The 56613-nt window shown below is 72.3% G+C and carries 54 protein-coding genes, 1 pseudogene and 1 riboswitch (2 of these 56 only partly in view); of the genes and pseudogenes, 34 read left to right on the top strand and 21 right to left on the bottom strand.

Features of this window, described 5'->3' with window-relative positions; genetic code table 11:
• The 4 genes from CLT74_RS29080 to fabF form a co-directional block, all read left to right on the top strand.
• A protein-coding gene (locus tag CLT74_RS29080) for an ACP S-malonyltransferase (RefSeq protein ID WP_099850693.1) crosses the window boundary here: on the top strand, positions 1–538 show its 3' portion. It extends 458 nt beyond the left edge of the window; the window shows 538 of its 996 coding nt (coding positions 459–996); the start codon falls outside the window, past its left edge; its stop codon occupies positions 536–538.
• A complete protein-coding gene (locus CLT74_RS29075; protein WP_099850691.1) occupies positions 535–1479 on the top strand; it encodes a beta-ketoacyl-ACP synthase III in 945 nt (314 codons plus the stop codon). Before CLT74_RS29080 ends, CLT74_RS29075 begins: the two co-directional genes overlap by 4 nt.
• A gap of 83 nt (positions 1480–1562) precedes the next feature.
• Entirely contained in the window at positions 1563–1802 is a 240-nt protein-coding gene (locus tag CLT74_RS29070; RefSeq protein WP_007072348.1) for an acyl carrier protein, read from the top strand.
• 1 nt (position 1803) lies between these two features.
• Positions 1804–3030, top strand: a complete 1227-nt coding sequence (fabF, locus tag CLT74_RS29065) for a beta-ketoacyl-ACP synthase II (RefSeq protein WP_099850688.1) — start codon at positions 1804–1806, stop codon at positions 3028–3030.
• An 83-nt stretch (positions 3031–3113) separates the two neighbouring features.
• On the opposite strand, the gene CLT74_RS29060 is transcribed toward fabF, so the two are convergent.
• Both CLT74_RS29060 and CLT74_RS29055 read right to left on the bottom strand, forming a co-directional pair.
• Positions 3114–4847 (bottom strand): glycoside hydrolase family 3 N-terminal domain-containing protein, encoded by a 1734-nt coding sequence (locus CLT74_RS29060; protein WP_099850686.1) that lies wholly within the window; start codon positions 4845–4847, stop codon positions 3114–3116.
• A gap of 62 nt (positions 4848–4909) precedes the next feature.
• Complete coding sequence (locus tag CLT74_RS29055) at positions 4910–5401, bottom strand: DUF3145 domain-containing protein (protein ID WP_099850684.1); 492 nt, start codon at positions 5399–5401, stop codon at positions 4910–4912.
• Positions 5402–5707: 306 nt separating this feature from the next.
• On the opposite strand from CLT74_RS29055, the gene CLT74_RS29050 reads away from it, so the two are divergent.
• On the top strand, positions 5708–6037 hold the full coding sequence (locus CLT74_RS29050; protein ID WP_099850681.1) for a hypothetical protein: 330 nt from the start codon (positions 5708–5710) through the stop codon (positions 6035–6037).
• Positions 6038–6127: 90 nt separating this feature from the next.
• On the opposite strand, the gene CLT74_RS29045 is transcribed toward CLT74_RS29050, so the two are convergent.
• Complete coding sequence (locus tag CLT74_RS29045) at positions 6128–6781, bottom strand: carbonic anhydrase (RefSeq protein ID WP_099850679.1); 654 nt, start codon at positions 6779–6781, stop codon at positions 6128–6130.
• Positions 6782–6929: 148 nt separating this feature from the next.
• Here CLT74_RS29045 and CLT74_RS29040 point away from each other — a divergent pair, with 148 nt between their 5' ends.
• The 6 genes from CLT74_RS29040 (at position 6930) to surE (ending at position 14493) form a co-directional block, all read left to right on the top strand.
• Complete coding sequence (locus CLT74_RS29040) at positions 6930–7853, top strand: alpha/beta fold hydrolase (RefSeq protein ID WP_099853333.1); 924 nt, start codon at positions 6930–6932, stop codon at positions 7851–7853.
• Positions 7854–7975: 122 nt separating this feature from the next.
• A complete protein-coding gene (locus tag CLT74_RS29035; RefSeq protein ID WP_099850677.1) occupies positions 7976–10084 on the top strand; it encodes an AAA family ATPase in 2109 nt (702 codons plus the stop codon).
• Between the two features lie 81 nt (positions 10085–10165).
• Positions 10166–11083 (top strand): cation diffusion facilitator family transporter, encoded by a 918-nt coding sequence (locus tag CLT74_RS29030; RefSeq protein ID WP_099850675.1) that lies wholly within the window; start codon positions 10166–10168, stop codon positions 11081–11083.
• Between the two features lie 151 nt (positions 11084–11234).
• Positions 11235–11366, top strand: a riboswitch (cyclic di-AMP (ydaO/yuaA leader).
• A gap of 4 nt (positions 11367–11370) precedes the next feature.
• Positions 11371–12474: a VldE C-terminal domain-containing protein gene (locus tag CLT74_RS29025; protein ID WP_099850673.1), complete on the top strand. Its 1104-nt coding sequence runs from the start codon at positions 11371–11373 to the stop codon at positions 12472–12474.
• 217 nt (positions 12475–12691) lie between these two features.
• Positions 12692–13672, top strand: coding sequence for a PfkB family carbohydrate kinase (locus tag CLT74_RS29020; protein ID WP_199172282.1), 981 nt, complete (start codon positions 12692–12694; stop codon positions 13670–13672).
• A complete protein-coding gene (gene surE, locus CLT74_RS29015) occupies positions 13669–14493 on the top strand; it encodes a 5'/3'-nucleotidase SurE (RefSeq protein ID WP_099850671.1) in 825 nt (274 codons plus the stop codon). Before CLT74_RS29020 ends, surE begins: the two co-directional genes overlap by 4 nt.
• A gap of 15 nt (positions 14494–14508) precedes the next feature.
• On the opposite strand, the gene CLT74_RS29010 is transcribed toward surE, so the two are convergent.
• A complete protein-coding gene (locus CLT74_RS29010) occupies positions 14509–14874 on the bottom strand; it encodes an STAS domain-containing protein (RefSeq protein WP_099850669.1) in 366 nt (121 codons plus the stop codon).
• Positions 14875–15211: 337 nt separating this feature from the next.
• Here CLT74_RS29010 and CLT74_RS30560 point away from each other — a divergent pair, with 337 nt between their 5' ends.
• The 4 genes from CLT74_RS30560 (at position 15212) to CLT74_RS28995 (ending at position 17540) form a co-directional block, all read left to right on the top strand.
• A complete protein-coding gene (locus CLT74_RS30560) occupies positions 15212–15361 on the top strand; it encodes a hypothetical protein (RefSeq protein ID WP_158240298.1) in 150 nt (49 codons plus the stop codon).
• A gap of 200 nt (positions 15362–15561) precedes the next feature.
• Positions 15562–15975: a hypothetical protein gene (locus tag CLT74_RS29005; RefSeq protein ID WP_099850667.1), complete on the top strand. Its 414-nt coding sequence runs from the start codon at positions 15562–15564 to the stop codon at positions 15973–15975.
• 252 nt (positions 15976–16227) lie between these two features.
• Positions 16228–16917, top strand: coding sequence for a BON domain-containing protein (locus CLT74_RS29000; RefSeq protein ID WP_099853326.1), 690 nt, complete (start codon positions 16228–16230; stop codon positions 16915–16917).
• A gap of 77 nt (positions 16918–16994) precedes the next feature.
• The gene (locus CLT74_RS28995) at positions 16995–17540 is read left to right on the top strand and encodes a DsbA family protein (protein WP_099853323.1); all 546 of its coding nucleotides are present in this window, start codon (positions 16995–16997) and stop codon (positions 17538–17540) included.
• 91 nt (positions 17541–17631) lie between these two features.
• On the opposite strand, the gene CLT74_RS28990 is transcribed toward CLT74_RS28995, so the two are convergent.
• Positions 17632–20445: a LuxR C-terminal-related transcriptional regulator gene (locus CLT74_RS28990; protein ID WP_486582780.1), complete on the bottom strand. Its 2814-nt coding sequence runs from the start codon at positions 20443–20445 to the stop codon at positions 17632–17634.
• Positions 20446–20591: 146 nt separating this feature from the next.
• On the opposite strand from CLT74_RS28990, the gene CLT74_RS28985 reads away from it, so the two are divergent.
• The 5 genes and pseudogenes from CLT74_RS28985 to serS all read left to right on the top strand — a co-directional run.
• Complete coding sequence (locus CLT74_RS28985) at positions 20592–21047, top strand: hypothetical protein (RefSeq protein ID WP_486582671.1); 456 nt, start codon at positions 20592–20594, stop codon at positions 21045–21047.
• A complete protein-coding gene (locus tag CLT74_RS28980; protein WP_099853314.1) occupies positions 21044–22198 on the top strand; it encodes an alcohol dehydrogenase catalytic domain-containing protein in 1155 nt (384 codons plus the stop codon). The genes CLT74_RS28985 and CLT74_RS28980 overlap by 4 nt, the downstream gene beginning before the upstream one ends.
• 43 nt (positions 22199–22241) lie before the next feature.
• On the top strand, positions 22242–23429 hold the full coding sequence (locus tag CLT74_RS28975) for a saccharopine dehydrogenase NADP-binding domain-containing protein (RefSeq protein WP_099850665.1): 1188 nt from the start codon (positions 22242–22244) through the stop codon (positions 23427–23429).
• A gap of 45 nt (positions 23430–23474) precedes the next feature.
• A complete protein-coding gene (locus tag CLT74_RS28970) occupies positions 23475–24554 on the top strand; it encodes a DNA polymerase III subunit beta family protein (RefSeq protein WP_099853311.1) in 1080 nt (359 codons plus the stop codon).
• A gap of 103 nt (positions 24555–24657) precedes the next feature.
• A pseudogene (gene serS / locus CLT74_RS28965) lies at positions 24658–25932 on the top strand (serine--tRNA ligase); the annotation flags it as partial.
• A 1-nt stretch (position 25933) separates the two neighbouring features.
• Here the strand turns inward: serS and CLT74_RS28960 are convergent.
• The 4 genes from CLT74_RS28960 to CLT74_RS28945 form a co-directional block, all read right to left on the bottom strand.
• Positions 25934–26890, bottom strand: coding sequence for a cytochrome c biogenesis protein CcdA (locus CLT74_RS28960; RefSeq protein WP_099850663.1), 957 nt, complete (start codon positions 26888–26890; stop codon positions 25934–25936).
• Positions 26890–27474, bottom strand: coding sequence for a redoxin family protein (locus tag CLT74_RS28955; RefSeq protein WP_099850661.1), 585 nt, complete (start codon positions 27472–27474; stop codon positions 26890–26892). Before CLT74_RS28955 ends, CLT74_RS28960 begins: the two co-directional genes overlap by 1 nt.
• 62 nt (positions 27475–27536) lie before the next feature.
• On the bottom strand, positions 27537–28997 hold the full coding sequence (locus CLT74_RS28950) for an NADH-quinone oxidoreductase subunit NuoF family protein (protein ID WP_099850659.1): 1461 nt from the start codon (positions 28995–28997) through the stop codon (positions 27537–27539).
• 2 nt (positions 28998–28999) lie between these two features.
• A complete protein-coding gene (locus tag CLT74_RS28945) occupies positions 29000–30811 on the bottom strand; it encodes a ferric reductase-like transmembrane domain-containing protein (RefSeq protein WP_486582670.1) in 1812 nt (603 codons plus the stop codon).
• A gap of 232 nt (positions 30812–31043) precedes the next feature.
• On the opposite strand from CLT74_RS28945, the gene CLT74_RS28940 reads away from it, so the two are divergent.
• The 3 genes from CLT74_RS28940 to CLT74_RS28930 all read left to right on the top strand — a co-directional run bounded on the left by CLT74_RS28940 (position 31044) and on the right by CLT74_RS28930 (position 34155).
• A complete protein-coding gene (locus tag CLT74_RS28940; RefSeq protein WP_099850657.1) occupies positions 31044–32492 on the top strand; it encodes an alpha-amylase in 1449 nt (482 codons plus the stop codon).
• Between the two features lie 198 nt (positions 32493–32690).
• Positions 32691–33545 (top strand): L,D-transpeptidase, encoded by an 855-nt coding sequence (locus CLT74_RS28935; protein WP_486582669.1) that lies wholly within the window; start codon positions 32691–32693, stop codon positions 33543–33545.
• 163 nt (positions 33546–33708) lie between these two features.
• Positions 33709–34155, top strand: a complete 447-nt coding sequence (locus tag CLT74_RS28930) for a hypothetical protein (RefSeq protein ID WP_099850655.1) — start codon at positions 33709–33711, stop codon at positions 34153–34155.
• A 32-nt stretch (positions 34156–34187) separates the two neighbouring features.
• On the opposite strand, the gene CLT74_RS28925 is transcribed toward CLT74_RS28930, so the two are convergent.
• Together CLT74_RS28925 and CLT74_RS28920 are read right to left on the bottom strand one after the other, a co-directional pair.
• Positions 34188–36284 carry a prolyl oligopeptidase family serine peptidase gene (locus tag CLT74_RS28925; RefSeq protein WP_486582668.1) on the bottom strand — a complete coding sequence of 699 codons (2097 nt, stop codon included), beginning with the start codon at positions 36282–36284 and terminating at the stop codon, positions 34188–34190.
• Between the two features lie 66 nt (positions 36285–36350).
• Positions 36351–37154 (bottom strand): hypothetical protein, encoded by an 804-nt coding sequence (locus CLT74_RS28920; RefSeq protein ID WP_099850651.1) that lies wholly within the window; start codon positions 37152–37154, stop codon positions 36351–36353.
• 135 nt (positions 37155–37289) lie between these two features.
• Between CLT74_RS28920 and CLT74_RS28915 the strand changes: the two genes are divergently transcribed.
• Positions 37290–38429, top strand: a complete 1140-nt coding sequence (locus tag CLT74_RS28915) for a site-2 protease family protein (protein ID WP_099850649.1) — start codon at positions 37290–37292, stop codon at positions 38427–38429.
• Between the two features lie 17 nt (positions 38430–38446).
• Here the strand turns inward: CLT74_RS28915 and CLT74_RS28910 are convergent, their stop codons facing one another.
• Both CLT74_RS28910 and CLT74_RS28905 read right to left on the bottom strand, forming a co-directional pair.
• A complete protein-coding gene (locus CLT74_RS28910; RefSeq protein WP_099850647.1) occupies positions 38447–39001 on the bottom strand; it encodes a Uma2 family endonuclease in 555 nt (184 codons plus the stop codon).
• A 68-nt stretch (positions 39002–39069) separates the two neighbouring features.
• Positions 39070–40305 carry a D-arabinono-1,4-lactone oxidase gene (locus tag CLT74_RS28905; protein ID WP_099850645.1) on the bottom strand — a complete coding sequence of 412 codons (1236 nt, stop codon included), beginning with the start codon at positions 40303–40305 and terminating at the stop codon, positions 39070–39072.
• 59 nt (positions 40306–40364) lie between these two features.
• Between CLT74_RS28905 and CLT74_RS28900 the strand changes: the two genes are divergently transcribed.
• Positions 40365–40793, top strand: coding sequence for a hypothetical protein (locus CLT74_RS28900; protein WP_099850644.1), 429 nt, complete (start codon positions 40365–40367; stop codon positions 40791–40793).
• Between the two features lie 125 nt (positions 40794–40918).
• Here CLT74_RS28900 and CLT74_RS28895 read toward each other — a convergent pair whose 3' ends face one another.
• Positions 40919–41848 (bottom strand): LLM class F420-dependent oxidoreductase, encoded by a 930-nt coding sequence (locus tag CLT74_RS28895; RefSeq protein ID WP_099850642.1) that lies wholly within the window; start codon positions 41846–41848, stop codon positions 40919–40921.
• 256 nt (positions 41849–42104) lie between these two features.
• Here CLT74_RS28895 and CLT74_RS28890 point away from each other — a divergent pair, with 256 nt between their 5' ends.
• Both CLT74_RS28890 and CLT74_RS30955 read left to right on the top strand, forming a co-directional pair.
• A complete protein-coding gene (locus CLT74_RS28890) occupies positions 42105–43787 on the top strand; it encodes an alpha-amylase (RefSeq protein ID WP_199172281.1) in 1683 nt (560 codons plus the stop codon).
• Positions 43736–44266, top strand: a complete 531-nt coding sequence (locus CLT74_RS30955; protein ID WP_199172280.1) for a CBM20 domain-containing protein — start codon at positions 43736–43738, stop codon at positions 44264–44266. The genes CLT74_RS28890 and CLT74_RS30955 overlap by 52 nt, the downstream gene beginning before the upstream one ends.
• Positions 44267–44397: 131 nt before the next feature.
• On the opposite strand, the gene CLT74_RS28885 is transcribed toward CLT74_RS30955, so the two are convergent.
• From CLT74_RS28885 to CLT74_RS28865, 5 genes are all read right to left on the bottom strand, one after another.
• Complete coding sequence (locus CLT74_RS28885) at positions 44398–45093, bottom strand: hypothetical protein (protein WP_099850641.1); 696 nt, start codon at positions 45091–45093, stop codon at positions 44398–44400.
• On the bottom strand, positions 45090–46010 hold the full coding sequence (locus CLT74_RS28880) for an ABC transporter ATP-binding protein (protein ID WP_099850639.1): 921 nt from the start codon (positions 46008–46010) through the stop codon (positions 45090–45092). Before CLT74_RS28880 ends, CLT74_RS28885 begins: the two co-directional genes overlap by 4 nt.
• Positions 46007–46366: a GntR family transcriptional regulator gene (locus tag CLT74_RS28875; RefSeq protein ID WP_099853297.1), complete on the bottom strand. Its 360-nt coding sequence runs from the start codon at positions 46364–46366 to the stop codon at positions 46007–46009. Before CLT74_RS28875 ends, CLT74_RS28880 begins: the two co-directional genes overlap by 4 nt.
• Positions 46367–46607: 241 nt before the next feature.
• Complete coding sequence (locus tag CLT74_RS28870) at positions 46608–47645, bottom strand: hypothetical protein (protein ID WP_099853293.1); 1038 nt, start codon at positions 47643–47645, stop codon at positions 46608–46610.
• Entirely contained in the window at positions 47645–47914 is a 270-nt protein-coding gene (locus tag CLT74_RS28865; protein ID WP_099850638.1) for a hypothetical protein, read from the bottom strand. The genes CLT74_RS28870 and CLT74_RS28865 overlap by 1 nt, the downstream gene beginning before the upstream one ends.
• Between CLT74_RS28865 and CLT74_RS31635 the strand changes: the two genes are divergently transcribed.
• The 5 genes from CLT74_RS31635 (at position 47913) to CLT74_RS28845 (ending at position 52833) form a co-directional block, all read left to right on the top strand.
• The gene (locus tag CLT74_RS31635; protein WP_486582667.1) at positions 47913–48035 is read left to right on the top strand and encodes a hypothetical protein; all 123 of its coding nucleotides are present in this window, start codon (positions 47913–47915) and stop codon (positions 48033–48035) included. The genes CLT74_RS28865 and CLT74_RS31635 overlap by 2 nt on opposite strands.
• Positions 48036–48184: 149 nt before the next feature.
• Entirely contained in the window at positions 48185–48553 is a 369-nt protein-coding gene (locus CLT74_RS28860; protein WP_099853290.1) for a YciI family protein, read from the top strand.
• Entirely contained in the window at positions 48550–49803 is a 1254-nt protein-coding gene (locus CLT74_RS28855) for a sigma-70 family RNA polymerase sigma factor (protein ID WP_099853287.1), read from the top strand. The genes CLT74_RS28860 and CLT74_RS28855 overlap by 4 nt, the downstream gene beginning before the upstream one ends.
• 101 nt (positions 49804–49904) lie before the next feature.
• Positions 49905–50594, top strand: coding sequence for a dihydrofolate reductase family protein (locus tag CLT74_RS28850; RefSeq protein WP_099850636.1), 690 nt, complete (start codon positions 49905–49907; stop codon positions 50592–50594).
• A gap of 73 nt (positions 50595–50667) precedes the next feature.
• The gene (locus tag CLT74_RS28845; protein ID WP_486582666.1) at positions 50668–52833 is read left to right on the top strand and encodes a DUF4153 domain-containing protein; all 2166 of its coding nucleotides are present in this window, start codon (positions 50668–50670) and stop codon (positions 52831–52833) included.
• Positions 52834–52873: 40 nt separating this feature from the next.
• On the opposite strand, the gene CLT74_RS28840 is transcribed toward CLT74_RS28845, so the two are convergent.
• On the bottom strand, positions 52874–54112 hold the full coding sequence (locus tag CLT74_RS28840) for an acyl-CoA thioesterase/bile acid-CoA:amino acid N-acyltransferase family protein (RefSeq protein WP_143697219.1): 1239 nt from the start codon (positions 54110–54112) through the stop codon (positions 52874–52876).
• Between the two features lie 34 nt (positions 54113–54146).
• Positions 54147–55055: an aminoglycoside phosphotransferase family protein gene (locus tag CLT74_RS28835; protein WP_099850633.1), complete on the bottom strand. Its 909-nt coding sequence runs from the start codon at positions 55053–55055 to the stop codon at positions 54147–54149.
• A gap of 167 nt (positions 55056–55222) precedes the next feature.
• On the opposite strand from CLT74_RS28835, the gene CLT74_RS28830 reads away from it, so the two are divergent.
• Together CLT74_RS28830 and CLT74_RS28825 are read left to right on the top strand one after the other, a co-directional pair.
• Positions 55223–55606: a DoxX family protein gene (locus CLT74_RS28830; RefSeq protein WP_099850631.1), complete on the top strand. Its 384-nt coding sequence runs from the start codon at positions 55223–55225 to the stop codon at positions 55604–55606.
• Between the two features lie 148 nt (positions 55607–55754).
• On the top strand, positions 55755–56613 hold the 5' portion of the coding sequence (locus CLT74_RS28825; RefSeq protein WP_099850629.1) for a hypothetical protein. 230 nt of this gene lie beyond the right edge of the window; the window shows 859 of its 1089 coding nt (coding positions 1–859); the start codon lies at positions 55755–55757; its stop codon lies off the right edge, out of view.

Here is a 56613-nt window from a genome sequence, read left to right as displayed (position 1 = left end):
CAAGGGTCAGGTCGTCGCCGCCGGTGCGCTCGACGGGCTGGACAAGCTGGCCGCCGAGCCCCCGGAGCGGGTCCGGGTCGTCAGGATGCAGGTGGCCGGCGCCTTCCACACCCCGTACATGGCTCCGGCGGAGGCGGCACTGGCCACGGTCGCCGCCGGGATCACCCCGAACGACCCGGACCGCATCCTGCTGTCCAACCTCGACGGGACCGCTGTCGACAACGGCGGGGAACTGCTCGAACGGTTGGTCCGCCAGGTCACCGCCCCGGTCCGCTGGGACCTCTGCATGGCCACGCTCGCCGCACTCGGCGTGACCGGCGTGATCGAGCTGCCGCCCGCCGGCACGCTCGCCGGGCTGGTCAAGCGTGAACTCGCAGGTGCCGGCGCGCCGGAGATCGTCACCCTGAAGACCCCGGACGACCTGCCCGCCGCCCGGGATCTCATCGCCCGGCACGGCACCACGGCGGGTGGCCCGGTCAACGGAACCAGTCCGCACACGTCTCGCGCCAACATCGACGCTGGGGAGGCCTCGTCATGACGGGCAGCCGGATCCTGTCCCTCGGGCACTACCAGCCGTCCCGGGTGGTGACCAACGACGAGATCGCGCAACTGGTGGAGACCAGCGACGAGTGGATCCGCGACCGGGTCGGCATCGCGACCCGCCGGATCGCCGGTGACGAGACGGTCGCCGACATGGCCGCGGCCGCCGCCGACAAGGCGCTTGCCAGTTCCGGCCTGACCGCCGCCGACATCGACCTGGTCGTGGTCGCCACCTGCACCTCGATCGACCGCAGCCCGAACGTGGCCTGCCGGGTCGCCGCCAAGCTGGGGATCAACGCCCCAGGTGCGTTCGACGTCAACACCGCCTGCTCCGGCTTCGCGTACGCGCTCGGCACCGTCGACCACGCGATCCGCGCCGGTGCGTCGCGCAACGCTTTGGTGATCGGCGCGGAGAAGCTGTCCGACTTCACCGACTGGACCGACCGCTCCACCTGCATCATCTTCGGCGACGGCGCGGGCGCGGCCGTGGTCACCGCCGCCGCCGAGGACGAGCCGGCCGGCATCGGCCCGGTGGTCTGGGGCTCGGTGCCGGAGCGCGGCGACGCGGTACGCATCGAGGGTTGGCGACCGTACGTCGCCCAGGAGGGCCAGACGGTGTTCCGTTGGGCCACCACGGCGTTGGCACCGCTGGCCCTGCAGGCGTGCGAACGGGCCGGTGTCGACCCGTCGGAGCTGGCCGCGTTCGTTCCGCACCAGGCCAACGGACGGATCATCGACGGCATCGCGAAGCGGCTGAACATCCCACAGGCGATCATCGCCAAGGACATCGTCGAGTCCGGCAACACCTCCGCGGCCAGCATCCCGCTGGCCCTGTCCAAGCTGGTGGAGCGCCGTGAGGTGCCCTCCGGCGCACCGGTGCTGCTGTTCGGCTTCGGCGGCGGCCTGACCTACGCCGGTCAGGTCGTCCGCTGCCCCTGATACCCCCACGGCGCGCGGCGCCGAGGAGCGACGGGTGGCGTCGCCGCCCCGTCGAGAGAACCCGATGAGAGGAACCCACCGCAATGACCCGTGACGAGATCACCGCCGGCCTCGCCGAGATCCTCGAAGAGGTTGCCGGGGTGAACCCGGACGACGTGGCCGAGGGGAAGTCCTTCACCGACGACCTGGACGTCGACTCGCTCTCCATGGTGGAGGTCGTGGTCGCCGCCGAGGAGAAGTTCGGCGTCAAGATCCCTGACAACGAGGTACAGAACCTCAAGACCGTCGGGGACGCCGTGAGCTACATCGAGGCGCAGTCCTGATATGAGTCGCATCGACGTCGTCGTCACCGGGCTCGGCGCGACCACCCCGCTGGGCGGGGACGTCGCGTCGACCTGGGACGCCATGCTCGCCGGCCGCTCCGGGGTGAGTCCGCTCGCCCAGGAGTGGGCCGCGCAACTGCCGGTCCGGATCGCCGCCCAGCTCGCGGTCGATCCGACCGGTCTGCTGGACCGGGTGAAGCTACGCCGGTTGGACCGCTCCGAGGCGATCGCCCTGATCGCCGCCCACCAGGCCTGGTCGGACGCGGGCCTGGCCGACTCCGGGCTCGACCCGGAGCGGCTCGGCGTGAGCGTCGGTTCGGGCATCGGCGGGGCGCTGACCCTGCTCGCCCAGGACGACATCCTGGAGACGTCCGGCCCACGGCGGGTCTCCCCGCACACCATTCCGATGCTGATGCCGAACGGTCCGGCCGCGTGGGTCGGCCTGGAACTGGGCGCCCGCGCGGGTGTCCACTCGGTGGCCAGCGCCTGCGCCACCGGTGCGGAGGCGATCGCGCTCGGCCTGGACATGATCCGTGCCGGCCGCGCCGACGTGGTGGTGGCCGGCGGCACCGAGGCGGTCATCCACCCGCTGCCGATCGCCGGCTTCTCCTCGATGCGGGCGATGTCGACCCGCAACGACGAGCCGGAGCGAGCCTCCCGCCCGTGGGACAAGGGTCGCGACGGCTTCGTGCTCGGCGAGGGCGCGGGCGTCATCGTGCTGGAACGCGCCGACCACGCCGCAGCCCGGGGTGCTCGGGTGTACGCACGGCTCGCCGGCGCGGGCCTCACCTCCGACGGCTTCGACATCGTCCAGCCACACCCGGAGGGTGCCGGCGCGATCCGGGCCATCGCGAAGGCGATCTCCGACGCGGACGTGGCGAAGTCGGACATCGTCCACGTCAACGCGCACGCCACCTCGACCCCGGTGGGCGACCTGGCGGAGATCACCGCGCTGCGGGCCGCGCTCGGCGACCACCCGGTGCTCACCGCCACCAAGTCGATGTCCGGGCACCTGCTCGGCGCGGCCGGTGCGTTGGAGTCGATCGCCACCATCCTGGCGATCCGCGACGGCGTGGTGCCGCCGACGATCAACCTGGACGACCCGGACGACGGTCTCACCCTCGACGTGGCGGCCAACAAGGCACGGCACATGGAGGTGCCCGCCGCACTGAACAACTCGTTCGGCTTCGGCGGCCACAACGTGGCCCTCGTCTTCACCCGCCCCTGAGCCCACCCCTGTTGATCATGAGGTTAGCGGCAGCGCAAAGACCATTGCCGCTAACCTCATGATCGACTGCGCGGGGGCGGGGGTCAGTCAGTGCAGGTGGTGGGGGGTAGGGCGGGGACTTTGACCGGGGAGCGGCCGGGTGGGCGGGTCTTGCCGGCGAGTACGTCGGCGAGCGCGGCCATCGAGGCGCGGCTGGACGAGTAGGTGGCCAACAGGGTGGGCGACTTCGCCGAACCCAACACGTACGGGGTGTCCATGGCGACGGTGACGGCGGCGTCGGATCGCAGGTCCTTCGCGCCGTCGCCGTAACCGACCAGATGGACGACGGTGCCACCGCTGGACACCACCTTCACGCCGGCCGAGGTCAGCGCCTCGGTCAACGCCGCCCGGGTGTGCGCCCGCCCGCCCGACGAGGTCACGGTGACCGGACCGCGGACGCCCGTCGTGTCGCACCGGCCGCGCAGCACGGTCACCGCCCCGGCCGCCAGCGCCCTGGCCGCCGCACGGTGCGCTGGTGCGCCGAGCGTGGACAGCTCCGGCGCGGGCGCGTCGCCCAGGGTGAACTTCATGGTCAGTACGCGGGTGGCCGCCTCGACCAGCCGGCCACGGGGCAGTGTGCCGTCGCGCAACGCGGTGAGCAGCCCCTCGTACGCCTTCCCGACGTGCGGAGGCATCAGGATCAGGTCGTTGCCGGCCTTCAACGCCCGTACCGCGGCCTCACCGGGCTCGAAGCGGCGGGCCGGCGGCATGTTCATCCCGTCGGTGATCACCACGCCCTGGAAGCCCAGCTCCCCGCGCAGCACCTCGGTGAGCAGCTTGTACGAGAAGGTGGCGGCCACGCCCGGGTCGACCGAGCGGACGTCAAGGTGGGCCGACATCACCGCCAGCGCGCCAGCCTCGATGCCTGCGGTGAACGGCGGCCACGCCTCGGCCGCCAGCTTGCCGCGGGACTGGCCGAGCCGGGGCAGGTCCTTGTGCGAGTCGACGGCGCTGTGACCGTGCCCCGGGAAGTGCTTGAGAGTGGCCGCCACCCCGGCGGTCTGCAACCCGCGTACCGCGCCACCGACCTGGTCGGCCGCCCGCCCGGGATCCGAGCCGAACGAGCGGGACCCGATCACCGTGCTGCGTTTCACCAGCACGTCGGCCACCGGCGCGAAGTCGACGTTGATGCCCATGGCGGCCAGTTCGGTCCCGGCCGCCCGCCAGGCGGCCTCGGTCAGCTCCGGGTCACCGGCGGCCCCGGCGCCGAGTGCGCTGGGCAGCATGGTGACCCCTTCGGTGATCCGGGTGACCACCCCGTACTCCTGGTCGGTGCCGATCAGGAAGGGCGCCGCGCCCGCCGGGAGCCGCCCCGCGGCCTCGCGCAGCCCGGTGGTCAGCTCGCGGACCTGCTTCGGGTTGTCGACGTTCGTGGTCTCCTGGTTGCTCTGGGTGGGGTCGTCCGCACTGAAGCCCACCAGGATCAGCCCGCCGAGCCGGTACTTCTCGATCATCTCGGCCGGCGTGTCCACCCCGCCCAGGGCCCGGTTGCCGGCCGCCGAGCCGGCCGACACCTTCGTCGCCTGGTCGCCGTAGGCGTACGGCATCAGCACCTGGCCGACCAGGTCCTCGTCGGAGAGTTCGGCGACGAGGGCAGCCGCCTGGGTGGCCGGGTCCTCGGGCGGGGCGCTCGACGGCGGCGCGGACTCCGTCGCCGGGGTCGAGGCGGGGTCCGCTGCGGGGCGTTGACCAGCCCCGGAGCAGCCGGCGACGAGCAGCGCGGTCACCAGGACGAACACGGCGGTGACGCGCCGAGGGGTAGTCGACACGCGAACCATCCCACCAGTTCACCGCGTACCGGGCAACTCGACCTCGCCTCGGCGGGGCCGGTCCGACCGGCCTACCCGACCTGGGTGAGCAGGGTCACCGGCGCACCGTCACCGGCGTGGCGGTACGGCTCCAGCTCGGCGTCCCACGCGGTGCCGAGCGCCTTGTCGAGGGCGTGCGCGAGGGCCTCCGGCGCCCGCGCACCGGCCATGACGCTGCGCAGCCGGTCCTCGCCGAGCTGGATGTCTCCGGCGGCGCCCACGGTCGCCCGGAACAGGCCCCGGCCCGGCACGTGCATGAAGCGCTCGCCGTCGAGGCCCGGGCTGGGGTCCTCGGTCACCTCGAAACGGATCATGGGCCACTGCCGGAGGGCAGCGGCCAGCTCGGCGCCCGTTCCCGGGCTACCGGACCACCCGCACTCGGCCCGGCGGGCGCCGGGATCGACGGGCTGGGCCGTCCACTGCAGGTTGACCGGCGCGGCGAGGACGCGCGCGATCGCCCACTCGACGTGTGAGCACACGGCGAGCGGGGTCGAGTGGACGTATACGACGCCACGCGTTGGCACGGTGACCTCCCGGAGTGCGAGGTGCGTCTTCCCCTACGACCTCGCCCGACCCGGGCTTGTGGAACACATGATGACTCCTGTGACGGATGGTACGCCAGGGAATCGGCAAATCCGCCGCCCGGAATACCCGGACAGGTGACCGCGGTTCCACCTCGTGACGCCGCGATGACCAGCCGGCATCGTGGGTCGTGTACAGTTCCATCGGCGGCCTGTGCCGCGTAAAGCCTCCGCGGGTCTCGCCTTTCACGGTGCCCGCAACAGCCCCCGGACGTTCCGTCCTCCGTACGTCTTGCAAGGAGTACCTCCGTGGCGAGCAACACCTCTAAGACCGCGCGCGCGTCAGTCCGGGCCGGCCAGGCTGGCCAGGGTGGCGCCCTCAGCGTGCTGGGCGAGTTCAAGTACGTCATCCCGCTCAACGGCGGCAAGCACGCCTACGTGCGGAACCTGACCAACGGCAAGACGGCGCACCTGCGCACCGACTCCGAGGCTTTCATCGAGGAGATCCGGGTGCTGGCCGCCGCCGGCCACGCCACCAAGATCCGGGCCGAGCTCAACGGTCTCAACGCCGCCCACCCGGGTGACGGCTGGGACGCCACCGAGAAGCGCCTGGTCGAGGCCGGCGTCTTCGAGGCCTGATCGGCCGAGGGCAGCGCGCCCTCTCCGCAGCACCTGTGAACGCCCGTCGGGTCGCCCCGGCGGGCGTTCGCCGTCTCGGCCCGGCCCGATTCACCTGTCCGGCGGGTCGAGCAGCGCGACCTCGCCGGTGGCCAGGTCGTAGAGCGCTCCGGCGACGGCGACCCGACCGGCGGCGATCCGCGGCGCCAGCCGCGGGTCGGCGCGCAGCGTGGCCACGGTGCGCGCCACGTGCCGGCGGATCGCCACCGGCAACACGTGCGGGTCGTCCACCCCCACCTCGGCGACGGCCGGCGCGATCCGGTCGACCAGATGAGCCAGCTCGCCCTGCGGACGCCGGCCGGTACGCAGGGCGTCGACAGTCGCCTGCACCGCGCCGCACCGCTCGTGCCCCAGCACCATCACCAGCGGTACGCCCAGTACCTCCACCACGTACTCGATCGAGCCCAGCACCGCCCGGTCCAGCACGTGTGCCCCGGTGCGGATCACGCAGATCGCGCCGAAGGTCTGGTCGAAGATCGCCTCCAACGGCACCCGCGAGTCGATGCAGCCCAGCGCCACGGCGTACGGCTGCTGGTCGCCGGAGGCGGTCGCGGCCGCCGCGGTCACGTCGTGGCCGTGCACCGGCTGCCCGCTGACGAAGCGCCGGTTGCCGGCGAGCAGTTCGGCCAGGGCCGCGCGCGGCGTACCCCCGCGGGCCTGGCCGGCGAGCGCGGAGCCGGCGGGTACGCCATCCGTGTCTGCCATCTCCTCAGCCTCGCCGGGACGGTGCCCGGGCGGAGCCGATCGACGAGATCTTCTCAACACCCCGGTTGGCGTGTTGTCATGACGGGTAGCCGGTGTTACCACCGGGTATCCCCGGTGTTACACATCCGTGCGCCCTGGGGAGGTGGCGATGCCGGAGCCGACCGAGATACGGCTGGGCGACGACGTACGCCTGCACGTGGAGACGGCAGGCCCGTCCGACGCCGAGGTGACAGCCGTGCTGCTGCACGGCTGGACCCTGGACGGGCGCAGTTGGCACCGGCAGCTGACAGCCATCCAGGAGATGTTCGGCTCGGTCCGGGTGGTCACCTACGACGCCCGTGGGCACGGCCGGTCCAGCTGCATGGCCCTGCCCACGGCCACCCTTGCCCAACTGGGCGACGACCTCGTGGAGGTGCTGGACGCGGTGGCGCCGACCGGGCCGGTGGTGCTCGTCGGCCATTCGATGGGCGGCATGACGATCATGGAGTACGCGCACCGCCACCCGGACCACTTCACCCGGCGCACCGCCGGCCTGGTCTTCGTCTCCACCACCGCCGAGGGGCACACCCACACCGTCTACGGGCTTTCGCCCCGGATCGCCCGGATCATCCGGTTGGCCGAGACCACCGGGGCCGGGGTCCTCGCCCGCTGCGGTGCCTGGCGACCGCCCCGCGCCCTGCTGCGCGCGCTACGCCCGAGCATCCGTTGGATGCTCTTCGGGGACCGCTGCGACCCCACCGACATCAGGCTGGTCACCTCGGCGGTGGCCCGCGCCTCGCTGCGCTCGATCGGCGGGTTCCGGGCCTCCATCGGCACCCAGCACCGGCTGACCACGCTTGCCACGCTGGCCCACCTGCCGGCGGCGGCGCTTGTCGGCGACCGGGACCGGCTCACCCCGCCACCGTGCGCGGAGTCGATCGCCGCCGCGCTACCGGCGACCGAGCTGACCGTCTGCCCCGGCGCCGGTCACATGCTGATGATGGAACGCCCCGAGGAGGTCAACGGCGCCCTGGCCAACGTGTTGCGCCGGGTCCTGGACGCCCTCCCGGTCCGGCGGTCCGTCACCGGCTGACCGCCGCCCGCCACCCTTTCCCGGGGTCCGTCGCAGGTCGGCGAAGATCCGGGGGACGCGCACCGGGACGCGGGGCGTAATCTCGTGCGGTTGGCCGGGCGGCGTCACGAGGAGAGCGAGCGGTGGATCAGAGCACCCTGGACCAGGAGATCGCCGCCGAGCAACGGCATCTCGACCGGGTGTACGCGCGACTGGCCGAGCTGCGCCGATCGGCAGTCCGCGCGGAGCGGGAGGGCTACCGGCTCGCCCGGGTCGGCAACTTCGGTGCGCTTGTCGAACGCGACGCGATGGTCTTCCACGCCGCGCAGCGACGCCATGTGCTCGACGCCGAGTACGAGGGGCTGGTCTTCGGCCGGCTCGATCTGCGCGACGGGCAGACCCTGTACGTCGGGCGACTCGGTATCCGCGACGAGGACGCCACCACGCTTGTGGTGGACTGGCGAGCCCCGGCCGCCGCCGCGTTCTACCAGGCGACCCCGGCCGAGCCGCTCGGCGTGGTCCGGCGTCGCACCATCCAGTCCAGCGGTGAGCGGGTCACCCGGATCGAGGACGACCTGCTGGACCCGGACGCCGCCCCACCGGACATGCCGGTGGTCGGCGACGGCGCGCTGCTGGCCACGCTGTCCCGGACCACCGGTCGCGGCATGCGGGACATCGTGGCCACCATCCAGCGCGAGCAGGACGAGGCGATCCGCTCCCCCGGCTCGGGGGTGACCCTCGTCTCCGGCGGCCCGGGCACCGGCAAGACGGCTGTGGCGCTGCATCGCGCGGCGTACCTGCTCTACGCCGACCGCAGCCGGTACGCAGGCGGCGGCATCCTGGTGATCGGCCCGTCCTCGGTGTTCGTCGAGTACATCGCCTCGGTGCTGCCGTCGTTGGGTGAGGACACCGCCACCCTGCGCTCGCTGGGCAGCCTCTTCCCCGGGGTGATGGCCACCCGCACCGACCCGCCCGAGGTGGCGGCGATCAAGGGTTCACTGCGGATGCGCCGGGTGCTGGAGCGGGCGGCCCGGGACGCGGTGCCCGACTCCCCCACCGAGCTGCGCCTGCTGTACCGGGGCACGCTGCTGCGGCTGGAGCGGGCCGAGCTGGACGCCATCCGGGACCGCGCGTTGCCGCGTGGCGCCCGTCGCAACGAGGTGCGTCGGGCCGGCTTCGACGGCGTGCTCGCCGCCCTCTGGTCGCAGGCCCGCCGGCTCGGCATCACCGGGCTGCCCGAGCAGCGCGCCTTCGAGGACGAGCTGATCGACCGGACGGACTTCCGCGACTTCCTCAAGGCGTGGTGGCCACGGCTGCATCCGCGGCACGTGCTCGCCTGGCTGGCCGATCCGCGGCGGCTGCGCCGGTACGGCGGGGGCCTGCTCTCCGGCACCGAGATCCGGCTGCTCGGCGCGGCGTACCAGGGGTCGGAGAGCCTGTCCGTCGCCGACGTCGCGCTGCTCGACGAGTTGGACGCGCTGCTCGGCAAGCCGGTGCGCCCCGCCCGACGGAAGCGGGATCCGTTCCAACTGGCCGGCGGGGTACGTGAGCTGAGCACCTTCACCGACCGGCAGCGGGCCGCCCGGCAGGCGGCCCGGGAACGCCCGGAGGACTACCGGGACTACGCCCACCTGGTGGTCGACGAGTCCCAGGACGTCTCACCGATGCAGTGGCGGATGGTCGGCCGGCACGGGCGGCTGGCCTCCTGGACGGTGGTGGGTGACCCGGCGCAGACCGCGTGGACGGGGGATCCGCAGGAGTTGGCGCGGGCCCGCGATCAGGCGCTCGGCCGCCGTCGTCGGCACCGGTTCACCCTCACCACGAACTACCGCAACTCGGCGGAGATCTTCGCGGTGGCGGCGGCCGAGATCCGGCGGGCGTACCCCGATCTCGCGTTGCCAACCGCGGTCCGTTCCACAGGCGTCGATCCGGTCCAGCTCGTGGTGCCGGCTCCGGAGCTGGAGACCACAGTCGTCACGGCCGCCAGCGCCCTGCTCGGTGAGGTGGAGGGCACCGTCGGCGTGATCACCCCGGTGCCCCGCCGGGACCAGGTCGCGGCCTGGCTCGGGGCGATCGGCGGGGAGCGGTTGCAGGTGGTGACCAGCCTGGAGGCCAAGGGCATGGAGTACGACGGGGTGGTGCTTGTCGCCCCGGGTGAGATCCGGGCGGAGCCGGGCTCCGGCGTGCGAACCCTCTATGTCGCGCTGTCCCGGGCCACCCAGCGGCTGACCACCATCGACCCGACCGGTTGAGACCGCGAGCCCGACGATTGCACTCATAGCGATGTTGGCATAGATCCGTCCCCGGCGCGACGGACGACGGAAGGTGTCTGGGTGGGCGCCGGCCATGACCACCACCACGCTGCGGTGTCGACCGCCGCGCGCCGCCACTCCGGCCGACTGTGGGCAGCGTTCGCCCTGCTCAGCATGCTGATGGTGATCGAGGCAGTGACCGCGTTGCGGACCGGTTCGCTGGCCCTGCTCTCCGACGCCGGACACATGTTCACCGATGTGCTGGGCATCGGGATGGCCCTCGCGGCGGTCGCCGCCACCCGCCGGGCCGACACCGACCCGCAACGCACCTTCGGGCTCTACCGGCTGGAGGTGCTCGCCGCCCTGGCCAATGCGGTGCTGCTCTCCGGGGTGGCGGTGTACGTGCTGGTCGAGGCGGTACGCCGGTTCGGCGATCCACCCGAGGTGCTCGCCGGCCCGGTGCTGGTGGTGGCGACGCTCGGCCTGGTCGCCAACATCGCCGCGTTCGCCCTGCTGCGACCGGGGGCGCGGGAGAGCATCAACCTGCGCGGGGCGTACCTGGAGGTGCTTGCCGACCTGCTCGGCTCACTGGGCGTGATAGCGGCCGCCCTGCTGATCGCGGCGACCGACTGGTGGTGGGCCGACCCGCTGGTGGCGGTCGTGATCGCCACCTTCATCCTGCCCCGGACCTGGCGCCTGGGGCGGGCGGCGGTACGCATCCTGGTCCAGGCCGCGCCGGAACACCTTCAGGTCACCGCGGTGCACGACCGGCTGGCCGCGGTGCCCGGTGTGGCCGGCGTGCACGACCTGCACGTCTGGACCTTGACCTCCGGGATGGAGGTCGCCTCGGCGCACCTGACCGTGGCCTCCGGCGCCGACGTCGGTGCCGTGCTGGCGGCAGCCCGCTCGGCGCTGCACGAGGACTTCCAGATCGAGCACGCGACCCTCCAGATCGAGCCGCGATCGGATCCGGGGGGCTGCGGGGCGACGCAGTGGTGACCGGACAATCAGCCGAAAAGGGCTTTTGTCTGCTTTTGGTCTGGTCTACTAGTCAACAACTGAACACCAGGAGTAACAGCAGCTGCACCGGTCACATGGGCACCGGTAGGCTCGGACCCGGCCTCCGCCAGGCGGCACCCACCGGTGCCGGCGGCGGCCGCCGCCTAATCGCCCGCCAGGGCGAACCGGGGAACCATGTTCCTGGGGTGTATCCGCGTCAGCGGTAGGGATCTTCCGTCCCGAACCCGTCAGCTAACCCGGTCGGCGGCTGACGGAAGGACATGTGCATGCCAGCAGTGGCAACGGTAAGACCGGCCGCCCGTACGGCGGCCCTGATCGCCGCCGCGCTCGCCCTCACCCTCGGCGTCGCGCTGGCCCCCTTCACCCCAGCCGCAGCGGCACCGCAGTCGCTGCGGGCGGCGGCTCCGGGCGATGTGGACGACGAGGGTGGCACCCCGGCACTCCGGGCCCAACTGGAGGCCGCCAGCAAGGGCTACCTCGACGCCAAGACCGCGCTCGACCGCTCGGTGAAGCGGCAGAAGCAGCTCGCCAAGCAGCTCAAGACGACCGAGAGCCAGGTCGCCGAGCGCGGCACCAAGGTCGCCGAGATCGCCGCGCAGGCGTACCGCACCGGGCGGCTGGGCGCCGCGTCGGCGCTGCTCCACAGCGGGTCGCCGGCCGGCTTCATGGACCGGGCGGCGGCACTGGACGCGGTGGCCGCCAACGAGGACCGCGCGCTGCGCGAGCTTCAGACCGCCCGGGACGAGGTGAGCACCACCAAGCAGGCCCTGGACGCGGAGATCCAGGAGCAGCGCAAGCAGGTGGCCGTGATGGCCAAGCGCAAGGACCAGGCCGAGCGGGCGCTGACCGTCGCCATCGAACGGGACGAGGCGGCCGAGCGGGCCGAGGCCGCCGAGCGGGCCACCCGGTCACCGTCGCGCAGCGGCGGGTCGAGCCCCACCGCCAAGCCCGCACCCCGAAACTCCGACGGGTCATGGCCCTCGGAGTCGTGCAGCGTGAACGACCCCACGCCGGCCAACGGCTGCATCACCCCGCGCACCCTGCACGCGCTCAAGCAGGCCAAGTCGGCCGGCTTCACCCGGTACGTCTCCTGCTACCGCTCCGGTGGCTCCGGTGAGCACCCGAAGGGTCGGGCCTGCGACTTCGCGGCACAGAAGAACGGCTTCGGCGGGGACGCCACGGGTGGCGACCGGACCTACGGCAACAACCTGGCGGCGTACTTCGTGAACAATGCCGACCGGCTCGCCGTGCTCTACGTGATCTGGTACAGGCAGATCTGGCTGCCCAGCAGCGGCTGGAAGTCGTACAGCGGCGCTCGGGGTGACCCGTCCAGCGACCACACCAACCACGTGCACCTGTCGGTGTACTGAGTTCATCGTCGCGCCGGGTGAACCGCTCTTCACGAGCGGTTCACCCGGCGTCGCGTTTCACCGTCCGTCGGCGGGGCACCGTCCGGTCGACGCGCGCCGAGGCGTCCCCTTGGCTACGGTCTTACCAGGAGGCGGATATTTGTCCGCTAACGGGAGGAACGCGAATGAACGAGCGTATCGCCAGGATCAGCGACGCCACCGACAGCGGGGTGCGGCCATGACCGCCCACGTGATGATCTTCGCACCGACCCCGCTGTTGACGGTCACCATCGATCAACCGAGTGATTCGCCCGAGCTGCATCTGCACCCGGGCGGGCAGGGGGTGTGGCAGGCCCGGATGGTGCTCTCACTCGGCGTCGACGTGGTGCTCTGCGCGGCGCTCGGCGGTGAGGTCGGGCAGGTTCTGGAACCGTTGCTGGTCAGCGAGGGGGTCGACCTCAAGGTGGTGGCTCGTGACTCCGGTGGCACCGGCGGGTACGTGCACGACCGCCGCGAGGGCACCCGTCAGGAGATCGTCGACGTGACCGGCCAGCCGTTGAGCCGGCACGAACTCGACGAGTTGTACAACCTCGCGCTCGGCGAGGGACTGCGCGCGGCGGTGAGCGTGTTGAGCGGGCCGAACTATCCGTCACTGGTTCCCGCCGACCTCTACCGGCGCTTTGCCGCCGACCTCGGCGCCAACGGCGGCCGGGTGGTGGTGGACCTCTGCGGCGAGCACCTCACCGCCGTCCTGGAGAGCGGGGTCTTCTTCCTCAAGGTCAGCCACGAGGAACTGCTCGCCGACGGCCGGGCGGAAGGCGACGACGAGGAGCAGCTCACCCGCGCGATGTACGACCTGCACGCCTCGGGCGCCGAGAACGTCGTGGTCAGCCGGGCCGACAAACCGGCGTTGGCGCTCGTCGACGGCGAGGTGTTCGAGGTGCTGATGCCGCGACTGGAAGCGGCCGACCCGCGTGGGGCCGGTGACTCGATGACCGCGGGTGTGGCCGCCGTGGTGGCCCAGGGTGGCGATATCCGCACCGCGATCCGTACCGGCGCGGCGGCCGGCGCGCTGAACGTCACCCGACACGGTCTCGGCACCGGTCGCCTCGACTCGATAAACGGTCTGGTCGACCGGGTCCGGCTGGAACCGGCGGGCAGCCGTCCGCAGGAACGCACCACCCCCGACGAGTTGGCGCAACGGGCGGGCGGCCGATGACGCTACGGGTGCTGATCACCAACGACGACGGGATCGCCGCGCCGGGCATCCAGGCGCTGGCCAGGGCGGCCGTCGACCGGGGCCTGGACGTGGTGGTGGCAGCTCCGCTGGAGGAGGCGAGCGGTACCAGTGCCGCGATGAGCGCCGTGGAACAGGACGGGCAGGTGGTGGTCCGCGAGCATCCGCTGCCGGAACTCGACGGGGTGCCGGCGTTCGGCGTCGGCGGCTCGCCCGGGTTCATCGCGCTCATCGCCGTGCACGGCGCCTTCGGACCGCCGCCGTCGGTCCTGCTGTCGGGGATCAACCGGGGTGCCAACGCGGGGCGTGCGGTGCTGCACTCCGGCACCGTGGGCGCCGCCTTCACCGCCGCGGCCAACGGCTGCCGGGCGATGGCCGTGTCGCTTGACGTGCTCTCCGCCGGTGAGGCCACCGCGGCCAGCGGCGGTGCCGCGGTGGCGGCTGCCGCCCGGGTACGCGACGCCGAACGGAACTGGGCCACCGCCGCCCGGGTCGCCCTGGACCTGCTGCCCCGGCTGACCGCCGCGCCGACGGAGAGCGTCCTCAACGTCAACGCGCCGGATCTGCCGCTCAACCGACTGCGCGGGGTGCGCCAGGGCACCCTGGCGACCTTCGGTCAGGTGCAGATGACAGTCGCCGAATCCGGGCACGGCTTCGTGCGTACCTCGTTGGAGGAACCGGGGCAGGCGGTGCAGCCCGGCACGGATCTGGCGTTGCTCGCCGACGGCTACGCCTCGGTGACCGCCGTCCGGGCGGTCACCGAGGTAGCCGACGTGGACCTGTCCGGCCTCGGCGGGGACTGACCGGCACCGAGCCGGTCAGGCCCCGGGGAGCACCTCGGGAGCCGTGGCGGCCCCGGCGTAGTAGGGCTCGGGCGCGCCGAAGAGGCCGAGCAGGCCGGTCACCCAGAGCTGCCGGTGCACGAACCGGCTCGGCTCGGTCACGACCAGCTTCACGCCGCTGACCTCGGCGGTCTGGAAGCCCGCGACCATGGCGCTGATGCCCACCGAGTCGATGAACGTGACCAGCCGCATGTTGAGCTCGATCCGGGCCGGTCGCCCCTTGGCCAGCACCTCGGCGATGGCCTCTTTAACCTCGTACGCGGTGTCGACGTCGATCTCGCCCCGAGGGGCGATCTCGATGACACCACCGGGCCGAACCGTCTGCAGGATCGACAGGCTCACGCGAGCACCTCCACTCGCCCGTACGACGGGCGCCTCATCAGTACGCGGGCCGCGACCGACAGTATTCCTTCAACTGCCTCGGTCGCCACCCCTCGGGATGAGCAATTCACGGACAGCGGCACGGCAAATCGCCCTTATCCGAACTTTATTGGCCTTTTCTCTCGACGATCGGCACGCCGACGTCGCCGAACCAGGGTAGCCGCCCGGTGCGACACCCGTCGTCTCCCGGCGCTGCCGGCGTGCCCCGGGAAAATTGAGGCTGACCTGCGCTTGCCGCGCGCCGGTGGCGTGGTGTGCCTAGCATCACGGGTGACCCCTACGACGGGAGGACGACATCATGCTCCGCAGACTCGCTGCGCTCGCCGGTGTCAGTGCCCTACTCGCCCTCGTGCTGGCCTGCGGGTTCGGCGGCGGGGGCGGTGACGACGACGATGACGATGACGACGACTTCGCCCGCGCGGCGGTGGTGACTGTCGTCGCGCGCTGACAGCTGATCCGTAGGCGGCGACCCCGGTTCGCCGCGACCGCACGGTGGATACCACCGGCACCCTCGGTGGTGCCAGGGTGTCGGTGGTTTGCGGCCGGGCCGGTGCGGGCACAGCCTCGGATGCGAACCGCCACCGGCCGGACAACGCCGCCGACAGCTGATGCGTGCACCGGCTCCGGCACTGTCGAGGAGGGAACCACATGTTCGGAACACATCTGCTGGAGCGCCGCAGCAAGCCGGAGCGGGTCGCGGACCAGGCGTGGCAACATCTCGTCTCGGCGATGAACAGCGCCGGCGACAGCATCCGCGACACCGCCCGCACCGCCCGCCACAGCTCCGCCGGCTTCGCCGGTGACGCCGGTGAACTGGTCGAGTCTGCCGCCGAGGAGGCCCGCCACCGGGCCAGCCGTGCCTTCGACGCGCTCGCCGGACGACGCCCGGCGCTGCCCTGGACGCTGCTGATCGGCGCCGCCCTGGTCGGTGCCGCGGTCGGCTGGGCGGCCGGCACCGCGGCACGCGCCGCCGGGAGCCGCGACCGGGCCATGGAGGACATCGAATTCGTCGACGTGGACCGGCCCGACTCCCCCGCCGACCCGACAGGTCCCGCCAACTGACGCTCTGCCCGACGACGGGCCCCACCGACCGATGAGGTCGGGCGGGGCCCGTCGTGCTGGCACCGGCCGCCTCGACGCGCCGTCGCCGCGCCGACCTCTCGTCCGGTCCGGGTGAGGCCGACTCACCCGGACCGTCACCAGGCTCGGTCACGGCGGACCTGGTTGCCGACCCGCGCCGAGCCGGTGCGGCGGGTCGGCGCGCCGGTTCGCGCCACCCTGGTTCGCGCCACGCTGGCGGGAAGGGAGCGACCGATGGCCAGCATCTCGACGATCAATCGCACCGACCAGGACATCCGGTCCGCGGTGCGGGACGAACTCGACTGGGAGCCCCGGGTCCGGCCGCACGAGATCGGGGTGACCGTCACCGAGGGCGTGGTGACGCTTACCGGGCGGGTGGACAGCTACGCCAAGAAGTGGGCGGCTGAGCGTGCCGCGCACCGGGTCACCCAGGTCCGGGCGGTCGCCAACGACCTCGCGGTACGGCTGGTCACCGGCGCCGAGCGCAGCGACCCGGAGATCGCCGCCGCGGTTCAGCACGCACTTCAGTGGCAGGCGTTCGTGCCTGTCGACGCGCTCGACGTGACGGTCTCCGAGGGCTGGGTCACCCTGCACGGCGCGGTGGAGTGGGAGTACCAGCGCCGCGCCGCCGTGCAGGCGGTCGGCCAGTTGAACGGCGTACGCGGGGTCAGCAACGGCATGACCGTCCGACCACCGGTACGCCCGGACGGCGCCCTGCTGGGCCGACGCATCGTCGACGCACTGGCCCGCAACCGGGCCACCGACGCGGAACAGGTGACGGTGCGGGTACACGGCGACACGGTGCTGCTCGGCGGGCTGGTGCACTCCATACCCGAACGCGCCGAGGTGGAACGGGTCGTCTGGTCGGCCCCCGGCATCCGCGAGGTGCAGAACCACATAGCTGTCGCCCCGGTGCTGCGCTGACCCGAACCGGAACCACCCGGGTCGGGTGAGCCGCACTCACCCGACCCGGTCCGAGGCTGGGGGGTATGACCGATCGGCTGACCACGCCTCTGCAGGTCACTGCGCGGCTCCGTACACCCGTCACGGAGCACGACCACATCCGCGGTCCGCTCGACGCACAGGTGACGATCGTCGAGTACGGCGACTTCCAGTGCCCCTTCTGCGGCCTCGCCCACGCCACCCTGACCGAGGTGCTGCGGCAGCGCGGCGACAGGGTCCGGCACGTCTACCGCCACTTCCCGATCACCAACCTGCACCCGTACGCCGAGCGGGCCGCCGAGGCCGCCGAGGCCGCCGGACGGCGGGGCCGGTTCTGGGAGATGCACGACTGGCTCTACGAGCACCAGGATCAGTTGGACCCGGTGCACCTGACGCTCGGAGTCGAGCAGCTCGGCCTGCCCGTCGACGAGGTGGAGGCGGAGATCGCCCGGCACGCCCACACCGACCGGATCCGACACGACTTCGTCGGCGCCATCCGCAGCGGCGTGGACGCCACACCCACCCTCTTCATCAACGACGCCCCCCACAACGGCGACTTCACCGTTACCACCCTCCTCACCACCATCGACACCGCCACCCCCTGACCCCAGTTGATCATGAAGTTATTGTCGCGCCACGCCGAACGGCGGGACAACAACTTCATGATCAACGAGGAGGGCGGGGGTGGGTGGGGGGTCAGATGAGGTGGAGTTGGCGGGCGCGGCGGACGGCGTCGCGGCGGCGGGTGGCGTCGAGCTTGCGGTAGATGTTGCGGACGTGGGTCTTGACCGTGTTGACGGAGACCGACAGTTCGGCGGCGATCTCCACGTTGGACAGGATGCTCTGCAGGTAGCGCAGGATCGTCAGCTCGCGTTCGGTGAGCGGCTCGTCGAGCGGTGCCGTCGCGGTGCCGCCCCCCGGCCCGGCCGGCGCGTCCACGGCGCGTACCAGGTCACTCACGAGTGACCAGTGGGCGGTGCCGGAGTCGAGGTGGGCGGCGAGCAGTTCCCGCAGGCCCGGCTCGGCCCGCCGGAACGGGCGGCGGTACCCCTCCGGTGCGGCCAGGTCGAGCGCCTGTTCCAGCGTCCGACCCGCCCGGCGGTCGTCGCCGGCCCGGACGGCCAGCACCGTGGCCAGCAGCGCCGCGTCGAGGCGTACCGGCAGCGGCCAGTCGGCCGTCGGTGCGGCGGTCCAGTCCGGCAGCAGGCTCTCGGCGGCACGTGGGTCACCGGCCCGCAGTTCGGTCCGTGCCGCCGCGACGGCCAACACCGCAGCCGCCCCGGTCACCGGCCCGGTCAGCCGGTCGCCGACCAGATCCCGGGCGGTCTGCACGTCGCCCCGGGCGCTGTGCAGATCCAACTCGGCGGCGCGCAGCCACGAACCCAGCTCACCGCCGCGCGCGCCCCACCCGGTGCGTGCCTCCACCAGCAGCCGGTGGCCGACGCTTGATTCCCCCTCGTCGTGGCGCAGGTACGCGCGGCACCAACCGGCGACCGCGTCGACAACCGGTTCCCCGCCGGCTGGCGCGGCCAGCCCCAGGTGCGCTTCGGCCTCCGCCGGTTGGTCCCGGTGCAGCGCGACGACCGCCAGCGCCAGGTGCGCGTACCCGCAGTCGAGCAGCGCCGACCAGCCCTGGCAGGGCGGCAGGGCCAACGCCGCCCGAGCCGTCTCCTCGGCCGCCCGCAACTCCCCCCGTAGCGCCGACACCACTGACCACCGGCTGGCGCAGACCAGTTCGGTGCGCGGACGTGCCGCCGTTCGGGCTGCCGCCAGCGCCTCCGCGAAGCCGGTCGCCGCCCCGGTCAGCTCGCCGTCGTCCAGGGCGAGCAGGGCCAGCGCGGTGCCGGCCACGGCCCGCACGTCGGCGTCCTCGGCAGCGTGACCGGCGGAGGGCGCACCGGTCCGGGCGGCCTCCGGGCCGCCGGTCGGGCGTCCACCACAGGTGTCCAGCAGACGCGCGGCTGCGGAGCGTACGGTCTGCGGGTCGCCGTCCAGGCGGGCCAGGGTGAGTTCGACAACGGCGACCAGCCGCCCGAACCGGGACCGCCGGGGTTGCGGTAGCCGCCCGGCATGCCCGGTGGCCAGCCGCAGGTACGCCCCGGCCGCCTCGGTGTCGCCTCCGAGCGCGCGTTCGGCGGCGCAGGCCAGCGCGAGTTCGGGATCGCGGCCCACCTCCTCCGGCGGGGGTGACGTGGGTGCCGATCCGGCACCGGCCGGGCGCTCGTACGGCACCAGTTCCGGCCATCGGGTCACGAACAGGTCGGTGGCGGCCGTCCAGTCACCGGCGGCGAGCGCATGGCGCAACGCCTCGGCCGGCCGACCGTTGCCGGCGTACCAACCGGTCGCCCGCAGGTGCAGGTCGCGCAGTTCCTGCGGGGGCAGCCGGAGCAGTTCCCGGTGCAGCAGGTCGGCCAGGAGCGGATGACACCGGTACCAGACCGGCCGGCCACCGTCGTGGTGGAGCAGCCCGCTGTCGTCGGCGAGGGTGCTCAGACGGTCCTCGATGTCCGCGTCGTCGCTGAGCGCGGCGGCCAGACCGGCGCAGACGGCGTCGGCTATCGCCGCGCGGCGCAGCAGCTCGCGGTCCGTCGGCTCCAGTCCACCCAGCGGCTCCGCCCGCAGATAGCCGGCGATCTCCGGCTGGTCGGCGCCAAGTTCGTTGATCCAACGCTCCGGGTCCGGCTGGTCGCGCAGGGCGAGCGCGGCGATCCGCAGCACTGCCGCCCAACCCCCGGTCCGCTGCCGCAGCCGGGCCACGGCGGCGGCCGGTACCACCACCCCGTGCACGGTGAGCAGGTCGGCGATCTCGTCGCCGGTGAACGCCAGGTCATCGGGGCCCAGTTCGGTCAACTCCCCGGCCAGCCGCAGCCGGTGCACCGCCAGCGGCGACCCGCTCCGCCCGGCCGCCACCAGGCGGAGCCGCTGATCGCTGTGGCGCAGCAGGAACTCCAGCCCGGCCAACGCCGCCGGCTCGGTGACCCGGTGCAGGTCATCCACGACGAGCACCACCGGCCGTTCTTGGGCGGCCAGGGCGGCGGCGATGAGTTCCAACTCGTCCGGACGCGGTACCCGGTCGGGCAGCGGAGTTCCGGCCGGGCCCACCACGGAACGCAGCGCTGCCCCGAGGTACGACCAGAGGCGGTCCGGGTCGTCACCCGCCTCGACCGACACCCAGGCCGGCACCGGGGCCTGCGGGTCAGCGTCCTGCCGGGTCCGCCGCCAGGTGGCGAGCAGGGTGGTCTTGCCCCAGCCGGCGGGGGCCCGGAGCAGGGTGGCCGGGCGGGTCACCGCCTCGTCGAGCAGGCGGGCCAGCCGGGGCCGCAGCACCATCGGTTCGGGCGGCACGGCGGGCGTCAGCCGGGAGGCCAGCAGGGGCGGGCCGCCCGGCACCCGGACCGCCGCGTCGGCCCGGACGGTGCTGCGGTCATCCGGCATCCGGCCCACCCCCACGGACGCGTGCTTCCTCCCCCGGTCCTGCGGCGGGCGGTTACCCGACCCGCGACGGTTCACCCCTTCCGGGGGACCCGGGTTCACCCGCCCGGCGGCGACACTGGCTCTGAGCTGGGCGGACGTACCGCCAGGATGCCAGCGGGTCACCCGCCGCGCCGTGGGGTGCGACGGGACGGCACGGCCGGCAGCGGAGGTCGGAGGTACGAGTGGGACGGGTCGGGACAGTTGTCGCGGTGGCGGGTGCGCTCGGCGTCGCAGCGGCCAGGGCCACCCGTACCGCCGTCAGCCGGCAACGGGCCCGGCGCGCCGGGCCGCCGCACCGCTGGCAGGTGGTCACCGTCGACCGGCCGCCGGAGCAGGTGCTGCCCTCGGCGGTCTGGCCGGAGCCGCTGCGCCGTCTCGACGGCGCCGTCGAGGTCGCGGTGGCGCGCGCACCGGGCGGCCGGGGTACCGAACTGGCGGCCCGGGCGCGACCGGACGCCACCTGGCCCGGGCTCTCCGCGCACCTGTTGGGCGATGATCCTGGCCTGCTGGTACGACGCACGTTGTGGCAGGTCAAGCAGCTCGCCGAGACCGGTGAGGTGCTACGGGCCGACCGTGCGCCAGGCGACCGCGGGCCGGTCGACGTCCCGTGGCGACCGGCGGACGGGCCGCCCCGGTGAAAGCGCTGTGCTGGACCTCCGGCGGCGAGTTGGCAGTCGGTCAGGTCCCCGATCCGGAGCTGCGCAACGACCATGACGTGATCGTCCGGGTACGGCGCAGCGCCACCTGCGGTGCCGACCTGCCGCTCCTGACCGGGCGGGCGTCCGGTCTGGCCGCCGGTGACGTGCTCGGCCACGAGTTTCTCGGCGACGTGGTCGAGGTGGGCGGCGGAGTACGGCGGCACCGGGTCGGCGACCGGGTGGTCGTCTGCGCGTCGGTGGCCTGCGGCGCCTGCTGGTACTGCCGGCGAGGGCTGCCGTCGTGCTGCGACAACGGCAGCACCGACCCGACCGCGAACGAGGCGCAGTGGGGACACCCGGTGGCGGGCTGTTTCGGTCAGCCCCGGGCGGCGGGCGGCTTCGCCGGCAGCCACGCCGAGTACGTGCGGGTGCCGTACGCCGATGTCGGGGCGTTTCCGGTGCCGGAGTCCGTCACCGACGACCGCGCCCTGTTCGCCTCGGACGCCGCCCCGGCGGGCTGGCTGGGCGCCGAGGGTGGCGAGGTGCGTCCCGGTGACGTGGTGGCGGTGTGGGGGGCGGGTGCGGTGGGTCAGCTGGCCGCCCGGGCGGCCTGGCTGCTGGGCGCCGAGCGGGTGGTCGTCGTCGACCGGCACCCCGCGCGGCTGCTGATGGCCCGGCAGCACGTCGGCGCGGAGACCATCGACCGGCGGGACACCGATGTCGCGGCACAGTTGCGGGAGTTCAGCGGAGGGCGGGGGCCGGACGTCTGCGTCGAGGCGGTCGGCGGGCCGGCCGGCGAACATCTGTCCCTCGCCGACCGGTTCACCGGCCGCGCGCCGGTGCCGGAGGCGGTCCGGGAGGCGGTGTACGCCTGCCGCAAGGGTGGCAACGTCTTCGTCCTCAACGGCGGCACCCGGCACGTCGACGCCTTCCCGACCGGGGCCGTCGTGCACAAGGGGCTGACCGTGCGCGGGGGACGCCAGCACGGCCAGCGGCACATCCCCATGCTGCTGGACCGGATGGCCCGTGACGAGCTGCGTACCGAGCATCTGGCCACGCACCACTTCCCCCTGGACCGGGCCGCCGAGGGGTACGCCCTGTTCCGGGACCGGCCGGAGGAGTGCCTGCGCGCGGTGTTCACCCCGCACTGACCGACGGCGGGCGGATCGGCGGCGGCGGTGGCATGATCGCGGGATGGCTGCCCAACGGTCGTACGACGTGGTGTTGTTCGGGGCGACCGGGTTCACCGGCGGGCTCACCGCACGCTATCTGGCCCGGCACGCACCCCCGGGGCTGCGCTGGGCCCTCGCCGGGCGCAACCCCGACAAGCTGGCCGCGGTCCGGGACCAGGTGGCCGCGCTCGACCCGGCGCTGGCGGGGCTGCCGCTGCTCACCGCCGACCTCACCGACCCGGCCTCGCTGCGCGCGGTGGCCGCCGACGCCCGGGTGGTGGCCAGCACCGTCGGCCCGTACGTCCACCACGGGGAGCCGCTGGTGGCCGCCTGCGCCGCCGCCGGCACCGACTATCTCGACATCACCGGCGAACCGGAGTTCGTCGACCGGATGTACCTGCGCCACCACGCCGAGGCGGTGCGCACCGGCGCCCGGTTGGTGCACGCCTGCGGCTTCGACTCGATCCCGCACGACCTGGGTGTCTGGTTCACCATCAAGCGACTGCCCGCCGACAGCGCGATCACCGTGGACGGGTACGTGCGGGCGGGCGGGCGGTTCTCCGCCGGCACGTACCATTCGGCGCTGACCGCCTTCTCGCGTACCGGTGAGGCGTCGCGGGCGGCCCGCGAGCGCCGCGCGGCCGAGCCTCGCCCGGCCGACCGGCGGGTCCGGGCCGTGCCGGGCAAACTGGCCCGCTCGCGGGACCTGCCGGTCTGGGCGGTGCCGCTGCCGACAATCGACCCGCAGGTGGTCCGCCGTTCGGCGGCGGCCCGGCCCGAGTACGGTCCGGACTTCCGCTACCGCCACTTCGCGGCGGTGCGGCGACTGCCGACGGTGTTGGCCGCCGGTGCGGGGCTCGGTGCCGTGATCGGGCTGGTGAAGCTCCCGCCGACCCGGCGGTGGCTGCTCGGCCGGCTCGCCTCCGGGCAAGGGCCGAGCGCCGAGCAGCGGGCGAAATCGTGGTTCTCGGTGCGTTTCGTGGGCGTCGGCGGCGGGCGACGCGTGGTGACCGAGGTGACCGGCGGCGACCCCGGCTACGACGAGACCGCGAAGATGCTCGCCGAGTCGGCGCTCTGCCTGGCCTGCGACGAGCTGCCGGCCACCTCCGGTCAGGTGACGCCGGTCACCGCGATGGGCGACGCGCTGCTGCACCGGCTCACCGCCGCCGGCATCACCTTCCGGGTGCTCGACGAGCAGCCGGTGACTTGACCCTCGACCAGGTCGAGGGGGCAGGATCGGGCCGTGGATGGCGACCTGCGCAGCATCGGTGAGCTGGCCCGGGCCAGTGGGTTGACGGTGAGCGCGCTGCGGTTCTACGACGCCGCCGGGGTGCTGGTCCCGGCCCGGGTCGATCCGGCCACCGGATACCGCTGGTACGCCGACGACCAGGTGGCACCGGCGCGGCTGGTGGCCGGGCTGCGCCGGGTCGGCCTGCCGGTGGCCGAGATCGCCCGGGCGGTACGCGCCGAGCCGACGGTGGTGCACCGGCTGCTCGACGCGCACCTGGTGCGGTTGGCCGACGGGTTGGCCGAGGCGCGGCACGAGGTCGCCCGGGTCCGTCGCCTGCTCGACGACGACCGCCCCCCGTCAGCCACCCGGCTCGTGCTGCCCGGCGACGCGCTGGCCGCCGCCGTGGACGCCGTCCGGTTCGCCGTCGGCACCGATCCGGCGCTGCCGGGTCTGGCCGCCGTGCTGTTCGAGGTGACCGAGGAGGGCGTCCGGCTGGTGGCGACCGATCGGCACCGTCTGGCGGTGGCGACGGCCGGCGCGGCGGTACGCGGCCCGGCGGGGCGGGCGCTGCTGCCGGTGGCCGCGGTGGACCGGCTGCGCCGGCTGTCCGACGGCGCCGGGAGCGGCGAGGTGCGGTTGACAGTGGTAGGTCGGCAGGTCGTCGCCGACGTCAGCGGGCACCGGTTGCGGATGACGACCCTGGCGTACGACTTCCCCGAATATCACGCCCTGCTGCCCGGAGCGACAGGCGGGCCGGCCCGCCGGGTGCCGGTGGACGCGCCGTGGCTGGCCGCCGCGCTGCGCTCGGGTACGCCGACGGTGACCCGGGAACACGCGGGCGGCCCACTGCCGGTGACAGTGCTCGGGCTGGGTGGCCGGGACGCGTTACGCCTGCTCGGGCCGGACGAGCTGGCCGACGACCGGGCCGGTCGGGCCGACGGCGAGCTGCGGGTCGGCGTCAACGGCGGGTACCTGCTCGACGCCCTGGCCGCGGCGGGTGGCCCGCGCCTGGTGCTCGAACTGGACGGCCCGGTCACCCCACTGGCCATCCGCCGGCCTGACGATCCGGCCGCCTTCTCCATCCTGATGCCGATCCGCCTCTGACTGCGGCATCCGGGGTGGGTCGGGTGCGGGAGGCGGGGCGATTCGGGCGCGACGGTAGCATCTGGAGGTCCACCCGAGCCCGGACGGAGGCGTACGGAGCAGCATGCTCGACATGGAGTTGATCCGGAAGGATCGCGACGCGGTGGCGGCCGCGCTGGCGAAGCGGCTGGATGCCGCCGAGGTCGACCGGGCGCTGGAGGCGATCCAGCAGCTCGACCGGGAGCGTCGCCGGCTGATCAGTGAGATCGACGGGGAACGCCAGCGGCGCAAGGCCGAGGCCCGGGCGTACGCACAGGCGAAGCGGGCCGGTGTCGAGCCGGAGGTCACCTCCGACGACGGCCGTAAGCAGATCGCCGAGTTGGAGGCCGAGCTCGACGAGGTGCAGTCGCGGCTGCGTACCACGATGAGCGAGCTGCCCAACCTGCCCGCCGAGGACGTGGTGCCCGGCGGCAAGGAGGCCAACCGGGTGGTGAAGACCTACGGTGAGCCACCGGCCATCGAGAAGATCCGCGACCACGTCGAGCTGAGCCGGATGCTGGGTCTTGTCGACCACGAGCGCGGTGTCAAGCTCGGCGGCTCCGGCTTCTGGATGTACACCGGCCTGGGTGCCCGGTTGGAGTGGGCGCTGATCAACTGGCTGATCGAGCGGAACATCGAGGCCGGGTACGAGTTCCTCCTCCCGCCGCACCTGCTGCTGGACAGCGCCGGTTTCGCCGCCGGACAGTTCCCCAAGTTCTACGACGACGTCTACCACCTGGACAAGCAGTCCGCGCCACGCGGCCAGTTCCTGCTGCCCACGGCGGAGACGGCGATCCTCGGGGCGTACCAGGACGAGATCCTGGAGACCGCGAAGCTGCCGCTGAAGGTGTTCGCGTACACCCCGTGCTACCGGCGCGAGGCGGCCGGCTCGCACTCCGACGAGCGCGGCACCGTCCGGGGCCACCAGTTCAACAAGGTGGAGATCTTCCAGTTCACCCTGCCCGAGCAGGCCGACGCCGCGCTGGAACAGATGGTCACCCACGCGGAGAGCCTGGTCGAGGGGCTGGGCCTGCACTACCAGCGCAGCCTGCTCGCCGCCGGCGACTCCAGCGCGTCGATGCGCAAGACCCTCGACATCGAGGTGTGGATGCCCAGCACCGGCAAGTACAAGGAGGTCTCGTCGGTCTCCTGGGGCGGTGACTACCAGGCCCGCCGGGCGGCGATCCGCTACCGCGACCCGGGTGGCAAGCAGACCCGCTTCGTACACACCCTCAACGGCTCCGCCCTCGCGACCAGCCGCCTCCTCCCGGCCATCCTGGAGCAGTTCCAGCAGCCCGACGGCTCAGTCCTGGTCCCCGAAGTCCTCCGCAACCGCCTAGCCACCGACCGCCTAACCCCCGCTAACCCCCTCCCCCATCTCCCCCATCCCCACGCCCTTCCCGCCCCGCCGATCTTGCACTTTTGGTCGCCGAAAGGTCGCCTTCGGCATCACTTGTCGGGGCAGAAGCTGCAAGATCGACGGGGTGGGGGCGGCGGGTGGTGGTGAGGAGGAGGGTCAGGGTTAGGAGGGCGGTCAGGGCGATGGTCAGGGTGGTGGGGCCGGCGGTCGTGATGGTGTCGGCGAGCCAGCGTTGGACAGCGGCGGCGGTGGTGACCAGGGGGTCGGTGAGGGCGTCGCGGTCGCCGGCGGCCAGTCGCGCCTCGTACCAGCCGTACCAGGCGACGTAGCCGCCGGAGAGAAGCAGCACCAGGCCGCTGAGCCGGGGCGCCCAGGCGCCGGCGCCGCGCAGCCGGGCCACCACCTCGCCGCGCACCAGCGCCACGCCGAGCGCGGCCACCGCGACCACCAGTCCCATCCCGAGGGCGTACGCGCCGAACAGTGCCAGCCCACGTCCGATCGACCCGGCCTGGAGGCTTGTCACCACGGTCGCCAGGAACGGCGCGATGGCGCAGCCCAGCGAGGCCGTCGCGGAGGCCATGCCGAACAGCACCATCGACGGCAGCGAGCGGGTCAACCGGGGTGCCCGGGCCAGTGGGCGCAGCGTCGGCAGCCGCCGGCCGGCGAGCAGCCAGCAGCCGAGCAGCACCAGCAGCAGGCCAAGCCCGACGGTGAACCAGGGCAGCCGGGGACGCAGCCACCCGGCGATCGGGGCCAGCGCCAGCCCGAACGCACCGAACACCAGGACGTACCCGAGGGTGAGCGCGCCCGCGGCGGTCAACGCCCGGCCGACCGCGCCGCGCGTGTCGGTGGTGCCGGCGACAAGCAACGACAGGTACGCCGGCAGCATCGCGAAGCCACACGGGTTGACCGCGCCGAGCATGCCCGCCGTCAGGGCGAGCAGCAGCGGCGCTTCCATCAGGCCGCCAGTGCGGTGACCCGGCGGGTGAGGTCCTCGCCGTCCAGCCAACCCTGGTGGATCACCCGTCCGTCCCGGTCGATGATCACGAAGGTGCTCTGCTCGACGACCTCGAAGCGCCGCCAGATCGCCCCCGCGCGGTCCTCGATCTGCGGCATCGGGCCCAGTTCGAACTCGGTGACGAAGTCGGTCATCGCCTTGCGTTCACCCAGACCCGCGACACCGATGATCGGCACCTTCTCCCGGAAACCGGGCTCGATCTCGGCGATCGTCCATGCCTGACTGGCGCAGGTGGCGCACCAGGGGGCCCAGAACCAGAGCACCACCGGCCGGCCGGCCAGGGTGGCGGCGTCGAAGGCCGCACCGTCAAGAGTGGTGCCGGTGAACCGCAGGGTGTCCGGCACCGGTACCGGGCTGGCCGGCCCGGCCGACGGGGACGCGGCGGCGGCGGACGCCGGGCCACCGGCCTGCGGGGCCGCCTCGGCGTCCGGTCCGGTGCCGCATCCGGCGGTGGCCAGCACCGCGGCGAGCAGGGCGGCGGTGGCCGCCCCGGTGACCCGTCCGGTTTGTGGAACCGACCCCATCGGCGTCTCCTTCGGTTCGCTCGCCCGCCGACCCGGGCAGCCGCGCCACCCGGTCGGCAGGCTCAGGCCTCGGTCAGCCGCAGCGCCAGCGCCGGGCAGACCTTCACCGCCTTCACCGCGCCCTCCCGCAACCAGGTCGGTACGGGAGTGGGCGGGAAGGCGGGGTATCCGTTCTGGTCGAGCCGGATGAAGTCCGGCACCACGTGGGCGCAGAGGCCGTGCCCGTCGCAACGGGACCAGTCCAGAACCAGCTTCTGCGGATCGGGATCGGGGGCACCGGGCAGGCCCATCATGCCCTTTACCCGCCGACCGCAGCCCTCACCCGTGGTGTGCTTCTTCAGGTCGTCGGCGAAGACCTCCATCGCCGAGAGCGCGAACCGGGACGTACCGTCGGGGTGGCTGCACGCGCCGCGACCCTTCACGTCGCCGGCGGCGGCCCGGACGACCTCCACCGGCGCGCTGCCGGAAACCGCCAGGTCGACGGCGCGGGCCAGGTCGGGCAGCCCTCGCTTGCACGGGCCGCACTGCCCGGCGGACTCGCCCGCCAGGTACCGCACCACCTGCGCCGCCTCACCTAACGGGCAGGTGTCGTTGGCGAGTGGGACGATGATGCCGGCGCCGAGCGTGCCGCCGACCGCGGCGAGTCCCTTGCGGGAGACCTCGGCCTTCTCCGCCGCCTCCCGGGTGATCCACTTGCCGTGGTAGCCGCCCATCAGGATGCCGGGGCCGTCGGGTACCTCGCACAGTTCGAGGATCTCGGCCAACGGGGTGCCGGCCGCGCACTCCACCACCGCGTGGCGCTTCGCCGCGCCGGTGATGCTGAGCAGCACCGTGCCGGGTTCGTCGTCGGTGCCGAGCGCCGCGTACTCGTACGGGCCGAGTCGGGCGGCGATCGCCAGCTGGGCGTACGTCTCGGCGTTCGACAGCAGGGTCGGCATCCCGCCGACGCCGGAGTCACTCGACCGCTTCTTGGTGCCGGGCGGGATGTGCGGCAGCCCGTTGATCCCGTTCACCAGCGCGCCGCCCTCACCGCTGATGAACCGGTGCGGCACCGTCACGACGCTTGTCGGCGCCGGCATCCGGCGCTCGTCCAGGGCCTCCATCAACGAGTCCCGGCCGACCAGGTCGTCGGCCACGCAGAGCACGATCTCCTCGGCGTCGAGCGCGAACGCGGCCAGCGCCGCACCGTCGAGGATCAGGTGCGGGGCCCGGGTGAGCAGGACCTTGTCCTTCCAACTGGCCGGCTCACCCTCGGTGGCGTTGACCACCACCACGGGTGGCAGATCCTGACGTTCACAGGACTCCAGCACCGCCCGCAGCTTCCGGGCGAACGGGAAGCCGGCGCCGCCCTTGCCCTTGAGCTGAACGCCCTCGGTCAGCCGCAGCAGGTTGGACGGTTCCATCGGGCTGATCGGGCCGTGCACCAGCTCGTGGGCGCGCAGGTCGAGTCGGCCGAATTCGGCGAACCCCGCGGTGAGCCGGGGCTCACCGACGGCGGCCACCGGGGGAACTGTGGTCCGCATTGTCACTTGGCCTCACCCCGCAGCCCGGCCCAGTAGGCACCGTCCACCGAGTCCGGGTCAGCCTTACGGCGACGCCGGCTCTCCGCCGACGAGGCCCGGCGGGCACGTCGGGAGGCCAGGTCGACAAGGGTGGGAGTGTCGTCGTCCTCGGCCACGTCGTCCGGGGCGTACCGGGCCGGCGGGCGCCAGTAGTCGGTCTCCGCCTCCGGCAGGTCGTCCTCGGCGCTGTGCCGCCCGCCGCCGCTACGCGGTGCGGCGGAGATCGGCGAGCCGGAGATGGGGGCACCGGAGATCGGGCCGGTCGACTCCCACCGGCGCGGGCTGTCCCACGGTTCCTCGGCCTCGTCCTCGACGCGCTGCGGCGGCGCCGAGTACCGGCTACCGACGTCGACCCGGGACCGGCGGGAGCGGTCGTACTCCTCCTCGTCCTCGTCGCGGCGGCGACGGCGCACCGGCTCCTCGTACTCCACCAGGTCCTCGTCGCGACGGGCCGCGCGACGGCCCACCGCCTCGCGTTCCTCGTCGCGCCGCGACCGGCGGCCGGTCGGCTCCTCGTCCCGTCGCGACCGGCGGACCACCGGCTCCAGGTCCTCCTCGACCCGTGCCGAACGTCGTCCGGTGCGTTCCAGTTCCTCGTCGCGGCGCGCGGACCGCCGGGGCTCGGCATCGCGGCGACGGCGCGCAACCGGCTCCAGCGCCTCGGTCTCGCGGCGCACGACCCGCTCCAGTTCCTCCTCCTCACGACGGGAGGCACGCCGGACGACCGGCTCGAACTCCTCCTCGTGGCGATCCCGGCCGGGCCGGACCGGCTCGCGCAGCGTGCCCGGCTCGGGGACCACCGGCACGGTGAACCGTTCCGGGTCGTTGCGCCGGATGGTGGGGCTGGCCCAGGTCCCGGAGGTGCTGTCGGCCCAGCTGGTGTCGCGGCGGACCCGCTTCTCGCGGCCGTCGTCGGCGGCAGTACGCCGGCCGGTCAGGGTGCCCAGCAGGTTCTTGCCGAGGGTCTCCTCGGTGGACTTGCTGCCGCTCATGACCTCGTTCAGGACGGCGGCCTGCTGCTGCTCGCGGCTGCGCCGTTGCAGGGTGACCGAGAGACGGACCATCAGGGCGACCACGACAAGCAGTACGCAGGCGAAGTAGCTCAGGCCCACCCAGGTGGCGGGCGGACGGCCGGCGAGCAGTCCGTGGAAGATGGCGAACGGCCAGGAGACGTAGGCCATGGAGTGCAGGGCCCGCCACACCCACTTCGGGCCGACGTCGGCGAACCGGGCCCGGATGATGCCGGTCCAGAGCACACCCACCATGAGCAGCGCGGCGATGGTGCCGAGCCCGACGTAGAGGCCCCGGCCACCGACGAACGGCACGGCGGCGTCGGTCACCCCCGCCCGACCGCTGGCGATCTTCGTGATGACGTGGAAGCCCAGGCCGGCCACGCCGAGGATGCCGGTGGCCCGGTGCGCGGACTGCAACAGCACCCGGTGCCGGATGAGCAGCACCAGCCGGTCGGTGGCGAGCAGGCCCATCATCACCGTGAGGCTCAGCGCGACAAGCGCGATGACCCCGGCGAAGAACTCGGTGAAGAAGAAGCCCATCGCGTACATCTTCTGGCCCGCGCCGGTGAGCATCGACAACGCCCACAGCGCGGCGAGGCCGGACGCGGACAGCGCCATGATCTGGCCGCGGGACCAGACGCGGATCCCTCGACTGCTGCTGCTGGTACGAACGGCAGCCGCCTTCTCGTTCTGCGTAGCCCGGGCCATCTGCTCCTCGATCGTCTCGCGGCGGCGCACCGCCGGCCGACCCCTGTTCCCCATTCCAGTACGCAGCGCGGCCCCGGTCGGATCAGTGTCGTAAGAAAAAATCTCGGCGAGTTGTCGAACCGCCTCGCCGCCCGGCGCGTGTAGCGGCCCCGCCGCCGGCCCTCCCGAGCAGTCCATTGACAGGCATTGAAATGAGCTTGTAACCTTTCCGAAATTTTCAGCCCTGATTGCAAGATCCGGGCAGCCGTACCGCCTCCCCCGTCCCCCGGCACCCCTGGAGCACCCGATGCATCGACGTCGACTCCGCCCGGCGATCGTCGCCCTCGCCGTGATCGCCGGCCTCCTCGCCCCTGGCGTGGTGACCGCACCCCCGGCCGTCGCCGCCCCGAGTGGTGGCAAGAAGGTCATCGCCAACCTCTTCGAGTGGAACTGGCCCTCGGTCGCCAGCGAGTGCAGCAGCACTCTCGGCCCGAAGGGTTACGGCTTCGTCCAGGTGTCACCACCGCAGGAGCACGTACGCGGCAACCAGTGGTGGGTCGCCTACCAGCCGGTCAGCTACCGGATCGAGTCCCGCAAGGGCACCCGCGCACAGTTCAAGTCCATGGTCGACACCTGCCACGCGGCCGGCGTGAAGGTGATCGTCGACGCGGTCGTCAACCACATGTCCGGCCAGGCCAACGGCGGCACCGGGTGGGCCGGCTCGACCTACCAGCACCATGTCTACCCCGGCATCTACCAGGCGCAGGACTTCCACTACTGCGGGCGCAACGGCAACAACGACATCGTCAACTACAACGACCGCTACGAGGTGCAGAACTGCGAGCTGGTCAACCTCTCCGACCTGAAGACGGAGTCCGACTACGTCCGCTCCCGACTGGCCGCGTACCTCAACGACCTGCTGTCACTCGGCGTCGACGGGTTCCGGCTGGACGCCAGCAAGCACATGCCGGCGGCGGACATCGCAAACATCCGCAGCCGGCTCAACCGGTCGGCGTACATCGTGCAGGAGGTCATCTACGGCGCGGGCGAGCCGATCACGCCGAACGAGTACACCGGCAACGGCGACGTGCACGAGTTCCGCTACGGCAAGGACCTGGCCCGGGTGTTCCGCTCGGAGCGGCTCGCGTACCTGCGCAACTTCGGCGAGGGCTGGGGCCACCTGCCCAGCGGAGTCTCCTCGGTCTTCGTGGACAACCATGACACCCAGCGCGACGACGGCGGGGTGCTCACCTATCGCGACCGGGGCATCTACGCCCTGGCGAACGCGTTCATGCTGGCCTGGCCGTACGGTTCCCCGACGGTGATGTCGAGCTACACCTTCAGCAGCCGCGACGCCGGCCCGCCCTCGGACAGCGGCAACAAGACGCTCAATACGGTCTGCTACTCCGGCTGGGAGTGCGAGCACCGCTGGCCGGTGATCGCGAACATGGTCGGCTTCCGCAACGCCACCGAGGGCACCGGGGTCAGCAACTGGTACGACAACGGCAACAACCACATCGCCTTCAGTCGGACCGGCCGGGGCTTCATCACCATCAACGACGAGGGCTCCGCGATCAACGGCCGCTCCTACTACACGGGGCTCCCGGCCGGCCGCTACTGCGACGTCATCCACGGCACCTTCACCAACGGCACCTGCTCCGGCCCGGTCATCACCGTCGACGCCAACGGCTGGTTCGCCGCCAACATCCCCGCCCACGACGCCCTAGCCCTCCACCTAAACGCCCGCCTCCCCTAACCACCCCTCACCTCCTGCGCCGCTGATCATGAGGTTATTGCCCGGATTGGAGATCAAAAAGGGCAATAACCTCATGATCACCTTGGATGGCTGGGGGGTTGAGGAGGTTTTGGGGCGTCTGGGGGTTAGGGTGGATGGGTGGGGGTTTTGGGCGTTTTGGGGTTGAGGGGGCGGCGGGGGGTCGCCGTCGGGGTGGGCGTGGCGGTACTGATGGGTGGGGCCGCGTACACCGGGTGGGCGCTGACTCCGGCACCCGGGCCGGCACCGGTCGCCGGGCACACCGGTGGAGCGGTGGTGCCGACGGCGGAGGTGCCGCCGTCGGCCGACGCCGAGCGGGTGCTGCCCGCCGCACCGGCACCGGACGGGCTCCCGGAGATCGACTACGACCCTGCCCCCGCCGGCTTTCCCGACGACCCGGACACCCTGGACACCACACCGCTGACCCAGGGCCTGCACCCGACCCGCAAGCTCGCCGCGTACGACGCGCCCGGCGGTCGACCGCTGGCGTTCCTGATGCCGACCATCAGCGAGGTCGAGCTGACCGTGCCGATCGCCCGCCGCGAGTCCGGCTGGACAGCGGTGCTGCTGCCCTCGGCCAACCGCAAACTGGCCTGGCTACCACCGGGCGGCTTCCGCACCGTCGCGCTGCGCGACCAGATAGTTGTGGAACGGGTGCCCTTCCGGCTCACCTGGTACCGCGACGGCACCGCCAAACAGTCCTGGCAGGTAAGCCTCGGTCAGCGCGGCCAGGAGACCCCACTGGGCCGCACCTTCGTCCTGGGCCGCACGCCACCACCGGAATCGGTCTACGGCGGGGTCGACATCTACGCCCTCGGCTCGATCCCCGACGACCTGGACTCGGTCCCGGCCGGGTTGCGCGGCGCCCACATCGGCATTCACACCTGGTTCCACGACGGTGAGCTGGGCCAGCAGACCACGAACGGCTGCATCCGGTTGACCGCCAGCGGCCAGCGTCTGCTGCTGGAGAAGGTGCGGTCCGGGACGCCGGTGGTGGTGGTCGACGAACTACCCGCCCCACCACCGACCGCCTGAGCACACAGTCGGGAGACGCCGCCCGGGCCAGCTACGAGGAGGGGGACACCCTTCCCCCGCTTGAGATGGAAGGGCTGAGCCGCGCAGCGCTCGGCGAGCCCGAGCGTGACCCGTCGCACTCCGGCGTTGGTCACGAAGTGGCGGTCCGGCTCGTCATGCAGGTATGAGCATCAAGAGCAAGCGTGCGATCGTCGGGCTGCTCGCCGTGACGGCTGGGGTCGTCGGCGTGTGGGCGGCGGCATATCCCCAGTCGTTCTACACCGATTTTCCCTGGCCCGGGCGCAACTGGGTTTCCGCACTCGGGCCGTACAACGAGCACCTGACCCGCGACGTCGGTGCCCTCTACCTGGCGTTGCTCGTACTCAGCGTGATGGCCTGGCGGCGACCGACGCCGTCCGCGCTGCGGATGGCCGGCGGTGCCTGGCTGATCTTCACCGCGGTGCACTTCCTCTGGCACTCCCTGCATTTGCAGGTCTACCCGCCGGCAGACCAGATCGGCAACGTGATCGCGCTCGGCGGCAACCTGGCGCTGGCCATTCTGCTGCTGCTACCTGACCGCCCGCTCGCGACACGGGAGCATGACGCCGTCTCGCCAGACCAGCCGTCCTGACGCCCCGCGTGGCGGCCTCGACGGTGGGGCGCTTACTGGCCGGCGACCGGCGCTCGATCGTCCGATCGGACGCTCTGACGTGGCGGAACCAGCTGCGAAGCGCCGAGTTTTCGCCAGAGGAATTCCAGTGACATGGCCTCGATGAAGGCGCGCTGCTCGTTGTTGGCCGCCGCGCCGTGCCCGCCCTCGACGTTCTCGTAGTACGACACGTCGACGCCGTGCTCGCGCAGCCGCGCGGTCATCTTGCGGGCGTGCCCGGGGTGGACCCGGTCGTCGCGGGTTGAGGTGATGAACAGGACCGGCGGGTACCGCACCTCGCGCCGCACGTTGTGGTACGGCGAGTACTCCCGCAGGTATGCCCAGTCTTCCGGAACGTCCGGGTCGCCGTACTCGGCGATCCACGAGGCGCCGGCCAGCAGCCGGTGGTAGCGGCGCATGTCCAGCAGAGGGACGTTCGCCACGACGGCGCCGACGAGCGACGGGTAGCGGGTCAGCATCGCCCCCATCAGCAGGCCACCGTTGCTGCCGCCCTCGACACCCAGCATGGCCGGCGTGGTGATGCCCCGGGTCACCAGGTCGGTGGCCACGGCGGCCAAGTCCTCGAAGGCACGCGGCCGGTCCGCTCGCAGTGCGGCCCGGTGCCACAGTGGACCATATTCACCGCCGCCGCGAATGTTCGCCACCACGTAGGTGCCGCCACGGGCCAGCCAGCCCCGGCCGATGATCCCGTCGTAGCTCGGGGTCAGGGAAACCTCGAAACCGCCGTACCCGTGCAGCAGCGTCGGCCCGGCGGGCGCGGCCGGATCCCCGACCAGGAAGTACGGCACCCGGGTGCCGTCCGTGGAGGTGGCGAAGAACTGGCGTACGGTCCGGCGGCCCGGGTCGAAGAACGCGGGGGCCCGCTTGAGCGTCTCGACCTCGCCACCTACCTGCCCGAGCCGCAGCGTGGCCGGCTGGAGGAAGCCCTCTGAGGCGACCAGGTAGGCGTCGTCCCGGTCCGGGTCGGTCTCGACGAGACAAGTCTCCTCGTCCGCCGGCACCCCGGGCAGGGGCTCACGTCGCCAACCGGTGTCGCCCGGGGTGAGCACCTCCAACCGGCTGCGTACGTCGGTGAGGGTGGTCAGGATCAGGTGGTTACGGGTCCAGGCGGAGCCGCCGAGCGACGTGCGCCCGTCGGGTCGGAACAGCACGTCGAAGTCCCGCGAGCCGGCGATGAAGTCGTCGAGCCGGATCGCCAGCAGGGCCCCCGCCGGGTGGGTCAGGTCACCTACCGGCCAGGGGGTACGCGGCTGGACCAGCAACCACTCCCGGCGCACCCCCCACTCCGCGTCCTCGGGCACCGGAATCCGGACCAGCTGCCCCGCCCCGGTCAGCAGGAAGCTTTCGGATCGGTAGAAGTCGAGGCTGCGACTGACGAAGTCCCGCTCGAAGCCGGGCGTGGCGTCCCGCCAGCCGTACGCCCCGACGTCCACCGTGGATGCCTCGTAGACGACCTCGGCGTCGGTCAGCGGGGTGCCCCGCCGCCAGCGCAGCACGATCCGTGGGTAGCCGGAGTCGGTGAGCGAGCCCGGTCCGAGGTCGGTGCCGATCCAGATGTGGTCGGCGTCGATCCAGCAGACGTCGGTCTTGGCTTCGGCGACGGTGAACCCAGCGTCGACGAAGCTGCGGTCGGTCAGGTCGTACTCGCGTACCACGACCGCGTCCGCACCGCCCCGGGACAGGCTGACCAGGCAGCGCCGGTGCTGTGGGGGCAGCGTCGCCACCCCACCCCAGACCCAGTTCTCGCCCTCCCGCTCGGCCAGCGCGTCCAGGTCGAGCAGGACGTCCCACTCCGGCTCGGTTCGGCGGTACTGGTCGAGCGTCGTACGCCGCCACAGCCCGCGTGGATGGGCGGCGTCCCGCCAGAGGTCGTAGTAGAAGCCGTCACCGCGCCATCCCGGGTACGGGATGCGGTCGTCCGCGTCGAGCACCTGCCGGATCTCGGTCTGGCGGGCGGCGAACGCGGGGCCCCCGGTCAGCGCGGCGACGGTCTCGGCGTTGCGGTCGCGGACCCACGTCGCGGCCTCCGGGCCGTCCAGGTCCTCCAGCCAGCGGTACGGGTCATCGCTGTCATCGGTCGAGATCGCCACCCTCGAACTATCGCCGAACTCCGACGCGACCCCCGACCCGGCCGCTGTCGACATCGCGACTGGCGCTCAGCGGCCGGGGCGCGGTACGTGAGTTGTGAGGCCGTCACGTTCCCGGCGAATGCCGTCGGCGTGAGCGCGGAAGGCCGGGCCGTGGTGTGCGATCGCGGCGGAGACCGCCTCCGCCCGGTCGAGCAGGTGGGCAGCCAGTCGCAGGTCGCCGGCGACCGTCACCAGTCGGCTGATGATCCGCAGGACCTGGGCCAACTCGCTGGCCTCGAAGAACCCGTCGGCGGCGTGCCGCTCGAAAACCGCAACCGTCCGGGTCGCCCGGTGGATCATCTGATCGAGGTCGTCGGCGATCTCCGCACGCCGTCCCGCGATCACGGCCTGGGCGAAGTCGTCGGCGGTGGCCGTGAAGAGGAAGATCTCCAGTCGAGCGCTCGCGTGCTCGCCGTGCGGGCCGGTGGCTCGGTCAGCCGCCTCGGCGACCCGCTCCATCACCTCTGCGGCTTCCGCCGTCCGGTGGGTCGTCATCAGCACCGGAATGACGACACCCAGCCAGTACGCGATCCGTGCCACGACCCGGTTCTGGTCCTCGGCGGGGTCGGGTCGTTCCAGCAGTGAGCGGCACACCGTCCACCAGCGCAAGGCGTACTCCTGCGCGGTCTGGGGGTTGCCGGAGTTCGCCGCCGTCAGCCGCCACAGGGACCGGGCCAGGCGGAGCCGCCCGCCGGGCACGCCGTCGGCGGCGAGCGCCTGCGCGGCCGTGACGGCGTCGCGCGCCGCGCCTACCGCCCGCGCGGATGACGGCTCGGACCGCGCCAGCTCATCGGCGTGGTCGGCCATCGCGTCAACGGCCTCGATTCCCACCCCGCAATTGAAGCAACGGCGGGTACGACAGCGGTACGCGAGCGACAGCCGGATTGACGACAGGAAAGTGCGGCTGCGCCGTTCGGTGACGTTCGGCCCTGGCATGGGAACGGGCTGCCGGGGTATGACCGAGACATGAGGGCGAGTTTCCGGCTCGGCCGGATCGTGGGCGTACCTGTCGGGGTCAACTGGAGTGTCCTGGTCATCTTCGCGCTGATCTGGTGGGGGCTGTCGGCCAACCTGTTCCCACAGTCGTACCCGGGCCGGTCCGTGGTCGCGTACCTGCTGGCCGGGCTGACCGCCGCGGTGGTCTTCTTCCTCGGCCTGCTCGCCCACGAGGTGTCCCACGCGGTGGTGGCCAAGCGCAACGGGCTGGGCGTGCAGGGGATCACCCTGTGGCTCTTCGGCGGGGTCGCCGAGCTGCGCGGCGAGGCCCGTTCGCCCGGTGCCGAGCTGCGCATCTCCGGGATCGGGCCGCTGGTCAGCCTGATCATCGGCGCCGTCTTCGGGGCGATCGCGATGCTGCTCGCGCTGGCCGGGGTGCAGGGGTTGCTGCTGGGGGTGATGGCCTGGCTCGGCGGCATCAACCTGCTGCTCGCCGTGTTCAACATTCTGCCCGCGGCACCGCTGGACGGTGGGCGGCTGTTGCGGGCGGCGGTGTGGAAGGCCACCGGCGACCGGACCCGGGCCACGGTGGTGGCGGCGCGGGCCGGTTGGGTCCTCGGCCTGGCACTCATCGGGTTCGGATTGTGGCGGTTCCTCACCGGTGCCGGCGTCGGCGGGCTGTGGCTGGCGCTCATCGGCTGGTTCCTGATCGGCGCGGCGACCATGGAGGAGCGGCAGGCCCGGGTGAGCGACGCGTTGCGCGGCATCCGGGTCGCCGACGTGATGACCCCGCAGCCGCAGACCGCTTCGGGCGAGCTGACGGTGGCCGACTTCGTGGACAACTACCTTTTCGCGTACCGGCACACCGCGCTGCCGCTGATCGAGGACGGCCGGCCGGTCGGGCTGGTCACCCTCGACCGGGTCCGTGGCGTGTCGTCCGACGAGCGGGGCAGCACCACCCTGGCGGCGGTGGCCTGCCGCGCCGACGACCTGGTGCTCGCCTCCCCCGACGAGCCGCTCACCGACCTGCTGCCCCGGCTCAGCGACTGTGCCGACGGGCGGGCGCTCGTGGTCGCCGACGGTCGCCTGGTCGGCATCGTCTCCCCCAGCGACATCAGCCGCGCCGTGCAGCGCAGCAGCATGCGCGACCAGCTCACCACCGGCCGCTGACCGCCGACTGCGCTGACTCAGTCGAGATGGTCGGCGGGGGCGGTCTGCAGCAGCCCGGCCAACGGCATGCGGGCCTGCTCGACGTACCGGCCTTCGCCGCCGAGTTCGTGCAAGGTGACAGTCTGCGCGCCGTCCCGGTCCACGACCCAGTACCGGGGGACGCCGGCCCGGGCGTACTCGCGCACCTTTGTCACCGAGTCCATCGCCTCGGAGCCGGGCGACACGATCTCGATCACGAGCGCGACGTCCGCCACCGCCGACCACACGCCGCGCCGGGGCGGTTTGCGCCAGACGCTGAGGTCCGGAATCCGGCCACCGCTCCCGTCCGGCCCGGGAATGCGTACGCCGACCGCCTGGAGCACCTGTTCCGCAGGCCAGCCCGCCATGATCAGCCAGGCGAACAGTCGGCTCGCGATCGTCGCGTGCTCCGAGTCGGGCGGCGGCATGACCGACAGGACCCCCTCGGGGCTGGTCTCGTAACGATGACCGTTCGCGTCGGCGGCGTTCATCGCAGCCACGTCGTCGAGCGTCACGACGGCGGGCATGTGCATGCCGACAGCCTCAGCGCTCATGGACTCATCCTAGTTCGATGTCCGGGCACGTCCACCGGGCCGCGCCGCGTCGGTACGACGGGTCGTTGTCAGCGGGGAAACAGCTGGTCCAGTTCCTCGGTGCGGAACGTGCCCTCGGGGTCGAGGCGGGCCGCCAACGCGGCGAAACCGGCCCAGCGGGGGTAGGTCGCGGCGATCGTCCCGGTCGGCATCGTGAAGACCTTGCCCCAGTGCGGCCGGGGCCCGAAGGGGGCCAGCCGCCGCTCGACCTCGGCGAGGACCGGCAGTACCGCACTCGCGTCGGCGATCCAGGTGAAGTGCACCGCGAGGCTGTCCCGGTCGTACTGGGGGCTGAGCCACAGCTCGTCGGCGGCGATGGTGCGCAGCTCGCTTGTCTGCGCGACCGGGGCGATCAGGTGCGCCACCTCGTCCAGCGCGGCGAGCGCGTCGGCGGCCACCGCGCGGGGCAGGTGGTACTCGGACTGCAACTCGTCGCCGTTGCTGGGGGTGAAGCCGAGCCGGAAGTGCGGCAGCCGCTCGTGCCAGGGGCCGGGCACGCCGAGCTGCTCGGTGCAGTTGACCACCGGCATGCCGGGCACCGGATGCCAGGGCCGGTCGGCCGCCGTGGTGCCGAGCCAGTCCGCCGGGGGCGGGGGCTGGTCCGCGAGCTGCTTGCGCCAGACCTGGGTGCCGCGGGTGGAGCGCCAGTCGGTGAAGACACTGACGCTGTACGCCGAGGCGAGCGCCTCGTCCAACGCCTCGCGGGGCAGGTCGAGGCGGACGTACTGGCGTACCTCGAAGGTCGGCACCACGTCCAGGGTGAGCCGGGTGACGATGCCCAGGGCGCCGAGGGAGACCACCATGCCGGCGAACTCGGGATCGGTGCGGTCCACGGTCAGCAGGTCACCGGCGGCGGTGACCAGTTCCAGGCCGGCGACGGCGGTGGCCAGATTGCCGACGGTCTCGCCGGAGCCGTGGGTGCCGGTGGCGACCGCGCCGGCCACCGAGATGTGTGGCAGCGAGGCGAGGTTGGCCAGCGCGTACCCGCGCTCGTGCAGCCAGCTGGCCAGATCGCCGTAGCGCAGCGCGGCCGGCACGTGCACCACCCGCCGCTGTTCGTCGAGTCGCACGGTGTCCGGCAGCCCGGCCAGCGTGACCAGGTCGCCTGTGGTGTCGCCGAGTCGGTTGAACGAGTGTCCGCTGCCCACCGCCCGGATCAGGTCGCTGCCGGCGACCAGCTCACGCAGCTCGTCGACCGACGACGGCCGGTGGTACGCCCGGGCTGCGTACTCGACGTTGCCGGCCCAGTTGCGGTGCGTCGACACTCCCGACCCCCTCTCCACGCCGGCGGTTACCGGCGGCTCCGTCGGGGAACCCTACGCCGATGAGCAGCTACCGTGATCCCGCCCCGCGCGGCGACGTGTACCCCTCCGAGGAGGAGATCGACCCGGCTGGCAGCGGGGTGTATCCCGCAAGTGGTCCGGCCCGCACCGTCGACGGTTCCTCGGTCACCTGGTCCGATGTCGGGCCGTCGGCGAGCCAGCCGGATCCGCAGCCCAGCCCCGCCCCGGAACCGGTGCCGACGCCACCGCCCACGCCCGGACCGCCGCCCCGGGTCGAGGGCGGTGCCCGGTCGATCGTGACCCGGCACATGGACGGTTCGGTCCAGGTGGTCACCGACTTCGACGGCGACGGCGTGGCCGACGTGGTGCAGTTCGACCTGGACGGCGACGGGCTGCCGGACGTCACATACCTCGACCGCGACCGGGACGGCCAGCTCGACACCGTGCTGCGCGACGAACACCGGGTCTGAGATCGGCTCCGATTGCGGCATGCCGGTGTCTCCGGGGCCGCTGACACCCCGGCTTGCCGCAATCGGAGCCGCCCGCGCCGCGCCACGGCGTCCGCGTCGTGCCGGGGTGGCACCACGTCGGCCGGTCAGAGCTGGCGCATCACCTCGGTGGCGACCAGGTCGAGGTGGTCCAGGTCGGTCAGGTCGAGCACCTGAAGGTAGAGGCGCTGGCTGCCGACCTCGGCGTACCGGCCGATGGTGTCGATGACCTCGGCGGGTGTGCCGGCGAGGCCGTTGGCGCGCAGCTCGTCCGGTTCCCGGCCGATCGCCGCGGCCCGCCGCGCCACCTCGGCGTCATCCTTGCCGCAGCAGAGCACCAGCGCGTTGGACCAGGTCAACTGGGCCGGGTCGCGACCGATGTCGGCGCAGGCGGCGCGGACCCGCTCGAACTGGGCCACCGTCTCGTCGATCGAGACGAACGGCAGGTTGAACTCGTCGGCGTAGCGGGCGGCGAGTTGCGGCGTACGCTTCGCACCCTTGCCGCCGAGCAGGATCGGCGGGTGCGGGCGCTGGACCGGCTTGGGCAGCGCGGGTGAGTCGCTTACCTGGTAGTGCCGGCCGGTGAAGTCGAATGTCCCGCCCGACGGGGTACGCCACAGACCGGTGATCACCGCCAGTTGCTCATCCAGTCGGTCGAACCGCTCCCCCAGCGGCGGGAACGGAATCCCGTACGCCTGGTGCTCAGCGTCGTACCAGCCGGTGCCGATGCCCAGTTCGACCCGTCCGCCGCTCATCTGGTCGACCTGCGCGACGGTGATCGCGAGGGGGCCGGGCAGCCGGAACGTCGCGGCGCTCATCAGCGTGCCGAGCCGGATGGACCGGGTGTCCCGGGCGAGGCCGGCAAGCGTCGTCCAGGCGTCGGTGGGGCCGGGTTCGCCGCTCACCGACCCCATCTTCAGGTAGTGGTCCGAGCGGAAGAAGGCGCCGAAGCCGGTCTCCTCGGCGCGTCGGGCCACGGCGAGCAGGTCGTCGTAGCTGGCGCCCTGCTGTGGTTCGGTGAAGATCCGCAGTTCCATGGGTCGAGCATAGAAAGCCGCCGGCCGTGGCGCTCGGTGACGCTCGCCGGTCACTTCCGGAATCTGCGCCGGAAAGCCTTGCAGACATTGCAGACAGCCACAAGAGTCCTCATCTCGTTGCAGCGGTTTGTGAACGATAGGTTCCCAACAATCGATGCGGCTGTTACGGTCACGCAACCACCGCAAGTTCTTGCACAGCTTGCAGGAATCTTGACTGTCATCGGCGTCTGCCTGACCGTCCCCCGAGGAGGGCACCGTGCGCATCCCCCGTCCCCGCGCCGCGATCCCCGCGGCTCTGGCCGCGATACTTGTCGCGGTCGGTCTCACCACAGTCACCGCCGGCACCGCCCCCGCCAGCGCGGCTGACGTACGCGCAAACGGCGACGCGATCGTCCACCTCTTCCAGTGGCGGTGGAGTTCCGTCGCCGACGAGTGCGAGCGCAACCTCGGCCCCAACGGTTGGGGTGGCGTGCAGGTCTCCCCGCCGCAGGAGCACGTGGTACTGCCCAGCGCCGAGGGCGCCACCTACCCGTGGTGGCAGGACTACCAGCCGGTGTCGTACCGGCTCGATCAGACCCGGCGGGGCACGAAGGCCGAGTTCGTCGACATGGTCCAGCGCTGCCGCGCTCAAGGCGTGAAGGTCTATGTGGACATGGTGCTCAACCACATGAGCGGCACCGGCTCGGCCGGCAGCGGTCCGGGGAGCGCGGGCACCGGCTACAGCAAGTACAGCTACCCGAACCTGTTCGACGATGGCTCGGGCGACAGCTACGGCTACGGCGATTTCGGGCCCTGCTACCGGCGGATCAGCAACTGGGGCAACAAGCAGGAGGTGCAGGACTGCGAGCTGCTCGACCTGGCCGACCTCAACACCGCCGACCCCGAGGTACGGCGGAAGATCGCCAAGTACATGAACACGGTGATCGACCTCGGGGTGGCCGGTTTCCGGGTCGACGCCGCCAAGCACGTGCAGGAGGCGCACCTGGCCGACATCATCAGCCGGCTCCGGGACGTGCCCGGTTTCGGCGGCCGGCCGGACCTGTTCCACGAGGTGTACGGCGACGGAACCATCCCCTACACCGCGTACGCCCCGTACGGCGGGGTGACGAACTTCGACTACCAGCGGGCCGTGTCCTCGGCGTTCCGGGACGGCAACATCGCCCAGCTGGGCAGCCTGCCCAACTACGGCGGGCTGACCGCGCAGCAGGCGATCGTATTCATCGACAACCACGACACGCAGCGGGAGAACCCGACGCTGACCTACAAGAGCGGCGCCCGCTACTACCTGGCGGACACGTTCATGATGGCCCACCCCTACGGCCGGCCCCAGTTGATGTCGAGCTACGCGTACGGCTCGGTGCACGGTCAGGGTCCGCCCAGCAGTTCCAACGGCACCACCCTGGCCACCGACTGCGCAGGGAACGCGTGGATCTGCGAGCACCGGGACCCGGGGGTGGCCGGCATGCCGGGCTTCCGTAACGCGGTCGCCGGCACCGGCATCGGGTCCGTCACCACCGACGGCAACGGCCGGCTGGCGTTCGGCCGGGGCGACCGGGGGTACGCCGCCTTCAACGCCACCGGCAGCACCTGGAGCCGCAGCTTCACCACCTCGCTGCCGGACGGCCGCTACTGCAATGTCGGCAGGGGTGCGTACGACCAGTCGACCGGGGCCTGTCCGGGTGGCGCGGTGACCGTCGCCGGTGGCAGTTTCACCGCTGCCATCCCCGCCGACCAGGCGGTGGCCCTGCACGTCGGAGCCCGCCTCGACGGCGTCACCCCGAGCCCCACCCCGACCGCCACGCCGACGCCGACCGCGAGCCCGTCCCGCCGGCCGGGTCGACCCGGTTCACCGCGACCGTCTCCACCGAGCCGGGCCAGGAGGTGTACGTGGTCGGTTCGGTTCCGCGGCTCGGCTCCTGGAACCCGGCCAACGGGGTGAAGCTGTCCACCACGTCGGGCAGTTACCCGACCTGGACCGGGTCGGTGGACATCCCGGCCGGCACCGCCTTCGAGTGGAAGCTGGTGAAGGTCGGCAACGGCACGACGCAGTGGGAGAACGACCCCAACCGGACCGGCACCGGTGGCACCGCCGTCACCGCCACCTGGAACCAGCCGGCGAGCAGCCCACCCGGCGACGCCACGGTCTCCGTCCGGGTCACCGCCAGCACCACGTACGGGCAGCAGGTGTACCTGGTCGGCGACCTGCCCGCCCTCGGCGGCTGGGATCCGGCCCGTGGGATCCGGCTGACACCGACGGCGTACCCGGTCTGGACCGGTGCGGCGAACCTGCCCGCCGGCACGACGTTCTCCTACAAGTACGTCAAGCGCACCGACTCCGGGCAGGTGGTGTGGGAGTCGGGTGCGGACCGTACCGCCACCGCCGTCGGCGCGGTGACGCTCACCGACACCTGGCGCTGAGCCACCCGCGTGCTGACCGTCCCGCACCGTGCGGCCCCTCCCGACCTGATCGGGAGGGGCCGCCCCCGTCGTGCCACGGTGCGCCGGGCGGCCGGCGTCCGTCCCACCTCGGGCGCCGGCCGGGCCGACGGTCAGGGCGTCGCGCGTCGGATGGTCAGGTAGCTGAGGCCGGCGAGCAGCAGGGTGAGCAGCGCCGGCCAGCCGACCAGCAGGGCCCAGCCCGGCTGGTCGGCGAACCAGCCGCCGATCGCCGACCACCAGCCCTGCCAGGTGGCGAGCACGACGAGCCCACCGATCCCGGCCAACGCGACGGTGCTCAGCATCAGCAGCCCGTTGACACCCCAGCGCTTGAAGACCAGGGCGATGGCGATGCCGATGAAGCCGAGCAGCAGGAACGGGATCGCGAAGCCGAGGAACCGCAGCACCGGGTGCTCGACCAGGAGGAACGGCAGGCCGAAGAAGGTCAGGTTGACGCCCCACCCGTCGGTGGCCTCCTCCACCACCGCCAGCAGGTAGAGCACCGCCGCGTAGCTGATCGCCTGGCCGGCGAAGTGGAGCACGTTGCCGAGGTAAAAGCTGCGGCGCGAGACGCCCAGCCCGAGCGCGAACGGGAATTCCTGGGTGATCGCGCTGATGCTGGCGATGAACATCACGATGTAGATGCTCATCAGCCCACCAGTTGTCGGCTCGAAGTCGTCGGCCTCGTTCATCGCGCTGAACAGGGCCAGGTTGATGAGGAAACTCAACGCGACGATGCCCCAGGGCCAGCCGACCACGCTGCGCCAGCCGACGAGCTGCAGGCGGGCCACGGTCAATGCGCGGTTCATCGGACGGTCTCCTCACTGGTCGCGCCGGCCCTGGCCGGGGCGGAGCCGTTGGTCGCGGTGGACAGGCGGACGACGATGTCCTGGAGCGAGGACGCTTCGAGACCGAGGCCCAGGGACCGGGCGTGGTCGTGCGCGGCCGGGCCGAAGTCGCCTCGTACGGTGGCCCGGGCCGTCCCGCCGAGCGACGCCCGGTGCAGTTCGGTGCCGGTACGGGAGAACTCGTCGACGGCCGCGACCGGGCCCGAGACGGTGACCACCTGGCCGCGCAAAGCCTCCGCCTCGACGTCGAGCAGGAGCCGACCCCTGTCGATCAGCAGCACGTGCTCGATCAGGTCGCTGACCTCGTCGATGAGGTGGGTCGACAGCACGATGGTGCGGGGGTGTTCGGTGTAGTCGGCAAGCAGGTGGTCGTAGAAGAGCTGCCGGGCCACCGCATCCAGGCCCAGGTAGGGCTCGTCGAAGAAGGTGAGTGGGGCACGCGAGGCGAGCCCGACCACGATGCCGAGCGCGGAGAGCATGCCACGGGAGAGCTTGCGGACGTTGCGTCCGCGCGGCAACTGGAACACGTCGACGAGTCGCTGGGCGAACTCCTCGTCCCAGCCCGGATAGACCAGGCGGGCCGCGCGCAGGACGTGCGTGACCCGAAGGTGCGACGGGTAGGTCTGGCTCTCCTTGATGAACGAGATCCGGGAGAGCACCTGCTCGTTCTCGTACGGGTGCTGACCGAAGACGGAGATCTCCCCGCTGGTGGCGAAGTTCTGCGCGGTGAGGATCTGCATCAGGGTGGTCTTGCCGGCCCCGTTGCGTCCCAGCAGGCCGTGGATCCGGTTCTCGGCGAGCGAGAAACTGACGCCGTCCAGGGCGGTCACCCCTCGGTACCGCTTGGTCAGCTCGGTGACCGTGACGACCGCGCTCATCGGCCCTCCTCCCAGGTGTCGATCATGCTCTTGAGTTCGGCCGGTTCGATGCCGAGCTTGCGCGCCTCGGTCAGCAACGGTCGGACGTACTGCCTGGCGAACTCGTCGCGGCGCCGGCCGCGCAGCTTGGCTCGGGCGCCGGATGAGACGAACATGCCGATTCCTCGCTTTTTGTAGAGAGTTCCGTCGTCGACAAGCGTGTTGACCCCCTTGGCGGCGGTCGCGGGGTTGATCCGGTGGAAGGCCGCCAACTCGTTCGTCGAGGGCACCTGGCTCTCTTCGGCGAGCGTCCCGTCCAGGATCGAGTTCTCCAGCAGCTCCGCGATCTGGAGGAAGATCGGCCGACCGTCCTCCATCACGCCCACCATCCCCAGTCGCCACACTGGTTGGCTGGTTCATTACTCATGTAACTAACCATGCAACCAGTCTGGCCCGACTGTCAAGGCCCGTACCTGCTGGACGTCATGACCGACCTGCTTGGCCAGCCGTCGTCGCGGTGAGTGGCGCCGCGCGGGTCGGGCGGGACGGGGGGTGTCGGCCCGACACGCACGCCGGCCCGGTCCGGCAGTCACCCCGGACCGGGCCGGCGTGCCGGGATCAGCCGTACGGTGGCCGGGCGTACGCGGCCCGCAGCGCGGCCAGCCCGGTCGCCTTCGGGCTGAGGGTGCCCCAGCCGGAGTTGAAGTAGTTCGTCCGGGCGATGAGGGGGCCGCGCTCGGCGTTGAGCCGGGCGATTGCCGGCGGCACCGTGGCGATCCAGGCCGCCTGGTCGGGGATCTCGATGACCCGTACGCCCCACTCGGCGATGAGCACCGGACGGGACAACGCGACCGGGCCGAGGTCGGCCACCGCCCAGTCCTTGGTGCGCCGGAACCGCTCCAGCGCGGTGTGGCTGGGACTTGTCGCGTAGACGTTCCACTGGAGGTAGTCCAGCCGGGTCATCAACGCCTCCGGGTGGGTACGCCGGAAGCAGTCCCGGTTGAAGCCACCGAGCCCGACCGAGAAGGTGCTGCCCTGCGGCAGCCCTCTGGCCCTGAACCAGTTGACGATGTACGTCACCGCCTGCACCGCCCGGGCGTCCGACTCGGCCCAGGTGTACGCCCTGCCGGCCTCCGTGGTGCCGAACTCGTGATCGGTGTCCAGTTCGGAGGCGAGCTGGATGTTCACCCCGAAGCCCATCGTCCGGTACTGCGACAGCGCCCGGGCGAACAACCCGTCGCACTGCCCGGCGATGACCTGGCCGTAGCCGTACGCCTTCGGCCAGACCGCGCCGGGCCGCTGCTGGATGGTCATCGCCGGTGCCGGCACGGTGTACGTCACCCCGTCCACGGTGAACGTCTGCGGCCCGGTGTCGGGCGCACCGTAGTGCTTCAGTTCGAGCACCATGTTGAGCTGCACCCCGGCCCGTCCCAGAGTGACCAGCCAGGGCCGCTGGTAGCCGGGGAAGATGTAGGCGTCGGCGAAGCTGCGGTACTGGGTCAGCGACCGGAAGTTGCCGCCGGCCATGTCGGCGGTCGGGTCCGCGCCGCCGGAGAGGTAGTAGCCGCCCAGCACGGGCGGTAGCACCGTGTAGGCGACTGTGGCGCTGGCGGTCCGGCTGGCGGAGTCCCGCACGGTGACTGTCACCCTCGGCATCACGCCACCGCCCGGTAGACAGCCACCGCGCCGCTGTCGGAGACCCGGGACCAGGTGCGCCCCGAGTCGTCGACGACGGTGATGGTGAGCGGGTCGATCACGGCGGTCACCGAGACGGGAGCACTGCGGTTGCCCTGCGCGTCGGCCACGGTGACAGTTACGGTGAGCCGCTGGTTGTCCGCGTCGCCGTAGTTGACGGTCAGCAGCATCTGCTCGCCGGGCGAATAGGTGGTGGAGTTCATCGAGGCGTTGGCGGTGGGAGCGGCCATGGCAGCTCCTTCCTGGCTTGGTCGTCGCGACCAGCTGGGCAACACCGTCGGTGCGGCTGGTCTGCGACGGCGGGCCGGAGCCGGACGGCGCGGCGGCGCGACCCGGCGGTTGCCGTACTGACGGCCGGTGGGACGTCACGCTCCCGACCCGGCCTGAGGATCGGATGTGGCCCGCCATCCGCGGCCTCTCTACCTGCTACAACAATGCGTCGGGGCAGGCCACGCCGTCCTGTCCGTTTCCGGACATATCGACCCTTATGGAGGCGAGAGATGAAGTATCTGATGTTGATCTACGGCAACGAGGAGATCTGGGGCAGTCTCCCGGACGGGGAGCTGACCACCCTGATCGGTCAGGTGGACGCCTTCAACCAGTCGCTGCGGGCCTCCGGCGAGCTGGTCGACGTTCAGGGGTTGGAGACACGCCCCCGGTCGGTGCGGATCGTCGCCGGCAACCCGGTGGTCACCGACGGGCCGTACCTGGAAGCCAAGGAGTACGTCGGGTCGTACTTCGTGGTCGACGTCGACGACGAGCAGCGGGCGTTGGAGATCGCCCGCGAGTATCCGGGAGTGCGGTTCGGCTCCGCCAGCGGCGGCATCGAGATCTGGCCGTTGATGGCCGGCGACGGAGCGCAGCACTGAGCCTCGACCAGGCCACCGTCGACCTGCTGCGCCGGCTCGCGCCGCAGGTGCTGGCCACGCTCGTCCGCCGGTACGGCGACTTCGGCCGGGCCGAGGACGCCGTGCAGGAGGCGCTTGTCGCCGCCGTCGAACGGTGGCCGCTCGACGGCGTTCCCGAGCAACCGTCAGGCTGGCTGCACACCGTCGCCGCCCGCCGCTACGTCGACCTGGTACGCACCGAGTCCGCCCGCGCCCGCCGCGAGCGCACGGCGCTGGACCTCACCCCCCGCGACGCGCTCGTCGCCCCACCGCCCGACGTTACGACGCCCCGCGACGACCTGCTGGAGCTGTTCCTGCTCTGCTGCCATCCGGCGCTGCCCGCGCCCGCACAGCTGGCACTGACTCTGCGTGCGGTCGGTGGGCTCACCACCGCCGAGGTCGCCGCCGCCTTCCTGGTGTCGGAGCGGACCATGGGGCAACGGATCTCGCGGGCCAAACTGCGACTCCGGGAGGCCGGGGCCCGGTTCGCACCGCCGCCGGAGGCGGAACGGGAAGCCCGGCTGGCCGTGGTACGCCAGGTGCTGTACCTGATGTTCAACGAGGGGTACAGCGCCAGCAGCGGCCCCCACCTTCGTCGCGCCGACCTGACCGGGCAGGCCCTGCGGTTGGTCCGCCGGCTGCACGAGCGGCTGCCCGACGACGGGGAGACGGCCGGGCTGCTCGCGCTGATGCTGCTCACCGAGGCCCGAGCTGCGGCCAGGGTCGGCCCGGACGGCGACCTGGTGCCGCTGGCGGAGCAGGACCGCCGCCGGTGGGACCGGGCGGCGATCCAGGAGGGATGCGCCCTTGTCGAGCGGACCCTCGCCACCTCGCCACCGGGGCCGTACCAGATCCAGGCCGCCATCGCGGCGGTGCACGCCGAGGCACCGGGCACCGAGGCCACCGACTGGCCGCAGGTGCTCGCCCTGTACGAACTGCTGGAGCGGCTCGCGCCCAATCCGGTGGTCACGCTGAACCGGGCGGTGGCGGTGGGCATGGTCCACGGTCCGGTCGCCGGGCTGACCCTGCTGTCCGAACTGGAGTCGGGGCTGCTGGCCGGGCACCACCGACTGCACGCCGTCCGTGCCCACCTGCTGGAGCTCGCCGACGATCCGGCAGCCGCCGCGGCACAGTGGCGGACAGCGGCGACGCTGGCCGGCAGCGAACCCGAACGGCGGTACCTGCTGCGCCGAGCCGCCGCCGCGAGCGAGCCGAGTCCCCCTGCGATGTGACCCGGGTCACCGCCGGTGCCGGTAGAAGCGGCAGGTCCGGCTCCGATCCACAGGTGGGTCGGCACCCGTCGTGGGTGCCGCCGGATCCAGGAGGAACGGACATGACGAAGGTGACCGCTCAACTGTCGGTGTCGCTGGACGGCTACTACGCCGGCCCACAGCATGACGGCGACGGCGACTGGCTGCGGTCGGCGGAGAGCCACGGGTTCTTCCGGGTGACCCGGTGGGCCACCGAGGCGATGGCGTGGCGCGAGCGGCAGGGCTTCGCCGGCGGCCGACACGACGCGGACTCCGAGATCATCGCCGAGTCGTTCGCCGCGGCCGGCGCATACGTGATGGGTCGCCGGATGGCCGACGGCGGTGAGGTGCCGTGGGGCGACGAACCACCGTTCCGTGCTCCGGTCTTCGTGGTGACCCACCGGCCCCGCCCGACCCTGCACCGCCAGGGTGGCACCAGCTTCACCTACGTCACTGACGGGGTAGCCAGCGCGGTGGCCCAGGCCCGGGCCGCGTCCGGTGGCCGGAACGTCGCGGTGGCCGGCGGTGGAAGCCTGGTCCGGCAGGTGCTGCGGGCGGGGCTGCTCGACGAGTTGGAGCTGCACGTGGTGCCGGTCGTCCTCGGTGCCGGGCTGCGCCTCTTCGACGACCTGGGCCTCGACGACTTCGAGGCGGTCGAACTGACAGCCGAGCGGGTGGTCGCCAGCCCGCAGGTCACCCACGTCCGGTACGCGGTGCGCGGCCGGGCACCGCTGGTCCTCGACGACCGTGGCCGCGGTACCGGCACCCCTTAGGGCGGCGGCGGGACAACCCCACAGCGCGACCGGCCCTAGAGTGACGGCACACATGTCGATCTAGGAGGTCGCGGTGTCCGAGCCGCCACCCGTCGACGGTTCCCCGAGCACCGGGGAACCGGTCGAGCTTCCCGTCGCAGCCGGTCCTGAGGCTGCCGCCCAGCCGGCTGCGACGGCACCCCGCCTGCTGGTCATGCCGCCCACGGACGGGATGGCGCCCATCGTCTGGCCCGGACCGGCCGACCAACCCGCCTGGGCGATTCCGGTCACCGTCCCGCCCGGCACCCAGGGTTACGCCATCTTCCTGCCCCTGGTGCCGGAAGGCGTGCGCCCGGCCGGTCCCACGCCCCCGGCGCAACGCGCGGCCGCGCAGTCGGTGGGGCTTCCCGCCACCGGGCCTGCCGGCACCCAGGCCGGACGCCAGGTGCAGGGCACCACCACGGGACAGCCCATGACACCCGCCACCACCACGGTGGACAGCGCGACAGCCGACAGCCCGACAGCCGGCAGCCCGACAGCCGGCAGCCCAGCGGCTGGCAGCACGGCGGCTGCCGGGCAGACAGTGGCCACGACCGCTGTCGGCAGCACCACCACGGTCGGCACGCCGGCGGGTGGGCCGACGACCGGTGACCGGAGCGGGCCGGTGGCCCCGGCGGGTCCAGCTGGTCCGCCGTCGACTATGCCCGGCTACCGGCCGTCCGGCCCGTACGCGTTCCGGCCGTTGCCACCGCAGCAGTCGTTCTTCGACCGGGTGTGGCCCGGGCCGGCACCGGCCCGGAACCTGGCCACTCCGCTGGCCGTCCTGGCCGGGGCGCTCGGCGTGGCCACGTTCGTGCCGTTGGGTCGTACCGGTCTCGGCTGGTTTCTCGGCTACCTGGTCCTCGCCGCCGGCGTCGCCGTCGCGGTGCGGCAGCACCTCGCCGAACTGCCCCGACCCGAGCGGTGGATCCGGGCCGGTTGGGCCGGCGCTGCCCTGGTGCTGCTCGCCGTACTCGGCTTCCGCAACGCCTGGTGGCTTGTCACGTTCTGCGTGCTGGGCGCGCTGGCCTGCACGGCACTGGCGATCGTCGGTGGACGGCGTATCCGGTCGATCCTGTTCAGCCTGGTGGCCACCCCGATCGCGGCGCTACGCGGGCTGCCGTGGGTACGGGCCCACGTCCGGGCGCCCGGCGACTCCCGGACCACCAGCCGGATCGTCGGTTCGGTCGTCACCACGCTTGTGGTCCTTGTCGTCTTCGGGGCGCTGCTCTCCTCCGCCGATGCCGCCTTCTCCCAGGTGCTCGGTGCCCTGATCCCGGAGATCAGCGTGGGTGGGGTGTTCCGCTGGCTGTTCCTGGCCGCCGTCGGTGCCCTGATCGCCGTGGCCGCCGTCTACACCATCGCCGCGCCGCCCAAGCTGTCCTCGGTGGATCGGCCGAGCGCCCGCAGTATCGGGCTCGTCGAGTGGGCGCCGCCGATCGCCGCTCTGACCGCGCTGTTCGGCGGCTTCGTCGCCGTGCAGTTCACAGTGCTCTTCGGCGGGCAACGGCATGTGCTGGACACCACCGGCCTCAGCTACGCCGAGTACGCCCGCAGCGGGTTCTGGCAACTGGTCGTGGTGACCGTGCTGGCCCTGGCGGTGCTCGGCGGCGTGACCAGGTGGGCACGTCGGGACCGGCCGTCGGACCGGCTGCTGCTGAGCATCCTGCTGGGCCTGCTCAGCGCGCTGAGCGTGGTCATCGTGGTGTCGGCGCTGTCCCGGATGTACACCTACCAGAAGGTCTACAGCTTCACCGGCGAGCGGATCTTCGTGATGGCGTTCGAACTGCTGCTCGGTGCCGTTTTCCTGATGATCCTGGTGGCCGGCGTACGCTGGCGCGGCGGTTGGATCCCGCGACTGACCGCGGCCCTCGCGGTGGTGATGCTGCTGAGCCTGGCGGCGCTGAACCCGGAGGACTACGCGGCCCGCCGCAACATCGCCCGGTACGAGCAGACCGGCCGGATCGACGCCTGGTATCTGCGCGCGCTCTCCGCCGACGCCACTCCCGCCCTGTCCACCCTGCCCGATCCGGTCCGCCGGTGCACGCTCAGCTGGATCGCCGACGATCTGGCCGAGCCGGACCCCTGGCACGCCTGGAACCTGGGCCGCCAACGGGCCCGGGAGGTGCTCGACCGGTTGGGCCCCGACGCCATCGGCAACCAGCGCGACTGCCGCCGCGCCGACCAGTTCGACCTGCCGAAGACCCGGGCACCCCGCTGACCGCCCGGAGAGCCGATCCGACCGGGTCGGCTCCCGGCGGTCAAAGGGTGGCGAGGAAGTTGAGCACCTCGGACCACCCGTCCCGGCGCGCGGCGGCGTCACCCGCCCGGGAGCCGCCGTGTGTCTGCTCGCCGGTGCGTCCCTGGTGCACCGTCTTCGACGGTAGGTACGGGAAGGTGCCGACGCCGTGACCGGCGTCCGGGTAGAGCAGCACACGGTGGGGTGGGCCGCCGAGAGCCCGCAACAGCTCGGCGGCGTAGCTCGGCGCGTCCCAGAGCAGGTCGTCCGCTCCGGCGATGGCCAGTACCGGTGCGTCGATCCGGCCGACCGGGATCGGGCCGCTCGGCACGGGTCGGCCACGGTAGGTCCAGGCGGGCGCTCCCGAGTACGGGTAACCGAGGTGGAACACGCTGCTCGGGGCGTAGGCGACCACGGCGCCCACCAGGTCGGGCCGCTCCTGTGCCAGCAGCAACGCGGCCTCGGTACCGCGCGAGTAACTGATCACCGCCGGCTCGCCAGCGGAGTACGGGGCGAGTAGTTCGGCGGCGGTGACGAAATACTCCAGCGGAATGTCGTGCAGGCTGTCCGGTAGCCCCGACGCGCCGAAGTAGCCCAGGCACAACACCGGGTGCCCACGCGAGGCGAGCAGCGGCGCGTCGTACAGCCCGCCGACGCCGCCCTCCGAGCCACCGAACCACAGCACCCCGCGTCGTCGCGGCACGTCCGGCGGGGGAAGGACGAGCAACCCGCGTACCCCGTGGGCCGTCGGGGTCAGCTCGGTGAACGACACCTCGCCCGCCGTCCAGTCCCGCCGTACGGTGACGGCGGCCGGCTCGCGCCCGCCCCCCGCAGCCGACAGCCGGACCGTGAAGTCACGCCGTAGGTGCGGCCAGACCGGCGCGAAGGAGGAGGCGTCGCCGTCGAGCGGATCCATCGACCAGAACAGACCCATCGGGTCCACACCCGAGTAGGTCCCGTCCACAGGCGCGTCCTGCGACACGTCCACCACACCGTTGTCGTCGGCCACGAAGGTCGCCTCCGCACGCCACAGGTGCCCCGCGTGATCGTGGGCCTCGGCGGTGATCCTCACCGGTTCCCTCGCGGCCAGGCCACTGACGCGTACCCGCACCGGCTGGTCGACAAGCGCCACGGCCGGCGTCACGTCCAGCCGCAGGTGCGCCGCGCCGCCCCTCCCCCGGTCGCCGACGAGAAGGGTCGCGATCAGCAGCACCACCATGACGGCGGGCAGGATCCTGGGCGTCCTCGACCAACGCGGCATCGACAGCACCGTATCCCCGGCTGTCCACCTCGCGTCAGGACGGGCGCTCGTCGGCGAGGATCGCCTGGAGGCGGGCCCGGCACTCGGCCACGAACGCCGGGTAGCTGTGCTGGTAGTACGGGATGCCGCTGGCGGCCACGCCGATCGCCCAGGCCCGGGCGCGTATCCAGGTCGAGTCGTCGACGTCGACGGCGTTTCGGTAGGCGTGGCGGGCCTCGGGCGGCAGGTCCCACACCGGGGCGTGCTCGGCGTCGGGCAGTCCGACCGACAGGCCGCCGAAGTCGATTACCGCGTGCAACCTGCCGTGCCGTACCAGGAGGTTCGTGGGCCGGAGATCACCGTGCAGCCACACCTGCGGCCCGGACGGCTCGGGCAGGTCGAGCGCCGTCTGCCACAGCCGTTCCAGGGTGTCGACGTCGATCTCCGTGCCGACGATGGCACGGCAGTCGGAGAGGGCGTGCCCGATCCACTCGGCGCAGTCCCGCAGCTCTCCCCCTCGGTACCAGCTCAGCTCGCCCGTGCGGGTCGCTCCCATGAGGTCCACGCCGTGCAGTTCCCGCACCACGGCCGCCAGGTCGGTGCCGAAGGCCGCCCAGTCCGAGACGGTCCCCGGCCCGACCTCGTCGCCGTCGATCCACAGGTAGACCGACCAGGGCAGCGGGTAGGCGTCTGTCGGTACGCCGCTGTGCACCGGCTCCGGGATGCGGCAGGCGAGCAGCGGCGCCAGCCGGGGCAGCCATCGCTGCTCCTTGCGCAGCGACGGTGCCTTGTCGGCGGTACGCGGGAGTCGGACGAGCAGGTCGGTGCCGAGCCGGTACATGGTGTTGTCGGTGCCCGCACCCGCCCGGGACAGCGGCAGGTGTGCCCACTGTGGGCACTGCTCGGTCACCAACGCCCTGACGACATTCTCGTCGACCGGAATCTCAGAGTGGTGCAGCGTCACGCCGAGATCCTCGCGCCCGGCGCGCGGGTGAGCCACCCAATTCTTCGCGTACGCCGGTTGTGAAGGGGGTCACGCGGTGGAGCTGTCACAGCGGCCGGGGCGGCGGCATCTGATGTGCGGTCGGCCGGACGCGCCGGCTTCACCGACACGCCACGAGGAGAAAGCTGATGAACCTCACCCTGTGGATCGCCGCCGGGTTGCTCGCCCTCGTCGCCCTGGCCGGCGGCATCAGCAAGACGTTCGTACCCAGGGAGAAGCTGGCGACGATGCCCGGCGCCCGCTGGACCGGGCGGGTCAGCACCGGCTTCGTCAAGACGCTCGGGATTCTCGAACTCCTGGCCGCGGTCGGCCTGATCCTGCCGGCCGCGCTGGACGTCGCGCCGGTGCTGGTGCCGGTCACCGCGGTCTGCTGGATCCTGCTGATGATCGGTGCCGCCGTCACTCATCTCCGCGACGGTGAGGCCCGGTTCATCGCGTTGAATCTGGTCTACCTCGCCCTGGCCGGCTTCGTGGCCTGGGGCCGGTTCGGACCCGAACCCTTCGCCGGCTGAGCGACCGCCAGCCCGGCGACGGGTGTCGGCAGGTCGACCGCGCTGGTGCCGGGCACCCGTCCGCCGGTTGTAGGCAAGCCGACTGTGACCTTGACCGGCACCCGGAACAGTAGCAGTAAGCATCGATCACTGCCGATTGGAGTGGACCATGTCTCTCCGTCTCCGTCCCCTCTCCGCCGCCATCGCCGTGGTACTGGCCGCGGCGCTGTCGATCCCGGGCGCACCGGCCGCAGCCGCCACCGCCGACCGCTTCGGGTTCGCGTACGTCGACGATCCGACGGTGCCGATCTGGACGCCGCTGCCCGCGGCCTACCAGTTCGGCAGCTGGGCACCGGGGCCGACGGCCACCGGCGGCAAGGTGGCCCCCGGCCGGTTCCTGGTCCGGTTCCCGGGCATCGGCCTGGGTTCCCGTGGCAACGCGCACGTCACCGCCGTGGCCAAGGACGGCCGCTTCTGCCAGCTCGTGCGGTGGGGCAGCTCGGGTGCCGACGAGATCGTCGACGTGCAGTGCTTCCGTCCCGGCGGCACCCCGGCCGACACCCCGTTCACGGTGCTGTGGACGGTCAGCTCCGGCCTCCTGCCGGCGGGCGTCGGCGCGTACGCCTCGGCGCAGGTGTTGTCAAACGTCCTCGCCCAGTCGTACAACTCCACAGGTGCGCCCGTCACCGTCGCCAACGTCGCGGTGGGCATCTACGACGTGCGTTTTCCGGCGGTAGGCGCGCCACCCGGCGTGCTGTCCGGGAACGTGCAGGTGACCGCCCAGCAGCCGAACGCACAGCCGCGCCGGTGCAAGATCCTCCGCTGGGGCGCGTCCGGCCCGGACGCGGTGGTCTACGTCGCCTGCCACAACCCGGTCACCGGCGCCCTGATGAACAGCGACTTCACCGTGTCGTTCCATCGGGAGCGCTCGGTCTACGCGTCGTTCGGCCCGCCGAAGCACTTCGGGTACCTCTCGACGCCGTTCGCCGGCCCGACGAACTACTCGTACCCGCTCGGTGTCGGCGCCA

This window comes from Verrucosispora sp. CNZ293 (assembly GCF_002754655.1).
The sequence above is the reverse complement of the archived record's forward strand: the minus strand, read 5'-3'. Positions and strand labels throughout refer to the sequence as shown.

What these genes read in the sequence shown, in the direction of transcription:
- CLT74_RS29075 (WP_099850691.1), top strand. Translation starts at nt 535, where the DNA reads ATGACGGGCAGCCGGATCCTGTCCCTCGGGCACTACCAGCCGTCCCGG.
- CLT74_RS29070 (WP_007072348.1), top strand. Translation starts at nt 1,563, where the DNA reads ATGACCCGTGACGAGATCACCGCCGGCCTCGCCGAGATCCTCGAAGAG.
- fabF (WP_099850688.1), top strand. Translation starts at nt 1,804, where the DNA reads ATGAGTCGCATCGACGTCGTCGTCACCGGGCTCGGCGCGACCACCCCG.
- CLT74_RS29060 (WP_099850686.1), bottom strand. Translation starts at nt 4,847, where the DNA reads ATGGTTCGCGTGTCGACTACCCCTCGGCGCGTCACCGCCGTGTTCGTC.
- CLT74_RS29045 (WP_099850679.1), bottom strand. Translation starts at nt 6,781, where the DNA reads ATGGCAGACACGGATGGCGTACCCGCCGGCTCCGCGCTCGCCGGCCAG.
- CLT74_RS29040 (WP_099853333.1), top strand. Translation starts at nt 6,930, where the DNA reads ATGCCGGAGCCGACCGAGATACGGCTGGGCGACGACGTACGCCTGCAC.
- CLT74_RS29025 (WP_099850673.1), top strand. Translation starts at nt 11,371, where the DNA reads ATGCCAGCAGTGGCAACGGTAAGACCGGCCGCCCGTACGGCGGCCCTG.
- CLT74_RS29020 (WP_199172282.1), top strand. Translation starts at nt 12,692, where the DNA reads ATGACCGCCCACGTGATGATCTTCGCACCGACCCCGCTGTTGACGGTC.
- surE (WP_099850671.1), top strand. Translation starts at nt 13,669, where the DNA reads ATGACGCTACGGGTGCTGATCACCAACGACGACGGGATCGCCGCGCCG.
- CLT74_RS30560 (WP_158240298.1), top strand. Translation starts at nt 15,212, where the DNA reads ATGCTCCGCAGACTCGCTGCGCTCGCCGGTGTCAGTGCCCTACTCGCC.
- CLT74_RS29005 (WP_099850667.1), top strand. Translation starts at nt 15,562, where the DNA reads ATGTTCGGAACACATCTGCTGGAGCGCCGCAGCAAGCCGGAGCGGGTC.
- CLT74_RS29000 (WP_099853326.1), top strand. Translation starts at nt 16,228, where the DNA reads ATGGCCAGCATCTCGACGATCAATCGCACCGACCAGGACATCCGGTCC.
- CLT74_RS28975 (WP_099850665.1), top strand. Translation starts at nt 22,242, where the DNA reads ATGGCTGCCCAACGGTCGTACGACGTGGTGTTGTTCGGGGCGACCGGG.
- CLT74_RS28960 (WP_099850663.1), bottom strand. Translation starts at nt 26,890, where the DNA reads ATGGAAGCGCCGCTGCTGCTCGCCCTGACGGCGGGCATGCTCGGCGCG.
- CLT74_RS28955 (WP_099850661.1), bottom strand. Translation starts at nt 27,474, where the DNA reads ATGGGGTCGGTTCCACAAACCGGACGGGTCACCGGGGCGGCCACCGCC.
- CLT74_RS28950 (WP_099850659.1), bottom strand. Translation starts at nt 28,997, where the DNA reads ATGCGGACCACAGTTCCCCCGGTGGCCGCCGTCGGTGAGCCCCGGCTC.
- CLT74_RS28945 (WP_486582670.1), bottom strand. Translation starts at nt 30,811, where the DNA reads ATGGGGAACAGGGGTCGGCCGGCGGTGCGCCGCCGCGAGACGATCGAG.
- CLT74_RS28940 (WP_099850657.1), top strand. Translation starts at nt 31,044, where the DNA reads ATGCATCGACGTCGACTCCGCCCGGCGATCGTCGCCCTCGCCGTGATC.
- CLT74_RS28930 (WP_099850655.1), top strand. Translation starts at nt 33,709, where the DNA reads ATGAGCATCAAGAGCAAGCGTGCGATCGTCGGGCTGCTCGCCGTGACG.
- CLT74_RS28915 (WP_099850649.1), top strand. Translation starts at nt 37,290, where the DNA reads ATGAGGGCGAGTTTCCGGCTCGGCCGGATCGTGGGCGTACCTGTCGGG.
- CLT74_RS28910 (WP_099850647.1), bottom strand. Translation starts at nt 39,001, where the DNA reads ATGAGCGCTGAGGCTGTCGGCATGCACATGCCCGCCGTCGTGACGCTC.
- CLT74_RS28900 (WP_099850644.1), top strand. Translation starts at nt 40,365, where the DNA reads ATGAGCAGCTACCGTGATCCCGCCCCGCGCGGCGACGTGTACCCCTCC.
- CLT74_RS28895 (WP_099850642.1), bottom strand. Translation starts at nt 41,848, where the DNA reads ATGGAACTGCGGATCTTCACCGAACCACAGCAGGGCGCCAGCTACGAC.
- CLT74_RS28885 (WP_099850641.1), bottom strand. Translation starts at nt 45,093, where the DNA reads ATGAACCGCGCATTGACCGTGGCCCGCCTGCAGCTCGTCGGCTGGCGC.
- CLT74_RS28880 (WP_099850639.1), bottom strand. Translation starts at nt 46,010, where the DNA reads ATGAGCGCGGTCGTCACGGTCACCGAGCTGACCAAGCGGTACCGAGGG.
- CLT74_RS28875 (WP_099853297.1), bottom strand. Translation starts at nt 46,366, where the DNA reads ATGGAGGACGGTCGGCCGATCTTCCTCCAGATCGCGGAGCTGCTGGAG.
- CLT74_RS28870 (WP_099853293.1), bottom strand. Translation starts at nt 47,645, where the DNA reads ATGCCGAGGGTGACAGTCACCGTGCGGGACTCCGCCAGCCGGACCGCC.
- CLT74_RS31635 (WP_486582667.1), top strand. Translation starts at nt 47,913, where the DNA reads ATGGCAGCTCCTTCCTGGCTTGGTCGTCGCGACCAGCTGGGCAACACC.
- CLT74_RS28865 (WP_099850638.1), bottom strand. Translation starts at nt 47,914, where the DNA reads ATGGCCGCTCCCACCGCCAACGCCTCGATGAACTCCACCACCTATTCG.
- CLT74_RS28860 (WP_099853290.1), top strand. Translation starts at nt 48,185, where the DNA reads ATGAAGTATCTGATGTTGATCTACGGCAACGAGGAGATCTGGGGCAGT.
- CLT74_RS28850 (WP_099850636.1), top strand. Translation starts at nt 49,905, where the DNA reads ATGACGAAGGTGACCGCTCAACTGTCGGTGTCGCTGGACGGCTACTAC.
- CLT74_RS28840 (WP_143697219.1), bottom strand. Translation starts at nt 54,112, where the DNA reads ATGCCGCGTTGGTCGAGGACGCCCAGGATCCTGCCCGCCGTCATGGTG.
- CLT74_RS28830 (WP_099850631.1), top strand. Translation starts at nt 55,223, where the DNA reads ATGAACCTCACCCTGTGGATCGCCGCCGGGTTGCTCGCCCTCGTCGCC.